The sequence below is a fragment of the Helicobacter sp. MIT 11-5569 genome (assembly GCF_000765695.2).
Taxonomy (GTDB): Bacteria; Campylobacterota; Campylobacteria; order Campylobacterales; family Helicobacteraceae; genus Helicobacter_D.
The window spans coordinates 57,672-115,342 of record NZ_JRPB02000002.1 but is presented as its reverse complement, the minus strand read 5'-3'; the positions used below and the strand labels follow the sequence as shown (position 1 = coordinate 115,342).

The window sequence follows — 57,671 nt, the reverse complement described above, 5'->3', positions numbered from 1 at the left end:
AGAATCTTTGCTTGCTTCAATAACAATTTCACCATTAAGCACTAAGCTCCCGCCAATAACTTCTGCGCCACTTGTGAGTGCTTTTGGCAATTCTTCTCCATTAATATGCGCACTACTCACTTCTGCTTGCCCAGAGAGAATCACGCCATCTAATGGAATCTTCTCACCACCTATTACTAAACATTTATCACCCTTTTGGATTTTATCAACATCAACCCATTTTGTGGTTTTGGATTCCGCATTTTCTACTAATCTTGCTTGTGCAGGAAGAAGCTTAGCAAGAATCTCTAGTTCATCACTTGCACGTTTCTTTGCGCTAGATTTTAGATATTCTCCGACAAGCACAAAGCAAATCACTGCGCTACTTCCCTCAAAATAAAATCCATTCTCTCCGCTCACAAAAAGATACAAAGAATACAAATACGCCACACTTGTGCCAAGTGCGATTAACACATTCATATCCGCAGATTTTGTTTTAAAAAAGCTCTTTGCCCCCTGATAAAAAGGCAATCCACAATAAAACTGCACCACACTTGCAAGAGTTAATTGCACAATGGAGCTAAGAGAGCCATGCACTCCAAACATATGCAATGCAAAAATCACCAAAAATAATGGAAGCGCTACCCACAATCTCTTTTTTAACCCTTTAATATACGCAATTTCAAGGGCTTTAGAATCATCTAAAGAAGCAGGAAAACCATAAGAAGTGATAAGTTCTATAATTTTAGATTCTGCAATCTGCGTTTCATCATAAGCGATTTTTGCCCTTCCACTAATTGCATTAATTTTAATCGTTTTAATGCTTGGAATCTTTTGTAGATTCTTTTCAATAGTCCCAGAACAAGCGCTACAATGCATACCGCTAATATTAAGTTTGACGATTTTCATTTTTTACCTTTTTAGATTCTTTTAATTTATAATTAATGGTCTTTAAATCTTTAAAATTTTATAATTTTTTTTTTATTTTACACTTATGATTTTAGGTAATTTTTATGATAAATCGCAAGAAAATTTATAATCCAAACTCGCAAGAAAATGTCAATGAACGCAAGATTTTTGGCGGTAATCCTACGAGTATCTTTGAGCTTAATAAAATCAAATACCAATGGGCTTATAATCTTTGGAAAGTTATGCTTGCAAACTCGTGGTTTCCCGAAGAAGTCAATATGACACAAGATAAACGTGATTATGCTGATGGTTTAACTCCAGAAGAAAAGCTCGGTTATGACCGCGCATTAGCACAGCTTATTTTTATGGATTCTTTGCAGACAAATAATCTCATTGATAATGTCAATCCCTATATCACAAGCCCAGAGATTAATCTCATTTTAGTGCGTCAAGCTTTTGAAGAAGCTTTGCATTCTCAAAGTTATGCAGTAATGGTAGAATCCATTTCTGCAAATACTGATGAAATTTATGAAATGTGGCGCACAGATACACAACTAAAAAATAAAAATGATTATATTGCAAATGTGTATGAAGAACTTGCGATAAATCCTACAGAGCCGACTTTGCTAAAGGCAATGTTTGCCAATCAGATTTTAGAAGGAATCTATTTTTATAGCGGTTTTGCATTTTTTTATACACTTGCAAGAAGTGGCAAAATGCTAGGAAGCGCGCAAATGATTCGTTTCATTCAACGCGATGAAGTTACGCATTTGTTGTTATTCCAAAATATGATTAACTCACTCAAAAAAGAAATGCCGCATCTTTTTACCAAAGATTTGCTTGAAGAAGTGGTGGAAATGTTTAGAGAAGCGGTTAAAATAGAATCTTCTTGGGGAGATTATATTACACAAGGGCAGATTCTTGGTCTTACAAGTGAGATTATCCACGAATATATCCGCTATTTGGCAGATGATCGGCTAAAGCGCGTAGGATTGCCGCCACTTTTTAATGCCAAACACCCTATTAAATGGGTGGATTCTTTTAGCTCTTTTAATGAGCAAAAGACAAATTTCTTTGAAGGAAATGTAACCAATTACGCAAAAGGGAGTATAAATTTTGATGATTTCTAAACAACTTTATTCATTGCAGATTAAAACAAAGCAAAATTTTGAAGAGAATCTTACGCATTTAAAAAACTTAATTTTAAATTGCAAAAGCGATTCTATTATTTTAGCACCCGAAGTTTGTTTGACAAACTTTTGCTATCAGCGAATGGACGAAGCTGCAGAGTTTGCAAAGGTTGCCACAGAATCGTTATTGTGCTTATCAAACGATAGGACGATTATTCTTACAATGATTGAAAAATATCGTGATGGATTCTACAATAATCTAAAAGTTTTTCACAAAGGCGAGCTACTGCACAAACAAAGCAAACATAAGCTTTTTCCTCTAGGAAATGAACATTTGCATTTTCAAAGTGGGGATATAGGAGAGATTGCTCCTTTTAAAATTGATGGCTTAACTTGTGGCGCAATCAACTGCTTTGAATTGCGCTTTATTGAGTTATGGCAACGCGTCAAGGGTTGTGATTTGATTTTTGTCCCAGCACAATGGGGTAAAGAGCGCAAAGACAACTTTGAAACACTCACAAAAGCCTTAGCAATCACCACACAAAGCTTTGTTTTAGCAAGCGGTGGCGCAAATGATACTTGCGCAAAAGGCAGCGGAATCATCTCACCTTTTGGAGATGCAACAACTAATGATAATGAAGAAATCATAGGAATGCTAGCAGATTTTAATGCCATTACACAAGTGCGAAAATATATTAATATTGGGCTAAATTAGAATTATGCAGGCATTAAAAACTGCAAATATGGTGCTTGAAATTTCTAAAAAGTTCCCGCTTAGCCCATCTGTTGAAAAAGCGATTTTGAGCATTAATAGAGAACTCTTCGTGCCAAATGGCTTTAAACATCTTGCATACGCGCTTGATGCGCTTCCTATGGGTGCAAGTCAGTGGATTAGCTCGCCTTTAACTGTGGCAAAAATGACAGAATACTTACAATGTGAAGGGGCGGATTCTGTGCTAGAAATCGGCTGTGGAAGTGGCTATCAAGCTGCGATTTTAAGCAAAATAATTCGCCGCGTTTTTAGCATTGAACGCATTGAAAAACTTTGGCTTGAAGCAAGAGAGCGCATAAAACTCTGCGATATTTACAATATCAATACAAAGCTTGATGATGGGCAAAATGGTTGGGCGACTTTTGCACCTTATGATAGAATCTTATTTTCTGCTTCTGTGGTAGAGATTCCACAAAATCTTATTGCACAACTTAGCGAAGGCGGAATCCTAGTCGCTCCAATCGTAACAAATAATACACAAACTATTACACGTTTTATAAAACGCGATGGAATCCTAAGCAACAAGCAAGAGTTAGAAAGCTGCGTATTTGTGCCTGTTGTCAGCGGTTTAGAAAGAGAGAAAAACTAATTAAGCTTCCCACACAAGAAAATGTCTTTAAAAAAGGGGGATAAACAAAAAACTCTCTTCTTAAAGTGGAAAGCGAGCAGAATTATAGCAAAATAAAAGCTGAAATTGCTATAAAAATAAATTTTCATTCTTTTTATTTGAGGTGCAATACACCCAATTCTATTTTAGAGATTTTAGATTCTTTTTTAGCAAGCACTTTAAAAGCTTTTCTAAGCTATAATCAAAACCTATCAAAAAATATTTTTGGAATCCATTATGCTAAATAACATCAAACTGCTTGAACCTAGACGTATTTACACAGCACTTGTAATGCTTGTTGCTGTGATTTTGATTGTAATCTTTCATAGCCCTATTTTGCTATGGAGCGTGCTTGGAGTTGCATTTTTTATTGGATTTTACGAAGCCTTTAAACTCTACAACAAAACAACCCCTGATAGCAAAAACACTCCAAACACATTTTTTTGGACATTAGCGATTCTTATTTGGGCAAGTGTTTATATCTATGAATCCCCAATTGGAGTATTTGTCGCGCTCGTAGTTTTAGGAGCATACCAAAGCTACACAAAAAAGGGAACATTAGAGCAAATGATGCCTTTTATTTATCCCACGATTCCTTTTGTCTTTTTATATTTATTCTATCTTGAGTATTCTATAAACGCTGTAATTTGGCTTCTTTTTATAGTTGGACTTACTGATAGTTTTGCCTATGTTGGCGGCAAAATGGTTGGAGGGAAACTTTTTTCAAATAGCGCATTTTGTCCCACATCTCCAAATAAAACAAAAGAAGGCGTTTTGGTGGGCATTAGCGTAGCAACTCTTGCAGGCACACTTGTTGGGCTTGGCGTTTGTGGATTTTTTCAAGCATTCATTTTAACAATCATCACAAGCTTTGTAAGTGTTTTTGGGGATTTGTATGAAAGTTTTTTAAAAAGACGCGCAGATGTAAAAGATAGCGGTTCTTTGTTTCCCGGACATGGTGGAATCTTAGACCGCTTAGATGGTTACTTTTTTGGAGTGATTATTCTTTATGCACTTCTTGGGCTTGCAAAATTATGATTATTCTAGGTGCTAGCGGTTCTATTGGAATAAACGCACTTGCCATTGCAGAACGCTATAAACTGCCCATTGAAGTTCTAGGAGTAGGCAAAAATATTGCACTATTAAATACACAAATTCTGCGATTCCAACCAAAAGCTGTTATCATCGCTAACCCTAATGACAAAAAATATATCACACAAGATTTTAAAGGCAAAATCTACACCGGAGATGATGGAATCCTACAAGCAATCAAAGAAGCAGAATCTAAGCTTGTTATCAATGCTCTTGTTGGATTTATTGGATTAGCTCCGACTTTATGCGCAATTGATTGTGGCAAAAATGTTGCTCTTGCAAACAAAGAAAGCTTGGTTGTAGGTGGGGATTGTATTAATATGCGGCATATTATCCCTATTGATAGCGAGCATTTTAGCCTAAGCTATTTACTAAATTTTAATAAAACTCCACGCCCTTTTAGAAATCTTTATATTACAGCAAGCGGGGGAGCATTTCGCGATATTCCCATAGAAACAATCCATAATCAAAATGCTGAAAATGCCTTGAAACATCCTAATTGGAAAATGGGACAAAAAATCACTATTGATTCTGCGACAATGGTTAATAAACTCTTTGAAATCTTAGAAGCTTATTGGCTCTTTGGTTCTAAAAATCTTAATGCCTTTATTGAGCGCAATTCTCACATACACGCTCTTGTAGAGTTTTGGGACGGAAGCGTTGTTGCACATTTTGCAAATGCAAATATGCAACTTCCTATTGCCTATGCAATTTGCTTTGGATTAGGATTAGAAGAAGAATTTTTAAGAGATTTTAAAGATAATCAACGCTCCATTATTGAACATTTAAACTTTCAAAACATAAACTACAAATTTGAAAATATTGACACTAAACGCTATCCATTATGGAATCTTAAAGATAAGCTTTTAGAAAACCCAAAATTAGGGCTTATTTTAAATGCGGCAAATGAAGTAGCAGTTGAGGCATTTTTGCAAAACTCTATTGTTTTTGGAGAGATTCAAAAATTAGTGCAAGATGCGCTAAATGCTTTTAAAAATCCTGATTTTAACGATATTAAAAGCATACAATCCCTAGATTTAAAAGTGCGAGAATATACAAAAGCACATCTTCTTTAATAAGCTATTATTTATTGATTTACATTTTTTTGAAATAATATCCATAAAATTTTAAGGAGTATTTATGAAAATCAAACACTTACTGCTTGGCGCACTTGTTGCAAGCAATGTTTTTGCTTTTGAAGTGGGTGAATTGCCAAGTATAACAAATCGTGAAGCTCCAGATGCTTCACAAACAAAAGTTTATTCTTTTTACAACTCAATCAAAGAAGCAAAAAATGCAGTTGTAAATATTTCCACACAAAAAAAGGTTAAAGCTCCAAATCTTCAAAATCATCCTATTTTTAGCGACCCTTTCTTTCGGCAGTTTTTTGGAGATTCCTTTGGTTCTATGATTCCAAAAGATAGAGTAGAGCGCAGTTTAGGAAGTGGTGTTGTTATTTCTAAAGATGGCTATATTGTAACAAATAATCACGTAATTGATGGAGCTGATAAAATCCTTGTCGCGCTTCCAGATTCCAACAAAGAATACGAAGCAAAAGTCATCGGCAAAGATGCCAAAAGTGATTTAGCAATTATTAAAATCAATGCAAAAGATTTACCATTTTTAAAATTTGCTTCAAGCAATGATTTACAAGTGGGCGATGTTGTTTTTGCTATTGGAAATCCATTTGGGGTTGGAGAGAGTGTTACGCAAGGGATTATTTCCGCATTAAACAAAAGTGGAATCGGTATTAATGATTATGAAAACTTTATCCAAACTGACGCATCTATAAATCCGGGAAATAGTGGTGGTGCGCTTGTTGATAGTCGCGGGGGATTAATTGGAATTAATACAGCAATTCTTTCGCGCACAGGCGGGAATCACGGAATTGGTTTTGCAATCCCTTCAGAAATGGTGAAAAAAATTGCAAAAGCACTGATTGAAGATGGTGTGATTGAACGCGGATATTTAGGTGTTAGTATTCAAGATATTAGCGAAGATTTAAAAGATGTGTATAAAAACCAAAAAGGTGCGGTGATTATCTCTATTGAAAAAGATTCTCCTGCACAAAAAAGCGGTTTGCAAATTTGGGATTTAATCACCAAAGTCAATGGAATAGCAGTAAAAAGTGCAGCGGAGCTTAAAAATATCATCGGCACACTAAATCCTAACACAAAAGTTACACTAACTCTCTTGCGTGATAAAGATGAACGCACAATCTCTTTAACGCTCGCAAAAGCAAAAGATACAGAAACAACCGAAGTTAGCGAAGGTGCAAAAAGTGGAATCTCTGGACTAGAAATTAGCTCTCTTAACCAAAATCTTAAAAATCAATTTGGGATTCCAGATAATCTTGAAGGAGTGATTGTAAGCAAAGTCCAGCAAGGCTCACGCGCAGATGAGTTAGGATTCCACACAGGCGATATTATCACTCAAATTGAAAGCTATCGTATCACAAACACTAAAGAATTTAACCAAGCAATGCAACGCTACAAAGGACAAACAAAAAGAATGCTAGTTAATCGCCGCGGTAGAATCTTTAGCATTGTTGCAAAATAAAATTGCCTCTTTATAAGAGGCTTTTTTATGTTTGCAGTTCCTTTAGCTTCTCTTTAATCGCTTGAATATGCCCTTTGACTTTCACATTTTTCCAAATATAAGCAATTTTTCCTTCAGGGTCAATCAAAAATGTTGAGCGCACCACTCCTTCATATTCTTTACCATATAATTTTTTAAGTCCCCAAGCCCCATAACTTTTAAGCACTTCTTTATTGCTATCACTTAACAAAGTAAAATTTAGAGATTCTTTTTCTATAAAACTTTGATGTGATTTCACACTATCAGGACTAACCCCTAAAACAACCACATTTAATGCGCTTAAAGATTCCATAGAATCCCTAAAATCGCATGCTTCTGTCGTGCAACCGGGCGTTTTGTCTTTAGGATAAAAATACAAAACAACAAAACTTCCGCGAAAATCTCGCAATGCAATCTCTGCATTATCTTGATTTGGAAGGCTAAAAAGCGGGGCTTCTTGATGCACTTGTAATTCCATTTAAACTCCTTTATAATGGGTTGTAATAGCAACTTTACAATCGCTAAAAATTTCAAGTTTTGTGATTTTAATCCAAAATGTTTTAACTTGTGGAAAACTTTTTGGAAGTGTGGCTAAAAAATAATCATGTGCATCTTCTAAAAGCTGAAATTCTTTATCAAATGCGTCTTTAATAAAATTTTTTAACAAACAATAATCCAAAAATTCTTCACTTTTCTCTACGACAAATTCCGCATCAATACGAATCTTTTGCGCTTTTTCTCTTTCAACAGGTAAGATTCCAATAATGCAATCTAACTCAAATTCTTCTAAGGCAATATGATATTCCACATTAACCCCTAAATACTCAAAAACACATCAGCAAAAGCCAAATTTAAAGCCCTTTCAAAAGCATAAATAATCTTGACAAACCCTCCGCTTTCTACTGCTTCTTCTTTTACAATCAACACACTACTTTCTTTGGATTCCACCAAGAGCTGCACAAAAACACTTTCTTTTTTTGTATCAAAATAGCAATCTAAAACATTAATTTTAATCTGTTCAACATTTCCTTTATCATCACTTTTCCAGATTCCATAATTCCAAGCAACCTTTTGTGAGAGTGCATTGAGTATTTCAGAAAATGGCTCAATCCACGTATTTTTAGCAAAATACGCAATGGTATTTGCATCTTTTTTGTAGGCAATTTTCTTTCCAGCAATTTTTGGCGCAACTATAATCTCCCATTCAAGCATACGTTTTTTAGAAATATTTTTTGGCAAAGTTTGTTGTAAAACTTCTGCATTTGCCCCTAACTCATAAGATTGTCCTTGTGGAATTTTCCCCAAACAACCACTTAATAAAACTGCAAATCCTAAAATCCAGATATATTTAATTCCACGCATTTTACTCCCTTGGTCCCAAAATTTGCTGTTGTCCCCCAAATAAAAACCCACTAGGAGAACTTGAAAACGCATCTATTGCGCCTTCTGTTTCTTGCAAGATTCCATCTAAACGCTTTGAATTTTGCTCTAATTGATACAAGAGCGGCATTAAAATTGCACGCAAATTATAATCTCCACGCAACAAAGAATCGTTAAAAAGCACGCTGCTTCTTTGGATTCCACTCATTGCGTCTTTTGCTTCAACTAATACACCATTTAACCCATTAAGCATATTTTCAAATTGTGCAGACGCGCGCATAATATTTTCTAAAGAAATCTCCACATTCTTTAAATTCTTTTCATTTAAAAGTGTATTAAGATGATTCAAACTCACTTCAAGTTTATCAAAAACAACTTCTGTTTTGCTACCTATCTTTTCAATCCAATTTTCTTCGAATTCTATAACTACCTTTCTATCATGCCTAAAAGGCTCTCCATCTCCTTGTATTAAAGCAATATAATTTCCTCCTGTCAGTCCTTGTGATTCCACACGCGCATGTGCGCCTTGATTTAAGACAATATCCTTTTTCACCCAAATTATAATCTCAACATTATCTTGCGTTGCGCTCAAATCATAACTCTTTACAAATCCAACCGGAAGCCCTAAATAGCGCACAGGAGTTTCAATGCGGATTCCTTTTGGCAACTCTTTGTTATACAAATAATACTCTTCATAAGCTCCTAAATTTCTATCATATTTTCCCATCCAAAATACAAATCCTGCCAACGCCACTAATGATGCTACTAAAAATATACCCAACAAAACATAATTTAATCGCGTCTCCATTATCCCCTCCTATATGCTCTCCAAAAATGCATCTAAAGATTCCATTTGTTCTTTTAAATCCTCCAAACTCCCTTCAAAAAACACCTTCTTTTTCTTTAAGACAATCATTCTATCAACGACACCTTTCACAGATTCCATATCATGCGTTACCATAACCACACTAATCCCTAATAAATCTCTAAGTTGTGCGATTAATGCGTCAAATTCTCTTGCACTTTTTGGGTCTAGTCCGCTTGTTGGCTCATCTAAAAATAAAATTTTAGGGCTTAATGCTAATGCACGCGCTAGCCCTACGCGTTTTACCATTCCTCCGCTTAACTCATTGGGATAAAGATTTGCCACTTCCTTTTTTAATCCCACACGCACTAACCACATAAAAGCTAACTCTTGCATATCTCTTTGACTAAAATACGTGTATTCCCTTAAAGGCAACATTACATTATCTAGCACAGTAAGCGAGCTAAAAAGTGCCCCAAACTGAAACAAAACACCTAAATTTAATTTCATCTCTAAAGCATCTTTGGGATTTAGACTCCATATATCTTTGCCCAAAATCCGCACTTCTCCTTTGGTTGGAGATTTTAGAAAAATCATTGTGTTAAGCAATGTGCTTTTTCCGCTTCCACTTCCCCCAAGCAAGGCAAAAATTTCTTTTTGCTTAACGCTAAACGAAATGTTATCTTGAATAATACGTTCTCCATAGCTTGTTGTAAGATTGCGAATTTCTACAACGGATGCTATTTTTTTGAAATCCATATTACCAACCCATTTGCGTAAATAACACAGAGCATAATGCGTCAAATGCAATCACGCAAAAAATGGATTCCACAACACTTTTTGTCGTATGCACACCAATGCTGCGCGTATCTTTTTGCGTAGCAAATCCATGATAACAACCAATCAATCCAATAATCAACCCAAAAAATGGAGCTTTTAACATTCCAATCCAAAAATGGCGCATTTCCACAGTTTGCAAAAAACGTTCAACAAAATGCTCACTACTAATCCCAAGCTGTAATTGTGAGATTAACATTCCACCAAGCAACCCAAACATATCCGCAATAAATACGACTAATGGCAATGCAAAAAGCAAGGCAAAAATGCGTGGAAAAATTAAAAAAGTTACCGGATTAAACCCCATAACACGCATTGCATCAATCTCTTGTGTAGCGCGCATCATACCAATCTCTGCGCTAAAAGCAGACGCGCTACGCCCTGCAATAATAATTGCAACAATAATCGGTGCCATTTCTCGCAAAGTTAGCATAGCACTCATTTCGACAATCAAAACACTTGCCCCAAATTGTTGTAGTTGCAAACTTCCTTGATAGGCAATGACAATCCCTATTAAAAAACATGCAAGAGAGATAATCGGCACTGCTTTAATCGCAGCTTCTTGAATTTGAAAAAACAATGCTTTTGTGCGAAAATCCTTAGGATTTAGCACACTATGATAAAACATATAAACAATCTCACCCAAAAAACTAAGAGAAGTGATAATGCGATTCCCCCAAATTTTTAGAATCTTTAAAGTATCTTTATGCGCTTGAATCACATCTTGTGTAAATTCTGTTTTATCAAGTGCTGTTTTACTCTGTAAAATGGCAAAAATCTCCGTAGCTTTAGAATGCCTAACTAGCGCGTTTTCTAACGCGCAATATTCTCCAAGTTTTTCGAGCCAGTTTAGCAACACTTCTCCGCCACAAAAATCTAAGTCAAAACTAGAATCCACTAAAATTACAACTTTATAATCTTGCATTTTAGAATGTTTAGAGCATTTATTAAGTAGAGATTCTAAAGTGTTTAGTGTAGATTTTGGCACACTCCTATCCCACACTCCAAAAAGAGTAATCATTAAGCGCAATGCGTTTTTTTCAAACTCTACACTAGCTAGCATTTAATTATTCAACATCAAAAACAAAAGGCACACCATCAATTAAACCGCTATTAAAGATTTTTTCTGTGGTGTATTTAACTTGTTTAATGTCTGTTTTTTTCTCTTTTTCACTTAGTTTAATATCATTATAATATTTGCGCAAAATTGCAATTTTTGCTGCATTATCCTTTGCTTTAGCTGTAGCATTTAAAATAAGTTGCGCTTTAATAAAAGCATTTTCATCATGCACAGGAGCGAAAATTAATTTCAAATTCGCTTCTTTGAGTTGCGATTCCACATCTTTAAGGTGTTTGCGGCAATATGGACAATCAGGGTCAGTTACTACAATTTTTGTCGGCAGATTCTCTTTTTCTCCCTTTAAGACAACAAAATCACTCTCTTTAAATTCTTCAAATAAAGCATTTAAAGCCTTGCTATCTTCTTTCATCTTTGCTTCTCCAGCCTTGTTAATCTCTTCCATAATCATTTTAGAATCATCTTTACTAAAATTCATTACGCTGCTAAGTCCGATAAAATATTTACCATCTTGACTTACAATTACTGGAAAAATATCGCCTTTTTTTGTGCGTCCAATAACAAAATATTCGCCATTAAAACTTTTTAACTTCTTTTTGACTTGAATTTCCACATCAATATTTGTTAATTCCTTAATGCCTTGCTTAAAATTCTTATCAAAATCTCCAAATGCAGAGCTAGCAATTCCCAACACAAACACTAATCCTAGTGCAATTTTTTTCATTACTATTCCTTTTTATGATTAATAAAGCGCATTATATAATAATTGTAAGAATAAAATCAAAACTCCAAAATTACGCATAATTTTACAAAGTGCAACATAATGTAAAAAAATCTAAAAAGTAAAACAAATCTTGACCAAAATTAGCAGATTTTGTTTGATTGTTTGCTATACTCTAACACAACCTAATCTTCTAAAGGAATCCTATGAAAATTACTTACACATTAACCGATGAGTCTCCAGCACTTGCAACTTATTCTTTCTTGCCCATTGTGCAAGCATTTTTAGGAAAAGTTGGAATCCCAGTAGAAACTTCTGATATTTCTCTCTCTGCACGCGTATTAGCGCAATTTCCAGAATCTCTGAAAGAATCCCAAAGAGTTAAAGATGCTTTAAAAGAGCTAGGTGAGTTAGTCAATACTCCTGATGCAAATCTTATTAAAACACCAAATATTTCTGCTTCAATCCCACAACTTAAAGCAACAATTAAAGAGCTTCAAGGCAAGGGCTTTGCGATTCCTAATTTTCCAGATGAACCAAGCAATACAGAAGAAAAAACCATCAAAGAAAAATACCAAAAGGTCTTAGGGTCTGCTGTTAATCCTGTATTGCGTCAAGGAAACTCTGATAGACGCTGCACAAAAGCGGTTAAAGAATATGCAAAAAAGAATCCTTATAGAATCACGCCTTTTGATAAAAACTCAAAAACACGCGTTTCTTATATTACAAAAGGGGATTTCTTTGATAATGAAAAAGCCATTTTAATCAAAGATTCCACTACGGCAAAAATTGAATTTATTGGAAAAAATGGAAGTGAGATTTTAAAAGAAAATCTAAAACTTGATAAAAACGAAATCTTAGACGCAACATTTATGAGCGTTAAAGCATTGCGTGCATTTTATGCAGAGCAAATTAAAATCTGCAAACAAGAAAATATTTTACTTTCTTTGCACCTTAAAGCTACAATGATGAAAGTAAGCGACCCTGTGATTTTTGGACATGCAGTAAGTGTGTATTTTGAAGAATTATTTGATGCATTTAGTGAAGAATTACAAAAGCTTGGAGTCAATCCAAATAACGGTGTTAGCGAATTACTAACAAAGATTGAAAATAGTCCTAAAAAGCAAGAGATTTTAGCAAAATACAATGAGATTTTAGACAAAAGTGCGCCACTTTCTATGGTAAATTCTGATAAAGGAATCACAAATTTGCATGTGCCAAGTGATGTTATTGTCGATGCTTCTATGCCTGCAATGCTAAAAAATGGTGCAAGATTATGGGATAAAGAGGGCAAAGAATGCGATACAAATGCGCTAATCCCAGATAAAACCTATGCAACGATTTATGAAGCTGTGGTAGAAGATTTACGCGCAAATGGGACACTAAATCCAAGTGAATTAGGCAGCGTTTCAAATGTTGGCTTAATGGCAAAAAAAGCACAAGAATACGGCTCACATGATAAAACTTTTATCGCAAAAGAAGATGGAATCTTTAAAATCACAGACGCACAAGGCAACACACTTTTGGAACACAATGTCGAAAAAGGCGATATTTATCGCGCAAATACTGCAAAATTTGATGCTGTGCAAAATTGGATTGATTTAGGAATTGAGCGCGCAGATTTGACAGGCTCTAAGGCAATTTTCTGGCTAGATGCAAAACGTCCAAGCAACAAGATTATGGCAGATTTAGTGCAAGCAAGATTAAAAGAAAAAGGCAAAGATATTGCGATTCTAGCTCCAAAGGAAGCATGTTTGGAATCCCTAAAACTAATCCGTGCTGGAAAAGACGCGATTTCTATTACAGGTAATGTTTTAAGAGATTATTTAACAGATTTATTCCCAATCCTAGAATTAGGCACAAGCGCAAAAATGTTATCTGTCGTTCCTATGTTAAATGGCGGAGCGATGTTTGAAACAGGAGCTGGCGGAAGTGCGCCAAAACAAGTGGAACAACTTGTAGAAGAAAACCACTTACGTTGGGATAGCTTAGGAGAGTTTTTAGCTCTACAAGCAAGCTTAGAATTCTACGCGCAAAAAACCAACAATAAACAAGCAGAAATTTTAGCAAATTGCCTTGATAGTGCTATTGGTAAATGGCTAAACAATAACAAAGCCCCTTCACGCAAAGTCAAAGAAGATGATAATAGAACAAGCCATTTCTATCTTGCGCTTTATCTTACAGAAGCACTTGCAAATAACAATCAAGATTCCGCATTGCAAAGCTTTTTTAAAGGAATCTTTGAAGAGCTTAACGCAAATTCTTCTAAAATCCACGAAGAGTTTATCCAAGCACAAGGTGTTAAAGTTGATTTAGGTGGGTATTACGAGCTTGATGCTAAAAAATGTAGCGAAATTATGCGCCCAAGTGCAACTTTTAATGCAATTCTTGCAAAAATCAAATAAATACTTACTCTTTAGGCAAGAATCGCCTAAAGAGATTCTAAAATCTTGACTAAATCTTGTGTGCTAAGAGGTAAAATTTTCATTCCTTTAATATGTGATACCTCGTTTTCAAAATAACAACTTAAGCGGCTTAATGAGAACATTTTTATCTAAATAAAGATTGAGCTTTGCTTAAAATTTTTCATTAAATTAAGTTGATTACAAGATTCTATTAGTTTTTTCAAAATTCATTGACTTAAATGTTAATCAAAAGACACTAGAGCCTTATTTATGGATAATATATCTTTGTATGCAATTTGTAATTTATCAATAAATTCTACAATATCAAAATTTCTAATGTCTAAATTTTCATCATATTTAAGAAATTTTGTATATCTCTGTGTATCCTTAAAAATTTTTGGAGCAATAAAAATAGCAAAACAAGCTATAGATTGATTTTGATTGGATTCTATAAGGTTTTCTAAATGCCTCGCAATGGGTAAAATCTCATTATTGACTTGCCCTCTCCCACAAATAAGACTTACTTCTATAATAGATTGACTTTGAGAATCCTTGCAAAGAATATCAGGCATATTACCACCAGCATGGCATTTTGGCAACCCCTCATCATCAATGCTATAATTAGGCAAAACTTCCAAAGTATTAAAGTTTTGCTTTAAAGCAATAGCGGTTAGAAATTCAAATCTCGTAGGCTCTGGGATAAATTTAAATACCTCATCTGCACTATTAAGTCTTTTAGAGCTCAAAATTGTTAATTCCCTATAAATTTGTTCCCTTGAATATTCTTTGGCAAACTTTTCTAGTGTCTGTATTTTTAATACATTTTGATTGGCTAAATTTATTGTTTCTCTAAACTCCAAGATATTAGAATCAATCTCACCCATATACGAAAAATACGCTTCTTTGCTAACAAAGTTTTGAAGCCTAGAATAATTAGCTATCACATACTCAATTTTTGGCAACTCAAAGGTATTAAAATCCAAAAATCTTCCATTTCCACGCAGTGAAATAATACCTGTAATACGCATTTTTCGGATATATTCATCAATAGATTCTCTACAGATTTGGGATTTGCTTAAATCTAATTGTATTGTTAGATTCTAATAGCTTCAAACATTCTTCATAAATAATTTCATCGCTGTAATAGAAATGTGGATATTGATTTCTGAAATTTAATATAAAACTAGCTAATTGGTTAGAATCATTATCTCTCCAACAAAGAAAAAATGGAATCTCATATTTATAAATTTTAGAATCATCGATTTTGTATTTTAAGATTTTCATCGTATTAAGCAATCACAACAAAGGAATATTTGCATTAAGAGAATTATCTATAATTTCTTGAATTTGTAAAAATTAAAACCGCCAACCATAGTCAGAAAATCCTAAATCCTATCACTTTTTTGTTTATATTTCCAATAAACACTATAGATTTTATCTAGTAAATTTTCAGCTCTATTTGAATATTCTAAATCTAAATGATATTCAAAGACTAAATCCTTAATCTGTTCAACAAGACTTTGTGAATCTTGCATTGCTTCTTCAACATAAAACAGACAATCTTCTTTTTGCTTCTCAAGTTCTTGAATAAAACCAACAATTTTTGAATAATTCAAGTGTAAAAATTTAAAATATTCTGTGATAGGCATCAAAATCTAATCTTTTTCATTTCATATTCATAAGCAGTAATAATGTCTTCATAACTCTGAAACTCAACGCGTTTGACTAAGCTTTTAAAAGCATTCTTATTAATTTCTGTTTCAAATTTAGTATATCTTTTAGAAACTGAAATACAATAAAATTCTATATTAAAAAATTCTAATTCTTTAAATTTAGTTAGTGCTGCTCTAAAATCTGTGCTATCTTCTACTTCACAAATGCGAATAGGAAAGGCATTTTTATCAGTAGCAAACCAAGCCACATCGACATAATTAACGCTCTTTTTGATAATATCAGTATATGTAAATGGAGGTATTTCCTGCAAACTACATAATGCACCCAATTTTTTATTATTAAAAGTCCAAGACTTATCATTCGTATAAGTATCTAATCCCCTTTGATTGCCTAATACTAAAAGCATTCCTTGAATTTTGGCATGCATTCGCTCTTGTTTTTCTACTTTAGTTTTTGCAGCAGTTTCTTTTGCCATTAGCACATGTTGATACTTACTTAAGCCCCAAACACCTATTCCTAAAGGGAAAAACTCTTTGTCTCTTTGCAATCTTTCTCGTATTGTCGCATTGGGTGTTATACCATTAATTTCGTTTTTATCTTTATAATCCCAAATCTTTTTATAGATTAAATTAAGCGGAGCAAATCCCCCATTTTCTTCCATTAACAATATTAATGCTTCTTTATAAGTCATTTGTTTCTCCTTAATTTATTTCTTCTAATTGTATTTTGTTTTGGCTTGAACTTGACTTGGAAACATAAGTATTATTATAAGTAACCACTAAGATTTTACTTATCTTTGCTAGATTTTCTATCAAATCCTTAAAGGCTTCCTTTGCACCTATCTTGCAATAATTGCTCATATTTTCTGGCTGTGGTTTAAGAGCTACTCCATAAAGCTTAGGTTGATTATTCTTGCTTAGGGTTTCTAGTAAATGATAGAATCTTGCATATTGTCTTGAGTTATAAGGTGGGTCTATAAAGGCTATATCTATATGCTTTTTTGTAGCGACAAACTCTTTTACCAAAGCATTAGAATCCTGCTTAAAAATTTCTATTTTTGCATTGCTTGTAATGGGATCAATCAATTCATAAACAAATCTATCTTGCAAAAGTGTATTTTTACGATAGGCATCATAATGCCCCACTGTGTTTGCGATTCTATCGCTACTATAAAGCAAGCTGCTCAACAAAATATAAAATTCTTTTGTGTTTATTTGCTTATTTTGTAAAAGCTTATCTAAGCTTTCTCTTATCTCTCCTATCACTAAAACATCATTATGACTAAAAAATTTCCCTCCAAAGTGCTTGGAGTAATAATTCTCTTTTAAAGTTTTAGAATCCAAATGCCAAAAATGAGCTTGAATCTCGTTTAGCTTATTAATATCAAACAAATCTTGGCTAAAGAAGCCTTGATAAATACAAAAGTTAGAATGCAAAAAATCATTCACAATAAATTGTCCAAATTGTGGCTTTTGCATAAAATATTCACTCACTACCCCAGTGCCACCAAAGACATCAAAGAAACTTAAATTTTGTGCATTTGTATAATCAAATTTTTCTTTAATCACAGAATCAATATGTTTTAATAGCTTTGTTTTTGCTCCTGTGTAGCGGCGATTTGATAACTTAAATCTATTATCCACCCAAATATCGCTTTTTGATTTCTTTATTTTCTAATAAATTCTTTGCAGAATCTTGCATAACAATACTTCCATTTTCTAGCACATACGCACGATTTGCGACCTTAAGCGCAGCAAAAGCATTTTGCTCTACCAACAAAATTGTAATTCCATTTTCTCTTAAGTTTAAAATAATTTCAAAAAGCTCACCAACAACCTTTGGAGCAAGCCCAAGACTAGGTTCATCAAGCATTAATAACTTTGGCTCACTCATTAATGCCCTTGCAATTGCTAACATTTGTTGTTCTCCCCCACTCATCGTGCTAGCAATCTGCTTATAACGCTCCTTTAAACGTGGAAAAAGTAGATACATTTTTTCGCGCATTACTGCAAAATTTTCATCATTATTATATGCACCCATACGCAAGTTTTCATCCACAGTAAGCCCTGTAAATACGTGCCTTCCCTCTGGAACAAGCGCAATTCCCCTTTGAATAATTTTGTGCGTTGGAATCTTTGAAATATCTGCCCCAAAAAAGCGCACTACACCCTTAGTTTTCACACTATGCACGATTCCATTAAGCGTAGAAGTCTTGCCCGCACCATTGCTACCAATTAGTGTAATAATCTCATGTTCTTCAATATGAAAACTCACGCCTTTTAAACCTGTAATTAAGCCATAGCTAACTTGCAAATTTTCAACTTGTAGCATAGAAATCCCCTAAATATGCAGCAATCACTTCTGTATTATTAATTGCTTCTTGCGGAGTTCCACAAAAGAGTTTTTTACCATAATCAAGCACCAAAACTTGCTCACACAAGGCATTCACAAAAGGCATATCATGCTCAATCAACAACACGCTAAGATTAAAATCTTTTTGCATTTTAAAAATTAAATCCCTTAGCTCTTGCGTTTCTTTTGGATTCATTCCTGCTGCTGGCTCATCAAGCAATAAAAGTTTTGGATTTGTAGCCAATGCTCTTGCAATCTCTACTTTACGACAATTCCCATAGCTTAATCCACTTGCATTAAGGTGCATTTTATCCCCTAAACCCATATATTCCAAAAGCCATTCTGCCCTCTCTTTAATACGTCTCTCTTCTTTAAAATAACGCCCAATACGCAACGCAGCCTCAAAAAAACTATATTTTGCGCTATTGTGCAAACCAATTAGCACATTATCTAACACGCTCATAGAATTAAATAAACGGATATTTTGAAACGTGCGCGCAATCCCAAGATTGACAATCGTATTTGGTTTATAATGTGAAATATTTTTTCCAAGAAAACTGACTTTTCCAGAATTTGGCTTATAATTTGCAGTAATAATATTAAACATTGTCGTTTTACCTGCACCATTTGGACCAATAAGCCCAAAAATCTGCTTGGATTCTACTTTAAAGCTCACATTATCAATCGCTTTTAATCCCCCAAAGGCAATGCTGACATTTTCAAGTTCTAAAATCGCCATCACTGCCCCCTTTTAAACCATTTAAACTTTATAGGATTTAAATCCCAAAGCTCATTTTTTCCCATAATTCCTTCTCTTGCAAAAAGCATAATCACGAGCAAAATTACAGAGAAAAGAACCATTCTAAGACCCGGATACGAGCCAAAATCTGTGCCAAAGAACACCAAAGGTTGGTCTAAAAATCGTAACCACTCTCCCCCACCAATGACTAAAATTGCGCCCAAAATTGCACCTGTTGTGCTTCCTAATCCGCCAAGAACAATGATGATTAAGAGTTGAAATGTAAGCTCAAAGCCAAAAATCTTTGGGTCAATAGTTGTTAGCCAAACTGCCATTAAACCGCCACCAACTCCTTCTAAAAATGCGCTTGTGCTAAAAGCAAAAGTTTTGATTTTAAAAGTATTAATCCCCATAGCAATTGCAGCATCTTCATCATCACGCACCGCTTTCATCGCTCGACCATATTTAGAATACACAATTTGTAAAATCAAAATGACAGAAGCTGTTGCAAAAATCCCACTCCAAAAAAACACCGTAATATTTGCCCCATTTGTAAAAGCATGCGTATAAAGATAATGGAAGAAGCCACTTAATACAGAATCTCCATTGCTTAGAGAAAGAAGCATTTGCTCAATAAATTGAACAACAGAATCGTGATTATTTGGAATCTCATTTAAACCAATTGCTCCATTTGTCCATTGCGGATTATTAATCGCTAAAATCTTAATAATAAACCCAAATCCAAGCGTAACAATAGCTAAATAATCCCCGCGCACACGAAATACAGGAAAAGAAAGTAAAATCGCAATAATAGTCGCTACAACACCACTGCAAAGCAAAGCAGGAAGCAATTCGCTATACATACTAAGCACAAATGGGTGCGGGTCGCTAAGCTGAAACATACTCCACTTTAAATCTTCATCTAAAAGCATTAAAGCAGTGATATAAGCACCAATAGCGACAAATCCATTTGGCTCTAAAGAAAGCTGCCCGGTAACACCATTAATAAGATTGTAGCTCACAGCCAAAATGACAAAAATCAAAATATTATTAAAGATTCTAAGCGCATAATCTCCAAGCAAACTTTGTGCAGCAAAAATAATACAAATTGCACAAAGATAAAGGCACATATGGAATCCAAAAGTTGTTACCATAGGAGCTTTTGCATACAAAGTTTTAACCATCATAACTCCCTAGAAACGACTTTTTTCTAAACGCCAATCGCCCATAATTCCAACAGGGCGGAAAAGCAACACTAAAATTAAAAATAAAAACGCAAAGGCATCTTTATAGCCTCCAAGCTCTGGGAACAATGCAACTGCCATTACTTCTGTAAAACCCAAGATAAATCCTCCAAGCACTGCCCCACCAACACTTCCGATTCCGCCAAGAACAGCAGCAGCAAAGGCTTTTAATCCGATTAATACACCCATTAAAGGGTCAATAGTTGGATAAGAAATTGCATAAAAGATTCCGCCAAGTCCTGCCAACATACTACCAATTGCAAACACAAGCGCAATAATATTATTAACATTAATCCCCATTAAACGCACTGTGTTAATATCAAAAGCACTTGCACGGATTGCCATTCCTTGTTTTGTGCGATATAAAAAACGTAAAAGAATCGCTAAAAGCAACAATGTTACCACAGGAACAATCATTGTAATTCCCGTTAAGCTCATACCAAATAGTGTGATAGGCTGCATAAAAAATTCAGGCGCATTGAAAAATCTAGGTGTAGAGCCAAAGAATACATTAAACACATTTTCTAAAAAGAAACTCACACCAATCGCAGTGATAAGCATTGAGATTCTAGGTGCGCTACGCAAAGGAGTATAAGCAATTTTATCAATCAACACTCCCAAGATTCCACATAACACAATAGCAAGAATCGCTGAAGCATAAAAAGGAATCCCAAAAGCACTAACTGCAAAAAATACCAAAAACGCACCCACCATCAAAATATCGGCGTGCGCGAAGTTGATAAGACGCAAGCAACCATACACCATTGTATAACCAATGGCAATAAGCGCATACATACTTCCTAGACTTAAACCATTGATACACTGCTGAAAAAAGGTTAAAATATCCAAAATATAGCCTTAAAATAGCAATTAAGGATTTACTGTTGTTTTATAAATTAGCTTACCATCTTGAACTTCATTAATCACCGCACTACGTATAGCTTCACCATTGTTTAAAGAAACATTTCCGCTAATACCCTCATAGTTTTGCACATTGCGAATTTTGTCGTTAATGCACACACGGTCTTCACCACCACATTCTTCAATCGCTTGAAGTGCGATTCCATACGCATCAGCTAACATCGCGCTAAATGTGCTAACAGGCTCTTTATAAGTGGCTTCATAATCTTTCATAAATTGCTCACCTTTTGGAGTTTGTTTTGCGCTTGTTGAGTAATAATCTGTAACCATATAACCATTGCCTGCATCTTTTGCAACATCAAAGAAGATTTTATTAGACACCAAACCATCTCCACCAATTGTTGGAACGCTTAATCCAAGCTGCTTTGCTTGAACTGCAATTAATGCGCCTTCATTGTAGTAAAATGGCAGATATAAAACATCAGGATTCTTAGCTTTAATACTTGAAATTTGCGCTTTAAAATCTTTTGTTCCAGCTTGTGCATTTGCTTCAATCACAATCTCTCCACCTAGCTCTTTAAACTGCGTTTTAAATGCGCGTGCAAGACCGATAGAATAATCACTGCTATTATCAAATAAGACTGCAGCTTTTTTAAGCCCCAAATCTTTAAATGCTAAATTTGCTGCAATGATTCCTTGAAAACTATCAGCAAAACTTACACGAGAAACGAACTTTTTGCCTTTTGTTACTCTATCATTTGTCGCAACAGGGGAGATTAAAGGTGTCTTAGAATCATCTGCAATTTTTGTCATTGCAAGCGCATTTGTAGAAATCATAGGACCAATTACAACGCTCACTTTATCGCTAGATACAAGTTTTTGCATTGCATTTGCAGACTCAATTTTATCACTCTTATTATCAATCAAAATTATCTCAATAGAATCACCATTTTTTGTTTTATTTTGTGCTTTGTATGCTAAATCAATTCCACGTTTTCCTAACTCTCCAAATCCACCTACTGCACCACTCATAGGCAAAACAATTCCAATCTTAATTGTCTCCGCATTTAAAGTGCTTGCCAACATTCCACAAGCTAAAGACATTGCTAATATTGCTTTTCTCATTATTAAAAACTCCTACAAAGAAAATTTCTTGATTATAGAAAACCGAGACTTTAAAACAACTTCAAATAAGAACAAAAATGAAAATTTATGTGTAGCCAAAATGAAATTTAGATTTAATTATACTAAAAAAGCAGATAAACATAGAATCCAAATTTGGATTCTATGTTATAAAACTATATAGACAATTTATTTTGCATTTGTTTTTAGATTTAATGTGATTTCTACCTCATCACTCACAGAATTATCTTTAAAAACATTTCCCCACTCTAAACCTATTTCTGAGCGTTTTACCATTGTTTGTGCATTCACTTCAAGTGTTTTGCCATTTAGAGTTTCTTTACTTGTTAGCACAATGGGCTTTGTTACATCTTTAATCGTTAAATCTCCATAAATTTTACCTGCTTCATATTTTGTCATTTTAAAAGTTGCTTTAGGGAATTTTGCCGCATCAAACATATCTGGAGCTTGCAAATGTGCATCACGCTTTGCATTATCCGTTGTAACAGAAGTCATATCAATATCCCCTTCAAACACTTTAAAGCTTTTAGTTGCTTCATCATAATCAATATTTGCGCTGAAATTTTTAAATGCACCATCAACTTTTGTAAGTTTTAAATGCTTTACGCTAAAACCAACTTCAGAATTTGCCACATCCACCGCATAAGGAGTTGCTAATGCAGGAAAACTAAGAGCCGCCACTAAACTAGAAAACAAGAAAAACTTTTTCATTTTAAACCTTTACAAGAAAATTAGAATTAAATTATACATAAAAAATAATAATAAATATTAAACAAAAACTTTACAAAACATTTAAATCCTTTTGTTATAATGCGAAAAAAATTTACAAGGAATCCTATGCAAACCTTCCTAAAATATACAATTACCTTTATTTTGTCTCTTTTTTTAAGCGTGCAATTTCTTCAAGCAGAATCCCTAAAAGAAGGGCATGATTATATTATTTTAAACAATCCACTCAATGTGCCTAAAAATTCTATTATCGAAATTTTCAATGTAGGTTGCCCTCATTGTGCGAGCATGAATAAAGTTTTGCCAAATCTTTTTAATGTCTTACCAGAACAAGTGGAATTTCTCCCTTATCACATTATTACAGGCGCACCCTTTAGTGCGCAGGCTTCAGAAGTTTTAGCTGTTAGTTTAATACTTGATAAAGAGCAAAATCTCTCACCAAAAGATTCTAAATCTCATTTTAAACGTGTTTTAGAAGCTTATTTTGATGCAAATTTTAAAGAAAGAAAACATTTTACAAACAAAGATTCTTTTGTCTCCTATGGACTAAATGCAGCAAACATCACGCAAGAAAATTTTAAAAATACATTAGAAAATCCACAAACAAAAGAACTTCTACAAGTATGGGCAGACGCTTCTGTCCATACAAGAATACAAGGAGTGCCAAGCTTTATTATTAATGGAAAATATCTAATTTTAGCACAAGGTCTAAAAAGCGAAGAAGACTTTATTTACAAGGTGGATTACCTCTTAGGACAAGATTAACAAAAATTTGGCAATATCTTCACGTTTTATTAACACAAAGCATTTTATAATTGTGCTTACAATTTACAAAAGGAGCAAAAATGAAAACTTTAAAATTACTTGGGACTCTAGCGACTGCGGCAATCTTAACAACAACACTTGCAACTTCAGCAATGGCAGATTTTGATTTTGATGTGCAAGGGCAAATTTCAGCAGTCGATAACGCAAACAAAACAATTACAATTTCAGGACCAGGTGGAGCATTAACAATTAAAGTTTTGCCTTATACTGAAATTAAAGGTGATGATTGTGGTGCATTTGGGCAAGATATTTATGGCAGCTTCAAAGATTTAACTGTTGGAAAATTTGTCAAAGTTGAAGCTGTGCCTTATGGTGGATATAATGCTTATAATCAAAGCAATAGCCAAGCTATCGACCCTGCAACAGGGCTTCCTAAAGATATGCAACTCACTGCAAAAGAAATCGAATGGAAATGCTATCCTAGGGCATATTAACACACCAAAGCAAAAGCGAATTCCGCTTTTGCTTTGAAGATTTATCTTAAAACTTTACAAATTTAAATTACTTAAATAATACACTTCCAAGACGCACACAATTACTTCCACAAGCAATCGCTAACTCAAAATCCCCACTCATTCCCATACTAAGAATCTCTGCGCCTTTAATTTGTGAAAAAAGATTCCATGTCATTTCAAAACTCCTTTGAATCACCACCTTATCATCAGTATGCGCACCAATGCTCATAAGCCCACAAAGCTTTATATTTTTACATTCTTCTTGAATCCTAGCATACGCCTCAAGAGCAACTTCAGGCATAAACCCACTTTTGCTTTCTTCTTTTGCGCTATTCACTTGCATTAGCGCATTTAAATGTTTATTTTCTCTCTCTAATCGTAGTTGTAAAGCCTGCGCTAATTCTAAAGAATGCAAACTTTGCAGCAAATAAGGATTCAAATGTAAAAGGGTATTAATTTTATTGCTTTGCAAAGACCCAATAAAATGCCACTCTAGTGGCAACTTTTCTAATGCGCTTGATTTTTGCTGCAAATCTTGCACTTTATTTTCTCCAAATGCCCTTTGTCCGCAAGCATAAAGCGCAGCAATTTCCTCTTTGCTAGAATACTTACTCACAGCAACCAACTGCACAATACGCTTTCTATCCACAGCAATTCTTGCTTTTTCAATCCGCTCAATCGCTTCTAATAAATTTTGATTTAACCGCTCTTGCATTACATTCCTTTAAAAAGGCATTGTCCCATTAATAATACGTAAAATATCATTATAGAATCCAAGTCCCATAAGCCCTAAAAGCACAATCCAACCTGCCATACTTAAGCGATAAAGCGTCTCTTGTGTGGGGATTCTTTTACTAACCATTTCATAAAGTGTAAAAATGATATGCCCACCATCAAGCGCAGGAATCGGGAGCAAATTTAAGATTCCAAGATTGACTGAAATAAGCGCACTAAAAGCAAAAAGCGTTACAATCCCAAGCTCTGTTGCCTTTTTTGTGATACTCACAATAGAAACAACTCCGCCCACTTCGCTTAAAGGCACAACCCCAACAAAAATTTTTTCAATGCTTTGCAAAATCAGCTTGCTAGATTCCTTTGTTTCCCTAAAAGCATAAAGCATAGAATCCAAAAATGAATACGATACAATCTCTACATCTCCACTTGCGCTAATCCCAACCAATGGGCGTTCAATGCTCTCCCCAAAGAGATTTTTAGATTCTCCAAGTTTGGGAGTAATTCTTGTAATAAACTCTTGATTATTGCGTAAAAATACAATTTCTAATGTGCCTTTAGATTCTGCTATCACGCTACTTAACGCATTCCAAGTTACAATTTTTTCTCCATCAATTTCTAATATCCTATCCCCGCTTTTTAATCCCGCTAAGGCTGCTGGCATATTTTCTTGCACTTTGCCAACGATAGGAACTAGCTCATTTTTGCCCATTAGTCCAATAGCCATAAAAAGCAAAAATGCTAAAAGCAAATTAAAAAATGAACCCGCTGCTAAAATCACCAAACGTTTCCAATGTGCGATTCCATAAAGGCTATCTTTATCTTCATTGCGCAATTTTGGGTCAATATCACTTTGCCCTTTAAGCTGCACAAATCCCCCCAATGGAATCGGGCGCAAAGAATATTCTGTTTCTCCGATTTGTTTTTTAAAGATTCTTGTTTTTCCAAAACCAATACTAAAAGCTTCCACACGCACACCAAAAAGCTTTGCTGCTAAAAAATGTCCAAGCTCGTGAAAAAAAATCAAAAAAGATAAAACTAAAATTGAACCAATTAATCCCACTATCTAGCCTTTACATACAATTTCACATAATCATAGCCTGAATATAATGTCAAAAGCACCGCCAACCAAAGCGTAATACCTCCAAAAGAATAATCCATAAGCAAAAATGCAATCGCAGTAATTTGCAATCCTGTTTTGTATTTACCTAGATTTGAAGCAGCGACTTTGATTCCTTTGCCTGCTGCGACAACACGCAATCCTGTAATAAAAAACTCTCGACTTAAAATCAAAAATACTGCCCAAACATCAGCCCTGCCCAAAACCAATAGCCCAAGCAAAGCTGCTAGCATTAATAATTTATCTGCTAAAGGGTCAAAAATCTCTCCAAACACACTGCCTACATCAAAAGTGCGTGCAATAAATCCATCAAAAAAATCTGTAATGCTAGCCACGCAAAACACTAAACAAGCAAAATAATTAATCCAACTCGGGTGAATAGGGGGCGGTAAAATCCTATCACCATAAAGGATTAACATAAGCAGTAAAAACGCTAAAATAATGCGTAAAAATGTTAAAAGATTAGGTAAGGATTCTAATTTTAGCATTGCATTTGGCTTATTTAAAGCTTGTTCCCCCATCAATAACAATCGTTTGCCCTGTTAGCCAAGAACTCGAAGTATTATCGCATAAAAATAAGCAAGCCCCCGCAATATCACTTGGCTGTCCCATACGATTTAAAGGGCTTTGCGCTTCCACAGTAGCCCTAATCTCTGCATAATCTGGAAAGGCTTTTAATGCGTCTGTATCAATAGGACCGCCACTAACTGCATTAACGCGGATATTAAACTCCCCAAGCTCCATCGCTGCGTATTTTACCATAGTTTCTACCGCATTTTTAGAATTTCCATGCCCTGCATAATTTGGCATATACACAAGATTCCCCGTAGAGCTTAAAGAAATAATGCTTCCACCCCCTACTTTTTGCATTCTTTTAGCCGCTTCTTGCGCACCTACGACAAAAGCAAGCACGGTAGCAGTGTAGATATTGTTTAGCCCTTTTGGCTTTAGACGCATAAAAGGCGCAAACCCTCCAACGACACTTTTACCATAAATAATTGCATTACTAACAAAAAAATCTACACGTTCAAAATCTTCATCAATTTTTGCAAACAAATCTTTATAAGTTTCTGGCTCTAAAACATTCAAAGGATACGCTTTTGCTTTAACGCCAAATTGTGATTCCACATCTGCGATGATTTTGTTTGCCTCTTCTTCATTTTTGTTATAAGTAAAAGCAATATTCACACCATTTTGTGCAAAACGATAAAGAATCGCCTTGCCTATTCCACGCGTTGCACCACTAATAACTAATGTCTTACCTTTAAAATTTTCATTCATTGCACTACCTCATATTGACTTAAGATTCTTTCAAGATATTTTAGATTTTCTGCGCTTGGAGCAACCAATGGCAAGCGATATTCTAAAGTTTCTAAAAGCCCACTTAAATACATTGCTGCTTTAATAGGAATCGGATTGCTTTCTACAAACAATGCTTTATTAATTGCATAAAGCTCATTATTTAACTCTCTTGCACGCTCATAATTATGCGATTGTAAAAGAGCATGGGTTAATTCTGCAATTTTATTTGGCAAAAGATTAGAAGTTACAGAAATCACGCCCCTTCCTCCACAGCTGAGAATCGGATAATTAATCGCATCTTCTCCGCTTGCAATGCTTAAATCTTTGGCACTCATATTTAAATCAATCACTTTTTCAATGCTTCCACTTGCTTCTTTGACGCCATAGATATTTGGAATCTCATTAAATAATCTTAAAATGGTTTTGGTTTCTAAATTTACTCCCGTGCGCCCTGGCACATTATAAAGCATTAAAGGAATCTCAACAGCATTTGCCACAGCTTTATAATGCTGAAACAAGCCTTCTTGCGTTGGTTTGTTGTAATAAGGCGTAACGCATAAAATCGCGTCTGCTCCACAATCTTGGGCAAATTTTGCAAGCTCAATAGCTTCTTGTGTAGAATTACTCCCTGCACCCGCTAACACCTTAACATTGCTATTCTTGCAAACACTCACTGCTACTTCAATGCACTCTTTATGCTCTTTATGGCTTAAAGTCGCGCTTTCTCCTGTCGTCCCAACAGGAATAATCGCATCAATGTCGTGTTTAATCTGTCGCTTAATCAAACTTTCATAATTCTCTAAATCAAGCACTCCATTTTTAAAAGGCGTTACTAACGCTGTCATAGCACCTTCTACTGGATTTTTTACCTGCATATATTTCCTTATTTTGTTAGGGTTAGAATTGTCGCATTCTTTGGTGTAAAATATTTTTGCGCCACTTCTATTACATCTTGTAGCGATAAATTCTCAAAAGCTTCTTCAAAATGCAACAAACTCTCCAAATCTCCACGCGCAATATAGCTCCCAAAAAGATTTGCCACCCCACTACTAGATTCTAATTCATATAAAAAACTTGCACGCATATTTGTTTTAACTTTCTGCAAATCCTTAAGCTTAAGCTTGCCTTGTTTAATGGTTTCTATTTCTTTTAAAATCGACTTTTCCAAACTCTCCAAAGGCACGCCGGTATTTGCAATTCCCATAAAAACAAATAACCCTTCATCTACCAAATCCATATTATAGGCATAAATTTCGACTGCTTGCCTCTTTTTATCCACAATCTCACGCACAAGCTGACTACTTTTCCCTCCACTTAAAATTTCACTCAATGCACTAAGCGCAATTTGGTCTTTATGGTTAAAAGGTGGAATCTTATAACCAAGTGCTAAAACTTCAATTTCACTTTGGCGATGCACGCGCACTCGTCTTTCTCCATCTTGTTTTGGCTCTTGCATATAAACAGATTGTGGAATCTCTTTTGTATTTTTAATCCCCTCAAAATGCTTTTTAACAGCCTTTAATGCTTCTTTTTCATCAATATCCCCCGCAATAACAATCACTGCATTTTTAGGTTGATAATACACACTATGAAATGCTCTAATATCCTCTATATTCCAATTTCTAATATCGTCCATAAAACCTATTGGCGTCCAATGGTAAGGGTGATACACAAAAGCCGTATTAAAAAGCCTAAAATACAAATACCCCATAGGATTATTATCTGTGCGCCATAATCTCTCTTCTGCTACGACATTGCGCTCGGGCTGGAATTCCTCATCTTTTAAGTTAAGATTTTGCATAAGCTCTGCAAAAAGCTCTAGGGATTGATTGAGATTCTGCGTGCTTGATTTAATATAATAATGCGTATAATCAAAGCCTGTTGAAGCATTTGTCGCTCCACCATAACCTTTAACAATCTTATCAAATTCCCCTGCTTTTAGATTTTTTGTGGATTTAAAATTTAAATGCTCTAGCATATGTGCGATTCCACTTTTTCCCATTACTTCATTACGGCTACCCACTTTATAAAACACATCAGTTGTAATCACGCCGCTTTGATTCTTTAAAGGGATAATCACGACTTCTAAACCATTTTTTAACACGCTTTTATAATGCTTTGGAAGCACAGATTTTACCGTTCCGCTCTCTGCCATCAAAACTCCTACAAAAAAGATTTCTACACAAAATATTGCAAAAATTACGCGCAAGACTTTCATAAATCCACACCCACTGCTTCACTAATATGATTAAATCCATCACGTTCTAAATAATTTTTTAAGCCACTATTAATACGTCTTAGCAAACTAGGACCTTCAAAAATGATTCCACTAAACACTTGAATCAAATTTGCGCCCAAACGAATACGCGCATAAGCTTCTTGTGCATCTGCGATTCCACCTACACTAATTAGTGTGGTTTTTTGCTGTTTTGTTTTTAGCGTTGTGGCAATCTGTTTTAACATTTCACGTGATTTTGGTGCTAACACTTTTCCAGAGATTCCGCCTTTTTCTTTTGGGTTTGCGACAAGGGAATAATCTAAAGTCGTATTTGTCGCAATGATTCCTTTTGCGCCGCTATTAATTGCGCTTTCCACAAGGCTTAATGCGGAATCTATTTCTAAATCCGGTGCAATTTTTAAATAAATGGGCTTTTTATAGACTTCACACAATGCGCTAAATAGCTCTTTTACAAAAGTTTCATTTTGTAAATCGCGTAAATTTGGAGTGTTTGGAGAAGAAATATTCACACTCAAATAATCTGTATTTGCGCTAAAAACTTTCGCTAAAGTTATATAATCTTTTATCGCGTCTTCTTGAGCAGTTGCTTTATTTTTTCCAATATTTACCCCTAAAGGCAAAACAAAGGGATAACATTTATCTAAACGCGCGCTCACTGCATTTGCACCATCATTATTAAATCCCATCGCATTTTGGATTGATTCTTCTTGAATATGTCTCCAAAGACGCGGTTTTTCATTTCCACTTTGTGCCAAAGGCGTTACTGCTCCAAGCTCCAAATGCGAAAAACCCATTGCGCAAAGCGATTCTATCATCGTAGCATTTTTATCAAATCCCGCTGCAAGCCCTATGGGATTTAAAAAACGCATTCCGTCAATTTTTTGCTCCAAAAGAGAATCATAAAAACAAAATTTATTAGCAAGGCAAGGAAGAAAAGTTGGAATCTTTAGAGCAATTTTACAAGCATACTCTACAACGCTATGTGCTACTTCTGGCTCTAATTTAAAGATGAAAGGGCGTAATTTCTGATACATTCCCACCTCTAGTTAAAAAATTCCAAAATTGTAGCATTTTTTAATAAAGCTACCATAAAAAAATAAAATCTTTATGTTTCACTCTTTAGAGATTCCAACATCTTTTAATATTTTTTCTTATTAACATCTTCTAAAATCTCATCAGCAAGTTTTGCAACATCTTGCCCAATAATGCTCACTTCTTTTGCAATCAAGTTATTTTGCTCTGTAATTTCCTCTACTGCATTAATAGACTGCGTAATTGCGTGCATAGCACCTGCTTGATTGTTGATATTTTCACCTGTTTGATTAATAGATTGCACAAGCGTATTTGTGTATGCCTCAATCTCTCTAAGGCTCTTTCCTGTGCGCTCTGCGAGCTTTCTAACCTCATCTGCAACAACAGCAAATCCTCTTCCATGCTCCCCAGCTCTTGCTGCTTCAATTGCTGCATTAAGGGCAAGTAAGTTTGTTTGGTCTGCAATATCTTGGATAATATTAAGAATACTTTTAATTTCATCACTTTGCTTTGCAACTTCTTTAATCATTGCGTTACTATCTTGCATATCTTGTGCAATTTGCGCAATTGCTTGTGAGCCTTCTTGCAAAGAATGTGTTTGCGTATTAGATTTTTCGGCTAAATCATTAAGCAAATTCATCAGGGCATTGCTTTTTGCATTCAATGTGTTTGAACATTCTGCGCTAAAACGCAACATTTTAGAAACTTCTTCACCAAGTTTGTTTGTAATAATCTCAACATCTCCTCTTGGATTTGCTAAAGTTTTTGTAAAGTCTAATTCAGAAAATGCTTTATGCACATTTGCAATTTCTTTCAAATTTGAACCAATATTTTCCTGCAAAGCATCTAACATTGTATTTAACACATCTTTTAGCTCAACTAGCTTTGGATTATTTGGCTCTGCATTAATCCGCACGCTTAAATCCCCTTGTTCAATCTTGGCTACTGTTTCTAAAGATTCTTTAATGGCAATTTGGTCTTTTTCTAAGCCTAATTTAATATTTTGAGCATTTTGATTAATCATTTCTCCCATTGTTCCTAACTCATCGTGATAAACAATGACGATATTTTTGAAATTATTTCTCTTATTATTGAGATAATCAAAAAACTCTTGCAAACCTAATTTAATACTATTTAAGTGTTTGTAAATCGTATGTCCCACAAAATACATTACCGCACAAATTAGCACAAGCACAATCAAAGAAATCATAGCCGCAAAATTACGATTCTCTTTAGCAGTTTGCAACATTTCATTAAGTGGAATATTTGCAAAAACAGCCCAATGGATTCCATCTTTACCTAACGTTAAAGGCTCCATAATCGTAGTTATTGGGGCATTTGTATTAGGACTTATGCGGTCAAAAATTATTTCTTTTCCTTTTAGAGTTTCGCTTAAATACGCATTGGCATTTTTATCCACTTTCTCCATTGGGCGGTTAAAGACATGGAAGAATTTATGATGTAGCACAATACTATCTTGCGAGAGAAGCACAACAAAACCACTTTCTAAAATTTTCACTTTCTTAATAGACTCTCCAAGCTCTTGCATATCAAATGCGATTCCACTAATTCCTAGCTCTTGAGAATTATAAGTGATTTTACTTAGCAAATAAACAGGCGCATACACGGGTGTTTTATCTGCGCTTTCTTTTGGTTTTGGCTCAATTTTTGGAATAAAAATAGCCTGCGTATTTCCTGCTTTAAATAACGCATTTAGCTCTGCAACTGAAAGTGTTAAAGGAAGTGTATCCTTAGCATCTTTGCTTGCATAAGTTTCACCATTAAAAAAACGGACAAATGCTGACTTATGAAAAGCATTTTGTGCAACTATTTCATTTAAATAACCACGCAACAAACTTGCGCAATTCTCATCACATAAACGCGTTCTATTAAGCTCTCTTAAGGCTTTAAGACTTTCAATAGCAAGCACTGAAATATTTTGGGTATTTTCAAAACCTAAATCTATATTTTTTTCAATAATTCTTGCTTGATTTTTTAAGATTGCTTGTGCATATTTTGTCGTGGTTTCTTTTGCAAAATCAAAATTCTTATCCCCCACCAAAAGCACAACCATAGATAAGCCAACAAATGCTACTGCAAACCCTGCAATAATGATTTTAGCTTTTAAACTAATATTATTTATTTTTTGATATTTTTGCAAAAACCCAGCCACGACAAAAACCCTCCATTTCCAAAAATGATGAATTTTTTATATTATACTGCGTTTTGTTGATTCTTATTTGTAATTTTATCACAGATTACAACTGCGCTTTAGAATATACTTTTGCTCTTAATTCCAACTAAAGGAAATACTATGGAATCGCAAAATACACAATGCCAAGTGGATTCTACACAAAATTGGCTACTACACTTTCCTATTATGTTTTTTGCTAGCATTATGGGAATAGGGGGATTATCTCTTGTTGTAAGTAAGTCTATGAAAGTTTTTGATTTATCTGCACAATTACATTGGCTCTTTATCTCTCTTGTTATCTTTAGCACTTTTTTACTCTGTGTTATTACGCTACTCTATGGACTAAAAATCATCAAATACTTTAATGCTTTTAAAAAAGAATTAAAACACCCTATTCGCATTAACTTTTTTGCCGCAACTTCTGTCTCTATTTTAATTGTGCTTATGCTTTTATTGCCTTTTATTCCACAAAGCTTAGCTTTAAGTCTTTTTTATATCGGGGCTGGGCTGCAACTTATCTTTAGTCTCTATGTTGTGCGCTTTTGGTTTGTCAATGAAATGCAACAAAAAATGGCAAATCCTGCGTGGTTTATTCCCATTGTAGGAAATCTCATTGTTCCGCTTGCTGGAATGCAGTTTAACACACAAAACTACATAATTCCTTTTGAGATTCTTATTTTTTACTTTGGTATGGGAAGCTTTTTTTGGATTTTACTAAATGCCGCACTTCTTATTCGCCTAGTTTTTGGAGAAAATCTCCCACAAAAATTCCTACCAACACTCTTTATTTTTATCGCTCCACCTAGCGTGTTTGCGCTTGATATTCTTGTGCTTTTTAAAGATTTAAGCCATATTTCTAGCTTATTTGGAATCGCAAGTGCAAGTTTTAGCATTGCACTTTTCTTTATGCTTTTAATGATTAGTATGTTTGGTGTATTTAGAAAAGTTAAATTTGCGCTTTCTTGGTGGGCTTTTACATTCCCAACAGCAGCTTTTACACTCTGTGCTTTAGAACTTTATACAATTTCTCATTCTAGCTTTTATGTATTTTTGGGAATTTTTGGAATCGTATTAACAGTAATTATCGTTTGTGTTGTTTCTTATTATACTTTAATAGCGATTAAAAACCGCGAAATCTGTGTCTTAGAAGAATAAGCTTATTAGCTTATTCTAAAATTCCAAGTGCTTTATAAAATAGAATTATCGTTACTTTGGAGGAAGTGTCCCAAATCTTTAGCAACTGAAAAAGCAAAGGGGGTTTTACCAACGCCGCCCTTTTTGTTTATAACAGATACAATCATTACAAAATCCTTTTTGTTAATTAATATTATTCTTTATTTTGGATATTTCTAAATTTCTTTTTAGTTTATGCAAAAACAAGTTTCACCTTTTTAAGCAAAAAAATGATATATTTTTTAATATTTTATCTAAAATAAAATATTAAAAAAAAGAAGTTTTCGCAACAGAACAACCAAAACTAATTTGGATTCTTTTGTTAAACATTAGCCCAAAAGAATACCTTAATTTAATTCAAGATTCTTTTGGGGATGGAGCATATAATGAATAATCAAAAAAGCGCACAAAGAGACAGCTACGGGAAAGTAAATTATGTAGATAGCTATCATGATTATACTGGGAATGTCGGGCAATTAACTTATGGTAAGGATAATAAGAAGCTAAATGAAAGTTTGAAGAAAACTAGTGATTTGTTAGACAAAATATATCAAGAATACAGAATAGAGGAAAGAATTGCTAAAAGACAATTTTAATCGTTTTTTCTTTGCGTATGGAAGATATCTTCAATATGATTTAATTCACTCCCTTGAACAAGAAACGAAAATCGGAAGAAATGTTGATTTATTGCTAGAGTTTAGGGATATTTTTAAAGCTATTATTGTTGCACAAAATATAAAAGAAAACGAATTTAAAGAAATAATTTCTAGTCTCCATAAAGATATTGACAACTACATTAGAGATGCCAAAAATGAATGCTTAAATATAGAAATTGACAAATTTGAAGAAAGTAACTTTGATTATTCTTTGCTTGATGAAAATTTTAAAAATATTTTGACTGATTTTTGCATCTCCTGTGGCGATTTTCGGATAATAGACCGCATTGTCCATCAAGGCTCGCAAGACTTTAAAGAAGACAAAGAAGGTAGAAGCGTTCTAACACAATCATTGCTTGAATTCAATAATGCAATGTCTCATCTTTTTATGTGCGCCTATAATGGCAATGATGATTTGAAAAATATTGAAAAAGCAAAAAATCACCTTTATAGGGGAACGCTTGATAATTATAAAATGGTTTTTAGACTTGCCATCAATAATATCAAGCAAAAAGATAAAACACTATTTGACAAGTTTAAACAGATAAGATTACAAGAGGTTTTAAATATTGGAAAAGATATTCGCAAAAAGAATATAATCATAAACGAGCGAGAAGTAAATATCGTTGAGGCTTATAGGGAACTCTATAATCTTTCTTTTCCCAATCAAGATTTTCTAAAGTAGTTTTCAAACTATGGCTATTTCAACCCCTCTTTAACCCAACCCTTAACTAACTCTTCTAACTCTAATCCTAAATCTTGTGGAATTTGCTTGTTTTTATTAATGGGTAAAAAAGGGCGCGAGGGATATTAACCTTCTTATTTACCTGCTTTACCACCAAATTGATAAATGAGAGCGTATTTTAAATTGCGCCTACTTGGACGCTATTGTTTGAAGTTTGGCAATGGATAGAATGGCTTAAACTTCCACTTTTAATAAGAATCTTATTGCCTCTTTTGTTTTACAAAGTTACTTTGCTGTTTGATTTCCGATTACATTTAAAATGGTTTCGAGCTTTAGAGATTCTTTGTAAATTGATTAAGCTTTGATTCTAGCCCTTCTAAAGTCATAAATTGCATTGCTTATCCTTTAATGTTTTTGGTATAATAAACTATACTTAGTCCAAAACTAGCCGTCTGCACGGGAGCGTGTTAGGAGAATTAGCCATCTCTGAAAGGGTTATAGTTAGAAATCGGCTTCTAGCTATTAAGTTTGAGGTTGGCAATCTCATATTTTTCATTCCCTTTTACTAAACTTACTAAAATAAACAACAGAATTTTCTCTAAATCTTTAAAATCCCTTTTAAGATTCCTTGTATCATAATCTCAGTCTTTATGCGCAATAAACTCAGGAGGCTTTTTGGATTCTTTTTTGCACTTCTTTAAAGTTTCCTGCATCTTTTAAAAACTCTTCAAGAATCGCATTAACAATAATTATCGTCTGTATCGTTTCTTATTATACTTTAATAGCGATTAAAAACCGCGAAATCTGTGTCTTAGAAGAATAAGCTATAAAAGCTTATTCTAAAATTCCAAGTGCCTTATAAAGTGGAACTCTCTCTAAAAATTCTTTCACAACTTCTTTAATTGCTTCTTTATTTTCAGAATCTTTTTCTAAAACTTTTCCATCTTTTATCATATATCGTTTGTTTTCTTTAAAGAGTTTTACGACAAAATTTACAAGCTCAGATTCCTTCTTGCTTCCCTTAATATAAGCACTCATAGCAATTTGTTCTGCACTCGAAACCATAAATGCTGTCGCGCTAACAGGAGATGCAAGATAACTCGCTTGCTCATAACGCACAAGTCTCTCTAAGACATTAGCATTATAAAGCTTTGCTCTCTCTTTTCCTTCTGCAGTCAGAGGCTGCGCAGGGCTAATCATATTTTGGTGCAACGCAAGCATCAAAATCTCTAAGAGTTGTCCAAACTCTAACTTGCACTCTTGCGCAATTTCTCGCATAGTTTTTGGTCTAAAGGAATCTTTTTCTAAAACTTTTAAGACTGGCTCAAACACTTCTTGTTTAATGTTAATTTCACCAATTGCACATTGCACTTTATCTTTGAAGTTTTTTGGGAGATTAGTTAGCACAAAATGTGTATTCATAAATCTATCTATACCTTGTTTGTGCGTGATGACTTTAGCTCCTTTAATATAAATATCTTTCCTAAACTGACGATTTAAATAATAATCTCTTAATTGTTCTTTAAAGATTTTATTCTGAAATTTGCCAAAAAATTTATTTGCATCTGCCATAGCATTAAACTTATCAAACTGCTGAAGACATTCTGCACTAGATGCAAAAGAACATTTGGCTTCTTCCATCATTTTTGCAACTTGATAAAAATAAAAACAATCCCAATTTTGGTTAAGATATTCATGGGAAATATAAGCAGAATCCTTATCTTTTAAATCTTCTACAAATTGTCTATTTTGAGGAACATTCGTAGCATAAGCGGGATTTACTTTTAAAAACTCTTCCATAAAACCTAAACTATTTTTGACAAAAGTTTGCGTATCAATCTCTGCAGAACCTATAACTTTATACAAACTTAGAATTTCTCTTGAAGGAGCTTTTGGAGACCATCCGGGCATACAATTATAGCTATTATAAACTACTCCACCGACTTTCAAAAACTTTTTAATAATTTTTAGAATAATATCACGATTCTTTTGGCTAATCCAAGAAAAAAGCCCATGAAAGACAATATAATCAAATTGTGGCTTATCGTTTTCAAAACGCTCTAATAGCTCTTCAAAACTATCATCATATAAAGTAATATTATCACTTACCGCATAATCCCTTGCCATTGCAACTTGCGTAGGGTTAAAGTCTGTTCCCATATACTTTCCTCCTGTTGTTGCAGCGTGGATATTAATACTTCCTCCACGACCAAATGCAAGCTCTAAATAGCTAAAATCCTTTGGAGGACAAATGTCTTCCCCCCCACAAGGAATATCATATCCCGCTAGTGCTAGATTTAGATTTAAAAGCAATGGACTTAATTCTTTAAAATAGCCACTTGTATATTCTATATCTGTAAAGTAACCTTCGCTCCAAACAGCCATAAATTCTCCTTAATAAAAATAAAAGCGCGTATTATAACACAATTAGGATTGTATTTGCACATTATTAATTTTTGTTAGCACGGGATTCCACGCTTTTGCAGCAAGCATTACAAAATCTCCATTCTTTAAATCCTGCACTTCTTCTTTTTGCGCAGTAACTTGTGTGATTTCATTTCCAATCAACACGCTCACAAGATACACAAGCCCACTTTTTTTAATCTCTAGCACCACTCCACTATGACGAAACTTCCCACTTGGCATATCCTCTAAAAAGACAAAGCTTGGATTCCCTTGCTTTTGTATGCTACCTTTTTCAATACAAAGCACAAAATTTGAAAGAAAAAACACTTCCCCAAAATTATGGCTAACAAGAAAAGTGCTTAAACCAAAATGATGATGGATTTTTAGTAATTCTTCTTGCAGCTTATGCGCCATTACAGAATCCAAAGCAGAAAATGGCTCATCAAGCAACAAAACTTCTGGGCTTCTCACTAATGCACGCGCTAATGCTACGCGCTGTTGCTGCCCCCCGCTTAGCATGCTTGGTTTTTGCTTTGCCAATGCTTGTAATTCTGTAATCTCTAATAACTCTACAATCTTTTTCTTATCCGCTCCTTTAGGCAAGGCAAAAAATAGATTCTCTTCTACGCTCATATTTGGAAAAAGCGCGTAATCTTGAAACACAAAACCAATAGAGCGCTTTTGTGGTGGAAGATTAATTGAGGGTTTTTTTGCCCCTTTTATACGCTCAAACCATATTGTATCACCAACTTGAACGCGCCCAAAATCTGGTTCAATAAGCCCTGCTAAAATACGCAATATTGTTGTTTTGCCTGCTCCACTTTTTCCAAAAAGTGTGATTAAATCTTTCTCTTTAAGTGCGCAATCCACTTTTAGCGTCATTTCTCCTTGCGCGCTTAAAAGGCGTTTTTCAAAGTCCAAAACAATCACTTTGCGCCTCTTTTGTTTAAATAAAATGTCAAAAGTAAGATTGAAAAAGTAATCACAAAAAGTGTCAAAGCATATTGATGCGCTAAGGTGTAATTTAAAGCTTCCACTTCATCATAAATTGCAATACTTGCAACACGTGTTACACCTTCAATATTTCCCCCAATCATCATCACTACACCAAATTCTCCAATGGTGTGTGCAAAGGTTACTACGATTCCAACAAGTAAAGAGCGAGAAATATTCGGCAAAAGAACAGAATAAAGAATCACAAAGCGATTCTTACCAAGTGTTAAGGCTGCTTCAAAAAGTGATTTTGGCAAGGTAGAAAAACCTGCTTGAATAGGATTTACCATAAAAGGAAGAGAGAAAATCACGGAACCTACAATCAATCCTTCAAAGCTAAAAACAAGTTTGAGATTAAAAGTTTCTAGTAAAAACTTCCCCAAAAGACTTTGCGGACTAAAAGTAATTAAAAGATAGAATCCAAGCACACTAGGGGGCAAAACCAAAGGCATAGAAACAATTGCTTCTAAAATAGGAGTAATTTTACTTTTATTAAAAGCAAGAAAATATGCAAGTGGAATCGCAATGAGAAGTAATATAAAAGTTGTAATCAATGCGACTTTAAAAGTCAAAAGCATTGTGATAAAAAAACTTTCAAAATTTTGCATTACAAATACAACATTACAGAGTTTTCAGGGATATGCCATTGTATGCAATCCCCTATTTTTAAAGTATTTTGCGTGATAAAATCTAATGGGCATAGAGCTGTGATTGTGTAATTTGAAATCTCTTTAGTAGCTTTTAACACAAGCCTTGCAAAAAGCGTATCTGTTTGAATTTGTGCAATCTCGCTTTTAAAGACATTATGCAAACCTTTTAGCTCTAATCCTACAACAACATTATTTTCTTTAAAGCCAATTTCTAAGGTTTTTCCCAAAAATGGCTCTAAAAATGCAGAATCCTCTAACAATAGCGCGCTAAGCATTTGCGATTCCAAACTATCACACAACAAATGTAAGCGCAAAATACTATCTTGCGCGCTAAAGTTAGTCAGAATCGCTTGAAATCTATTCAACACTATAACCAAATTTTACAAATTTTTCTTTTGCACTTTTACTTAAAATATAATCTTTAAATACTTGAGCAAGCTTAGAATCTTTTCCATAATTTGTAATCACAAGAGCTTGTTCAATGGGTTTATAAAGTTTTTCATCAATAGCTACAAAGCTCATCTCTTGCGTATTGATTCCACCCTCACCAAGCATAGAAAGCGCAGTAAAGCCAACTTCTGCATTTTTGGATTCTACATAAGTTGTCGCAGCTCCGATACTTTCACCTGTTGCAAATTTATCTTGCACTTTTTCTAGCATTTTTGTTGCTTCTAGTGCTTCTATTGAAGCTCTGCCATAAGGTGCGACTTTTGGATTAGGGATTGCAATATGCGTAATTTTAGGGTTTAAAATATCTGCAAATTCTTTGAGTTTGAAACTTGCAGTATTACTCCAAAGCACCAATTTGCCTTTCGCATAAATTTCTTCTTTATTAGGCGCAAACTTTTCTGCATAAAGTTTTGCAGGATAACTCACATCTGCAGCGACAAATAAATGCGTTGGAGAACCATTTTTAATCTGCGCATAGGCTTTGCCACTTGAAATATAGGAAATTTCAATCTTATCATTTGGCTTATCTTTTAAAAAATCATTTTTAATTTCTTCAAGCACATATTTTAATGAAGCTGCCGCTAAAACTTTAATCTCTTCTGCTTGTGCATTAATGCTAAAAAGCACGCCACAGATTCCAACAATTACTATTTTTTTGATTCTACTTAACATTTTCTCTCCTTTAGATTCCCAAAATTACATTGTTTGCTTTAAAACCAAACCAAACTTTTTGCCCAACTTTTAAATCTAAATTTTCTTTAGAATCCTCTGTTACTACTGCGCTTAAGCTTTCTCCCTTGCAATTAATGCTAACTTCGACATTTACCGCGCCTTCTTTTAGCGCACTCACTTCTCCGCAAATGCAATTTCGCAAAGATAATCCCTTTGGCTTTTGCGTGAAAACCACAATCCAATTTGCCTTAATAAGCGCATAAGCTTGCATTCCCACTTTTAAGCCCAATTCCTTTAAAGAATGCAAAGTAATAATGCTAACAATTTGGATTCCATCTTTAAGTTTTAACGTTACTTCAGCATTTACCGCGCTTTCTTTAATGGCTGTAATTTCTCCTAAAAGCTGATTTCTTGCGCTTGTTTTCAGCATTGCACTTCTCCTTATTTTAGAATTTTTTGTTTGTGTTAGCATAGAATCCCAAGCCTCTAAATCTCCTTCAAAAAGCGTAAAAAGCTCTTCTGAAATGCGCTCCATTTCCCGAAAGATTCTAATTGCTTCTATACCTTTTTGGGTAATTTGTGTCCCGCCACCGCCTTTGCCACCTGTTACACGCACAACTAAAGGCTCACTTGCAACTTTATTCATTAAGTCAATGCTATCCCACGCGGCTTTGTAGCTCATTTTCATTTCTTTTGCTGCTTTTGCAATAGAGCCACTTTGCGCGATTCTCTCTAGCAACTCTACTTTGCCATGCCCCAAAAAATTTTTATCTTGCTCTTTAATCCAAATGCGCCCTTGAACTTGCAAATCCTACCTCCAAAGCACTTAAGATTTTTTCTAAAAATTACCCAAATTATATTTTAATATATAACGATTTGTCAATAATAAATCTCTACAAATCTTAAGACATTTTTAAAAATTTTTGAAAATTTTTTGCTATAATATTCCCTTAATGCAAGGAGAAAAAATGACAATTATTAATCAAGAAACGCGTGATGTTTTAGTTGAAAATGTCAAAGTTACACCAGAAAACTTAATGCTAGGCATAGAGCATGCTCTAATTTCAAATGATATAGAAGCACAAAGGGTATTTTTTCTAAAAGTTCCAGAATCTTGCAAAAAAACACTTTTTAGTAAAGATTGGTATTGGAATGGCTCAAAACTCGAAGTTTATACAGATTAAAGGGGAATTTATGCAAAAAGATAATGCACAAAAAACACAAGGAAAAGCTTGGAAATTTGGGGACAATATTGATACAGATTTAATCATTGCTGCGCGCTATTTAAACACAAGCGATTCTGCAATTTTAGCTTCGCATTTAATGGAAGACGCGAGAAGTGGATTTGTGGATTCCATTGCAAAAGGCGATATTATCGTAGCAGGAGAAAACTTTGGTTGTGGCTCAAGCAGAGAACATGCTCCAGTAGCAATTAAAGGAGCTGGGATTAGCGCAGTTATCGCAAAGAGTTATGCACGCATTTTTTATCGCAATGCTTTTAATACAGGATTGCCAATTTTAGAGATTGAACAAGCAGATTCTATTAATGAAGGTGATATTTTAGAGATTGACCTAAAAGGTGGTGTCGTGCAAAACCGCACACAAAATTGTAGCTACACATTTAATGCGATTCCACCTTTTATGCTAGAGCTTTTAGAAAGTGGCGGATTAATCCCTTATGCAAAAAATAAGCTAGGAGAAAAATAATGCAAACCTATAAGATTGCTGTGATTAAAGGCGATGGAATCGGGACTGAAATCATTAATGAAGCACTAAAAGTTTTAAAAGTTGTTGCACAAAAATTTAATTTTACTTTAGAGTTTGAAGATTATTTAATGGGTGGAATCGCCTATGATTTGACAGGCTCTCCTTTGCCACAAGAAACAATTGATGGTTGTCTAAACGCAGATGCAACGCTTTTTGGTGCAATTGGTGGTGAAAAATGGGATAATCTTCCTAGAGAATTGCGCCCAGAAAGTGGATTATTGCAATTAAGAAAAAGTTTAGAAGTTTTTGCAAACTTCCGCCCTGCAACTGTTTATGACGCACTAATAGACGCTAGCACGCTAAAGCCAGAAATTATAAAAGGCGTGGATATTCTTGTTGTGCGTGAGTTAATCGGCGGAATCTATTTTGGCACACCAAAAGGACGCGACAAAGATAGGGGCTTTAACACAATGGTTTATAGTGTTGATGAAGTCAAACGCATAGCACACACCGCATTTAAAGCAGCAATGCAACGCAATAAAAAAGTCTGTTCTGTGGATAAAGCAAATGTGCTTGATGTCAGTCAGCTATGGCGCGAAGTCGTTAATGAAGTGGCAAAAGAATATAAAGATGTGGAATTAAGTCATATGTATGTTGATAATGCAGCAATGCAGCTTATTAGGAATCCTAAGCAATTTGATGTGATTTTAACAGGGAATCTCTTTGGAGATATTTTAAGCGATGAAGCAAGTATGCTTAGTGGTTCTATTGGACTATTACCTTCTGCGTCTATTGGAGCAAAAGCGGTAATTTATGAGCCAATTCACGGAAGTGCGCCAGATATTGCAGGATTAGGAATCGCAAATCCTATCGCGACAATAGCAAGTGCTGCAATGATGCTTCGCTATTCTTTAGGACAAACACAAGCGGCACTTGCTATTGATAATGCTATTGAAACAGCACTCAAAGAAGGATTCCGCACAAAAGACCTTGCAAACTATGGAGCAAAAGAAGTCTGTTCATGCGAGAGAATGGGAAGCGTCATTGCAGAAAAAGTTGCAAATTTATAAAGCAATTCACTAGCAAAAATGGAATCCAAAAATAGATTCCATTTTGTTATTGCATTATTTAACAATTAAAATTGGAATCGGGGATTTTTCAGAAAAATCATTTTGGTTAGTTGAAAAAATCTTATTCCAAAAGCTCTCTTCACTCTGTCCAATCACTAATAAATCAAAATCTTTTGCATAGTTTAGCACTTCAGTAACTGCTTCACCTTCTAAAAGCTTTTGGCTCACATTGACGCCTTTGTTTGTAAAAATTGCACTAAAATCCTCTAAGAGTTTATCACTCTCTGCATTTTCCTTTTTTTCAATCTCCTCATATGCTGCAAGTGCTGCCTCTCCATAAAGCATAATAGGAGTTTTGACGTGAATTATACTAATTGCACAATCTTCTCTATCTCCAAAAAAATCTACTACAAACTGCGCTGCCTTTTGACAAGATTGTGTTCCATCTACGGCAAATAGAATCTTTTTCATCGCAAATTCCTTGTTATTTTAAAATAACAAAGATTATAGCAAATTTCACAGAAAATAAAGTAAGAATGCAGTAAGCTTAGAAAAACTAAATCCACCAAAAGAGTATTAATGCAAACGCTTTTAAGACAGATTCCAAAAACAGATAAACTCCTATGCGCACTCAATACAGTGCTAAATGCACCCAATCAAACATTGCTTAAAAAACTAACTGCAGAGTTTTTAGAAAGCTACCGCCAAAGCTTACTTCAAGGAGGAGAAATTCTAAGTTTGGAATCTTGTGTCAATTGTATTGCCAAAAATTACCAAAATGCGACACAAAAATCCTTAAAATCTCTTATTAATGCCACAGGAATTATCGTGCATACAAACTTAGGACGCAGTGTATTCTCACAAGAAATCTTGCAAGAAATTGCGCCGCTTTTAACCCGCTATAACAATTTAGAATATGATTTGCAAAAAGGCGCAAGAAGCGAACGTTATATCCATTTACAAGGGCTTTTTAAAGCACTTTTAAATGCAGAAGATGTGCTAGTTGTCAATAACAATGCAGCTGCTGTGTTTTTAATTTTTAACACATTTGCAAAAGATAAAGAAGTGATTATCTCAAGGGGTGAGCTAATAGAAATTGGTGGCAGCTTTAGGATTCCACGTGTTATGGAAGATTCTGGTGCAATTTTGCGTGAAATTGGCACGACAAACAAAACACATTTAAAGGATTATGAAAACGCCATTTGCGAAAATTCTGCAATGCTTTTTAAAGCACATAAATCAAACTACGCAATTAATGGCTTCACAGAAGAAGTAGAATTTGAAGAACTCACAAATCTCGCAAAAGCAAAAAATCTTATTGATTATTATGATTTAGGAAGCGGATATTTTAGCTTGTTAGAATCGCAACTTGGAGACTTTGAACCTTCTTTAGAAAAAATCGCCGCGCTTAATCCTAGCCTTGTCAGTTTTAGTGGGGATAAACTCTTAGGAGGTGCGCAAGCTGGAATTATCTTTGGCAAAAAAGCACTTATCGACAAGCTTAAACAAAACCAACTTTTAAGAATGTTGCGGGTCGATAAATTCACCATTGCCGCGCTTGAAGCAACACTAAATGCGTATTTACAAGGAAAAATCCACAAGATTCCAACAGCTTTTATGCTCTTAAAAGATACAAAAATATTGCAACAAGAAGCAGAATTTCTCGCAAAAGAGATTCCATCTTGTTTTAGCCCTAAAGTCATTCCGACCAAAAGTTATAGCGGTGGTGGGGCAATGCCAAACCATTATTTAGAATCTTTTGGCGTAGCATTTTATGCAAAAGATTTAAATACTCTAAACTTAAATGAAAGCAAACTAGAAAAATATTTGCGCAAGAATGGAATCATTGCGCGCTTAGAAAATTCTGCACTCATTTTAGATATGCGCACGCTTTTAGAAGGGGAATCTAAACGCATTGTAGAATCTTTTAACGCACTCCTTAAAGGAACACAATGCACACAAATTTAATCATTGGCACAATGGGGCATATTGACCATGGAAAAACGAGTTTGATTACTGCACTCAATGGCTTTTGGGGAGATAGCACAACACTAGAACAAGAGCGTGGAATCACGCTTGATTTAAGCTTTTCAAATCTCACACAAGGTGATAAAAATATCGCTTTTATTGATGTCCCAGGACATGAAAAACTTGTGAAAAATATGATAGCAGGGGCATTTGGTGTAGATTATGCAATGCTTGTTATTGCCGCAAATGAAGGCGTAATGCCCCAAAGTATAGAGCATTTAAGAATCGCATATTTATTAGGAATCACGCAATACATTGTTGTGCTTAGCAAAAGTGATTTAGTGAGTGATTCTTTGCTTAAAGAACGCAGCAAAGAAATAGCTACACTTTTTGCAAATTTTGAAAACCTACAATACAAAATTCTTACCGCTTCAATCCACAATAAAGACAGCATTAGTGCGCTCAAAAATACGCTTTTTTCTCTCCCAAAAAAAGAACGTGGTGATTTGGGCTTTTTTCGCTATTACATTGATAGAGTTTTCACACTTAAAGGTTCTGGTTGTGTTGTGAGCGGGACATTAATGGACGGAAACTTAAGCATACAAGATAAAGTATGGTGCGCACAACTTGAACAGCCCTTAAGCATTAAGAATCTCCAAAGCCATGGAGAAAATACAGAGATTGCCTATAATGGGGGGCGCGTAGCGATTAATCTTAGCGGAATCTCACACAATGCCCTTCAACGTGGGGATTTACTTACAAAAAAAGGGTATTTGCGTGGATTTGATAGAGTTGAAGTTGAAATTCAAAGCTTTTGTGAAATTGAACACAACAGCGAAATTATGCTCTATATCGGGGCTTTACGTTGCTCTTGTCGTGTTTTGTTTTTAGATACAAAGAAAAAATTTGCCACACTAAAAACTAAGATTCCACTTTTTAGCATTTTTGATGAACGCTTTATTTTGCGCGATGATAACCAAACATTAGGTGGCGGGAGAATCCTAAGCCCAATTGTCGATCCGATGAAAAAATCTCAAAAATTGCAATATTTAGAGCATTTGAGCAATAAAGATTTAAAAGGAGCGTTTGAGATTCTTTTACAAGCGCACAAAAAAGGTTTTGGTTTAATTAGTGCAATGCAACGCTTTAGGATTCCACAAGATAAAGCCTTAGAAATTGCCGCTGAAATTCCACAATGCTTTGTCTGCAAAAAAGAATTGATTGCCTATTCAAAAGCTTCAAGAAAACTTGTTAAAAGTGTCATAACAAATCTTTTAGCCAAAAACAAAAACGCGCTTTTAAGTGCTGCGCTTTTAAGCCAAAAGCAAAGCTTTATCGCCGAAGAATTTGCCCAAGATGTGCTTGATGAATTACTAGAACAAAATATGCTGCGTAAAGTAGAATCCTTTTTTGTATCCTTAGAAAATACCACAATTTTAGAAGGCACACAAAGTGTAAAAAACTATCTTTACAACACCCTTTACACCACTTTATACGAACAAGGCTATGAGCCAATGGCACCCTATAATTTATATGAGAGTTTAGATATTGATAGAAAAAGCGGAGATATGATTTTTAAACGCTTAACCAGCGAGAAGAAAGTCTTGCGCTTAAGCCATAAACTCTTTATTTGCGCAGAACATTTAACAAAACTCTTAGAACTTATGCGCACAATTATTAAAACAGAAGGTTATTTGGATTTTAATAATTTCAAAAAACACCTAAATTTAAGCCGCAAATACCTCATCACTTATTTAGATTATTTAGATAGCTTTGCAGATATTTGTAATGATAATGGAAAGCGCACATTTAAATAAGGAATCTCAATGCTAGATAAACTGCAAAATCCAGAGTTAAATCAAGATTTAAATGCAAAATTGCTCACAACTAGAACTTGCAACTATCAAGCAATTACCCCAAATGCCTTGCAAAATCTCCGCAAAGACAATGCCGAGCTTTGCGCTCTTTTAAATGCACAAATTGCGCGCCCTTTTAGTTTTAATTTAGAATCCTTTTATTTTTTGTTACAATTTTTAGCACGCCATTACAAAGTCGCGCTTGCGCTAAGCGGACATTCTTTACTTTATCAAGCGTATTTACAACTAGAAGGCAAATCAAGCATTATTCCACTTTTGCCAGATTCCACCACAGGTTTTATCACACAAAAACTTCTAAACAATGCTTTAGATTCTGGAGCGGACTGCTTCATACTCCCACATATCAATGAAGATATTTTGACGCAAAATTCCATAGAATCCTTACCTGCAAATGTGCTAAAAATCATTGATATTAGCTACACGATTCCTTTAAATCTCCCTTTGCCTAAAGCAGATATGCTACTTTTAAATGGGGAAAATCTAGGCTTAATGCGCCCTTTTGGAATCCTAACTTCTAACCAAACAAGTTTTTATGGAATCCCAAGCATTTATTTAGAAATCCAAAACCTCTATGCAGTCTTTGCAGAAGCAATTATGCAAAAACGCCAAAAAATAGAAAAACTCGATTTGTCCCAAAGTTTCTTTCATAGCTTACAAGCAATCTTAGGGGAAGAATGTTATTATTTTTACCAAACTCCCCCAAACACTCTATCTTTAGGCTTAAAAGGCATTAAAGCAAGAAATCTTATCCAAAGCCTAATTTTTGATGGAATCCATATCATCAATGGGCAAGAATGCCTTTTTGGATTTAATCAACCCTCTTTTGTTTTGCGTTTAATGGGATATTCTGAAGCACAAGCAAGGGAGCTTATTAGCCTTAGCTTTTTAGAAATTGCTCCAAGTTTGATTCCACAAATTGCACAAAAAATTGCACAAAAATATCTCCAACTTCGCCAACTTCAAGCATAAAGGATAACAATGCACACACTAAAAGACGCCATAGAACTCTTAGAACAAAGCACTAAAACCTATAATAATACTTCAGAAATTCTCCCCTTAGAGTGCGCACAAAATAGAATCCTAGCACAAGATATTTATGCGACTAAATCTCTTCCAAGCTTTGATAATAGCGCGATGGACGGCTATGCGCTAAATGCTAAAGATTCCAATAAAACCCTAAAAATCCAAACAACTATTTTTGCGGGAGATTTACAAGAAATCATTTTAGAAGAAAACGCTTGCGTAAAAATTATGACAGGAGCGAAGATTCCAAAAGGCGCAAATTGCGTTGTGCCTTTTGAAGAGATTGAAGGCGGGTTTAACAATTCTACACATATCACTACTCCAAAGCATTTACAAGCCTTCGCAAACCTTAGAAAATGCGGAGAAGAAATTACACAAAATACTTTACTCATCAAACGCGGCACACTCTTAAATGCGGAATATCTAACGCTTATTGCCACACAAGGTATTAGCCATATTCGTGTTTTTAAGCTCCTAAACCTTGTAGTTTTTACAAGTGGAAATGAGCTAAAAGAACCTTGGGAGATAGCAAATACTTCACAAATTTATAACTCTAATGCCACAATGGTGCAAGGAATCTTAAAATCTCTGCATTTTTCTAGCACTTATGGTGGAATCTTGCAAGATACATTAGAAGCAATAAAGCTTGCGTTTGACACTCCAAGTGATGTGATTTTTACAACAGGGGGTGCTAGCAAAGGTGAAGCAGACTTTATCCGTCAAGTTTTAGAGCAAAATGGAGCAAAAATCCTTATTAATGGCGTGCAGATAAAACCAGGAAAACCCATTATGGTCGCATATTTTCAGCAAAAATTTATCATTGCACTGCCCGGAAATCCCCTAGCAGGTGGTGTAATGTTACGCACACTTATCCTTCCTTTTTTAATGCAATTAAGCGGCGCAAATGCACATTATCCCCAATACATTTGCCTAAAAGCAGCAGCAAACTTAAAACGCAAAGCACGCACTGAAGCATTACTAGGCTCTATTTGTAAAGAAAATATCCACTTTACCAAAAATGGCAAGTATGGTTCTGGGGAAGTTACCCCAATGGCACAAAGCAACGCTCTTGTGCTTTTAGACGAAAGCTATGGAGAAATCAAAGAAGGTGATATGCTAAAAGTTTTACCTTTCTTTGCAAATTTTGGAGAAGAAAAGCAAGATTGTATCAATCGCCTATAAACGCAACACATTCTTTGCAAAGATTGTTTTATACAACCAAAATACCAAAATCATTGCTGGGATTCCAAAAATATATCCCGCTAATAGCGCATCAAAATACCCAGCAATCCCAAAGGATAGCAACGCGATTGAAGCGACTGTTGTTACATAAGGAAATTGTGTAGCAAAATGGCTATGCACAGAGCAACCAGCCCCTGTAGCAGATAGAATAGTCGTATCAGAAATAGGCGATGCGTGGTCGCCATAAACTGCACCTGATAAAACAGCGCATACTGCAAGATTCAAATTCACATCATTGCTTAATGCGATTCCAGCTCCAATTGGAAGCATAATTGCAAATGTCCCCCAGCTTGTGCCTGTGCAAAATGCAATAAAACTAGAAGCAACAAATAAAATCATAGGAATCGCGATGTGCGGAGAAAGCGCGCCACTGCTTAAAAGCTCTTTACTTAAATTTGCTAAATACACGCCTGTTTGCAAATCTTCTTTAATTACAGGTCCAATCGCCCAAGCAAAAACTAAAATCAAGTTTGCAGGCAACATTAACAAAAAGCCATCTTTTACAATAAGTAGATATTCTTGTATGGAAATTTTTTTAAAAGATAAGATTAACGCTACAAAAAGTGCGCAAATTCCACCCCAAAAAAGAGAGAATCCTGTTTGTGCTTCAGATAGCATTGCGATAATATCAAAATTGCCTACAACTCTATATCCACTATAAAAAATAAAAAAACCAACAAATACAAATAATGCGCCAAGCGGCAATAACAAAAGCCACATATTTCCACCACTATGCTCTTTGATTTCTTCAAACTCCAACACATCAACATTTTGATACTTTACCATTTGGGGTAAATTTACTTGCCAAAGAATCGTTAAAAACACTCCAAGCAATGCTAACCACGCATAAAAATTCCCAGCAATGCTATTTGTCAATACATCAAAGCTTTTATCTACTCCAAAAACTCCCCCCATAATTCCTAAAATATATGCTCCCCAACTTGAAATGGGCATTAAAATACAAATAGGAGCAGAAGTAGAATCAATAATATACGCCAAACGCTCACGACTAGAATGGTTTGCATCATTAAGCGGGCGCGCAATCTGCCCTACACTTAAAGCATTAAAATAATCATCAATAAAAATAACGATTCCAGCAAAAAATGCTAAAAACTCCGAACTTTTTGGGCTATTTACTTTTTGTCTAGCCCATGTTACAAAAGCAGAGATTCCGCCAGAGCATTTCATCATTTCTGTCAAAATACCAAGCAGAATCAAAAATCCAAAAACATAAATTGCCGAGCTTTGCACCTCTCCATTGCTATAAAATACAGAAGAAATTGTAGAAAATACATAACTTGCAATGCTAAAAACAGAATCTTTTAGCATTATCCCAGCAATCACAATTCCAACAAAAAGTGATAGCACAACACGTTTTGTAACAAAGACTAAAATAATCACCACAATAGGCACAACAAGGCTTAATGCCGAATCTGCATACATTTTTGCTCCTTTTAAAGTTGGCATTCTAACCTATGCTTGCAACATTTTTCAAGTTTGCAATAAAATTTGTCCTTGCTTAGGAGTTCTAAGCATTATATAATAATGTTTTACACTCTATTTAGAGGACTTTTAACCCTTATAAATCTTTTTATCTAACGCCTTAAGATTTTTTGCTGTGCAAAGTGCTGAAGTCATAGCACCTGAAACATTGCTTGCTGTGCGTGCCATATCCACAATAGGATCTACTGCTAAAACAAGACTAAGCAGCATAAAATTATCCCCAAACCCAATTCCAGCAAGCATAATAGAAGCAGCCATTGTAGCACTTCCGGGAACTCCTGCGATTCCAAGTGAGCCAAGCACTGCAACCAAAATAATCATTAAAGCAAAGCTAAAATCAATTTCTACTCCCAATAAATTTGCAACCAACACTGCAGCCATTGCAGGAAAATATCCAGCACAACCATTAAGCCCTGTTGTTGTGCCAATACTTGCTACAAAATTAGCGACTGCTGATGAAACTCCAAATTTATCTTGCAAAGTAGAAATATTAAGGGGTAAAGTTGCGACACTTGAACGAGAACTAAAAGCAAAAAGCAAAACCGGGAAGGCTTTTTTGATATAAATTAGCGGATTTAATCCTTGAGAGAACAACAACACAAAATGCACTCCAAACATTAAAAGCATTGCAACATAAGTCAAAATAATAAAAAGTCCTGCTGTTTTAATTGCTTCAAAGCCATTACTTAAAAGAACATTTGCCATCATACATACCACAGCATAAGGCATAAAGTGAATCACCACTCCTGTCATTTGCATCATAATGCCATAGAAAGTTTTAACAAGATTCTTAAAGCTTGTAAAAGACTTTTCATATTCTTCTTGTTTGCTAATATGTTTTCCGCCAATCCCAACAAAAAAGGCAAAAATCACTATGGCGATAATATTTTCTTTACTCATTGCATTAATAATATTGCTAGGGATTAGGTTTTGTAGAATACTTGTTAAAGTTGCAATTTCTCTAATCTGTCTTGTCCCCTCATCTAAGATTATATTTTTCCCCAAGTCAAATACAACTGCTAAACTTAAGCCCACAATCGCGGCTAAAGCCGTGCTAAAAAGTATCCAAAAAAGACTAACACTAAGCAAAGAAGAGATTTTAACATCTTTATCAATTTCTATAATAACTTTCACAATACAAGAAAAAATTAATGGAATCACTAGCATTTTGATAAATGCCACAAATACAGCACTAAAAAATCCAAACCAGTGTTTTGCTTCATCAAACCAAATTATTGCTTTAGCTTCATTTGCGCTAGGATAATCCGCTAAGTATTGCAAAACAAAACCCAACAAAAGACCGACACAAAGTGCAAAAAGCATTCTAGCTGCAAAACTAATTTTCTTATCATACATTTTTTTGATAATGAAAAATATTACAAAAAGTGTTGTCAAAATCATTAAGATTTGCGGGCTAGAGAGTCGTAAAAAGTGGCTAAAAAACTCATAATTCATAAAAATTCCTTTTATAAAAATTAAAAACTTTTAAAGCCGCAATTATAGTATATTTTAGGAATCTCTATCAAAATTTATACATAAAACAAAAATCACCCTGTATTTCTAACACCTTGTGCGATTCCAACAATTGTTGTTACAATCTGTTTAGCAATACGTTCTTTTTGTTCTGCATATTGCGATTCTTTAAAAGCACGCATTAAATGCAATTGAAAAAAGCTAAGACTTCTTAAAAAAGGTTTTCTTAGCAAAATAGATTCTTGAATAAGCTTTTCACTTGCCAATAAATGCTCTTCTTCGCGCACATATAAAAGCCATTGCATTGTCAAATGGTATTCCTTTTCAATTCTCTCCCAAATACAATCCCGCAATACTTTATTTTCTACAAAATCACTATAATGCTTAGCAATCTCTAAATCCACTTTTAAGAAAGCTTGCGAAATATTATCAAGCGTTGTTTTAAAAAATAAATCTTCCTTATAGCATCGTCTGAAAATTTCTTTATCTCCATATTGTTTAAAAGCTGCTTCAAGCCCACTTCCTAAGCCATACCATGCAGGAATTATAGAACGATTCTGCATCCAAGCAAACACCCAAGGAATCGCGCGCAAATCTTCCACATTTTGTGTATCTTTACGCTTGCTTGGGCGCGAGCCGATGTTTAATTGCTGGATAAAATAAATAGGAGTTGCTTGCTTAAAATACTCTATAAAACCTTCTGTTTCATACACCAAATTCCGATATGCTTTATAAGATTCCACACTCACATTTTGCAAAATTGTATCAAAATCAAAATTTTCTTTGTCGTGTTGCTTGCCATATCTATCATACATAGACTTTTTAAGCAAAGTTGCTAAAGTGCTACTTAAATTAGATTCCGCCTTTTTAGGATTAAGATATTTATAGCTAATCACTTCACCTTGCTCAGTTGTTTTTAAAAAACCTGCCACACTTTTAAGAGGAGAACTCAAAAGAGCATTTTCAAGCGCGCCACCACCGCGACTAACACTTCCGCCCCTACCATGAAATAGTCTAAATTTAATCTTTAATTCTTCTTCTAACACAATTAAATTTTCAATCGCTTTACGCAAAGCATAATTGCTCGTAAAGATTCCGCCATCTTTACTAGAATCTGAATAACCAATCATAATTTCTTGATAATTTTTGCGCGATTGTAGATATTCTGCGTAATGTGGATTTGCACATAATTGGCGCAAAATTTGCGGAGCGGATTCCAAATCATTAATTGTCTCAAAAAGTGGAGAGATAGAAATGCGCGTTTTTTTGCCTTTGCGCCACAATCCACTTTGTTTTGCAAACCACAACACACAAAGCAAATCATTTGCACTTTGGCACATTGAGATAATACAAGAATCCATAATACTATCACTAATTTTGTCTTTTGCCCATTTGAAATTTACAAAGGCTAGCAAAGTTTCCTGTGTTTGCGCGCTCAACTTACCATACAAAATATTTAAATCCAACAATGGTGCGTCTAAAGCTGCATTTAACACTTTTGTTTGCTCAAGTTTTGGTAAAAGCGTTAAATCCCCTTGCACATATCCAAGATGAGAAAAAATCTCCGCAAGTGCATTCCAAAATACATCTCTATGTTGGCGAAAATCAAGCTGCATTAAATGGAATCCCGCAAGAATTGCTAAGTTTTTTAACTCTTTTAAATATAAACTGCTGCGCACGTCTAAGGAGTTTATCATCATATCAATATCTTTAATAAACTCTTTAGAATTTGCATACATATAAGGTTTATTTTCACTTAGCGCGCTTTCTGGTAGGTTTAAAGCTAAGATTCTATTATGTAATTTTTGGCGCATACAAGTTAGCTTAGCGCGAAAAGGCTCTTGCACAAATAACTTTTTTGCAAGAATCCCTAAATGCTCCTTTTCTGCTTCTAAACTCTCCATCAAATCTTCACTTGGGGTAATATATTCTTGCGCTATGGACAGCTCACGCCCTAATTTATCAATCCTTTTTAAATACTGATTAATAATTGTCTCGTGTTGTTTTTTCATCACTTCAAGCATAATGGCATTTGTAACATAAGGATTCCCATCTCTATCTCCCCCAATCCAACTTCCAAGCCTAATAGGAGATTTTTTTAGAGATTCTTTATCGCCCAAAATTTCTAGTGCTTCTTGCACTTCTTTAAGCACATTAACACCACTTTGCAAAATAGAACTTTCCATAAAATAAAGCAGATTATCTAGCTCAAACAAAACTTCAATTTTTTCACTGCGGACAATATGGCTATACCAAAGCAAGTTTAGACGATATTTCAAATGCTCCTTTGCTTTAACATCGCCAAATTTAAACCATTTTTCCAAATCATCGCACATTTCATGATAGCTCTCTAAAAATGTTCTACGCAAAGATTCCGTAGGGTGAGCGGTAAAAACAGGATAGAATCGCATTTTCTTTAGCACTTCTTGAATATCCTGTATATCATAATTTTGCGCTTTTAGCTCTTGCAGTGCATTTTGAATTTTGCTGTGTTGCACTCTATTTAAACGATAGCGTTCATCAATAATATTTAACAACAAATGATAAAGCGTAAAAGCCTTAATAAGATGAGAAATATTCTCCGCACTTAATGTGCTAAAAGAGTTAAAATCTTCTGTGCTTCCATCTTTTAAAGCAATAAATAAAGGGCAAATTTGTGGTGCAACTACTTCTAATTGTTCGCACATTAATGTAAAAATAAATTCTGTTTCTTTGGTTTTATCCATTTGCGATTCCTTTTTATAAAGAAAGTTTTAAAATTATAACGCTTTTTCAGTAAGCGCGTAAAAAGTCTCTATAAAAAATAAAACTTTTGTAAGTCTTGCTAAAACTTTAAGGTGGTAAAATGCTTAGAATTTCTTTATAAGGCAAGCGAATGAATGCACAAACTCTAAAGCAAATGGATTTAGACTATGTTCTACACACCTATGCGCGCAATTACACGCATTTTGTAAAGGGAAATGGCGCAACACTTTATGATGACAAAGGCAAAAACTATATTGACTTTGGTTCTGGAATCGCTGTATGTAGCGTAGGGCATGGCAATGAGCGTTTAGCAGAAGCAATTTATAAACAAGCAAAACATTTAATCCACACTTCTAATCTTTATTTGATTGAGCCCCAAGCAAAGCTTGCCAAAAAACTTGTAGAATTAAGCGGTTATGATATGCGTGTATTTTTTGCAAATTCTGGCGCGGAAGCAAATGAAGGAGCATTAAAGATTGCAAGAAAATTTGGAGAAGAAAATGGCGAACTTAAAAGGTATCAAATCATCACTTTAGATTCCTCTTTTCATGGGCGCACGATTAGCACGCTTAAAGCAACCGCACAAAGCAAAATGCACCAATATTTTGGACCTTTTCCTGATGGATTTGTTTATGCAAAAGATTTAAGTGATATTCCCAATAAAATTAGCGATGTTACTTGTGCAGTGCTTTTGGAGCTTGTGCAAGGAGAAGGAGGAATCACTCCCTTTGATAAACAAGAAGTGCAAAATCTCGCAAAATTCTTAAAAGAAAAAAATATTCTTTTAATGATTGATGAGGTGCAAACGGGTATTTATCGCAGTGGCGAGCTGTTTGCTTCGCAAGTTTATGGAATCACACCTGATGTAATAACCACTGCAAAAGGGCTTGCTGGGGGTGTGCCAATCGGTGCTGTAATGACAAGTCTAAAAAATATTTTTTCTCCAAGCGACCATGGAAGCACTTTTGGTGGAAATTTCTTATCCACAAGCGCAGCTTTAGAAGTCTTAGAGATTCTAAGTGCGTTAAAGCAAAGTGGAGAGCTAGAGCGCACAATTACTTATTTCACACAAAAATTACAAAACTTACAAAAAGCATATCATGAAATTTTCATTCAAGAAGTAGGATTAGGGCTTATGCGCGGACTTAGGGTAAAAGACGCAGAAACTTTAAGTGCGTTTTTGGAATCTAGTTTTAAAAATGGTGTTTTGGTGCTTAAAAGTGGCAAAAATACAGCACGATTCTTACCAAGCTTAACGATTACAAAAGAAGAAATAGACTTAGGTTTTGAACGTTTGGAATCCTGCCTAAAGGCACTTTAGGATTCCAATCCTAACAAATCAATCTAAAAGTTATAACGCATTTCAAAACGGAATCTATTAAACTTTTCTTCTTGTGTAAATTTAGTAGAATCCCAAGCACTCACATTACTACTTTTTAACAATAATTCCTTATCTATTTTTGTTTCTAACATCGCATAATATGCAGTAAGACGCATTTGTTTTGAAAGACGATACACAAGCACAGGAGTAATTTCTCTAAAATTAATCTCCCCATTATACGCACTTGCGCCACTTCCACGTGAGAGCTTATTTTTTCCATCAATATATTCTAAACCTATGTTAAGATTTTCTAAAATTTGATAGTTTGGCACAGCATAAAAAACTTGCAATTCATTACTTTCCCCCTTTGCAGGAGTTCTTGTTCCTGTATTTGGTAACATTGAAATTGTAACTCCGGTTGCTTCATTTTCAAACCAAATGCGACCTGTTGGATTATAATTAAAATATCCCTCATTATCCAATGAAACCGTATAACTATGTTTTGTATTTCCCCAATATCCAACCCTAAGACTAAATGGAATCGCAAATTGTTTTAAATTTGCCCCAACTTCTATAATATACAAATCCGCCACATTTTGAAAATCTTGTGTATCATAGGTATGCGCAAAAGAGCTTCCATTGTTATAATCATATCCCCAAGAAGCAGCTTTATCATTGATTAATTGCGACAAAGGATTTTCATTTTTTGTTAAGTTAGCATACGCATAAATGCCTTTTATGCTAAAGATTCCATTATCAAAAGAAGCTTGGGAATATAAACCAAAATCTAAAATATCTGTGATATTTGTCCCCCAAACCTGCGCTTCAAAGTTCCCAACTAAGGTTTCATAACTTCCAATAGCAGCTATTTGATAAAAAGGCTTAGAAATGGATTGTTCATCATCTAAGTATCCAATATAAATATCATCAATGCTAAAAGAATCATACGCACTTGCCAAAAATGTCCAATGCGGTAAATCTGCATTACCCACTACAATTCCTGTTGCACGATCATGCAAAACATCATTATAAGGTGTATTTAAAACCATTTTACCCATTTTAATTGTTGTGTTTGTAGAATCAAATGTGTAAGTTGCATAAAAATTACTTACTCCAAAATCTCT

58 protein-coding genes (2 of these 58 cut by a window edge) are annotated in these 57,671 nt (G+C 34.7%); 20 read left to right on the top strand and 38 right to left on the bottom strand.

The window, feature by feature from the left end; genetic code table 11:
- Positions 1–888: the 5' portion of a heavy metal translocating P-type ATPase gene (locus tag LS70_RS02775; RefSeq protein ID WP_034290427.1), read on the bottom strand. The gene continues 1,254 nt to the left of window position 1, outside the view; the window shows 888 of its 2,142 coding nt (coding positions 1–888); the start codon lies at positions 886–888; its stop codon lies off the left edge, out of view.
- Positions 889–992: 104 nt separating this feature from the next.
- On the opposite strand from LS70_RS02775, the gene LS70_RS02770 reads away from it, so the two are divergent.
- The 6 genes from LS70_RS02770 (at position 993) to LS70_RS02745 (ending at position 7,048) form a co-directional block, all read left to right on the top strand.
- The gene (locus LS70_RS02770) at positions 993–2,018 is read left to right on the top strand and encodes a ribonucleotide-diphosphate reductase subunit beta (RefSeq protein WP_034290429.1); all 1,026 of its coding nucleotides are present in this window, start codon (positions 993–995) and stop codon (positions 2,016–2,018) included.
- Positions 2,008–2,733 carry a carbon-nitrogen hydrolase family protein gene (locus LS70_RS02765; protein ID WP_034290431.1) on the top strand — a complete coding sequence of 242 codons (726 nt, stop codon included), beginning with the start codon at positions 2,008–2,010 and terminating at the stop codon, positions 2,731–2,733. Before LS70_RS02770 ends, LS70_RS02765 begins: the two co-directional genes overlap by 11 nt.
- A gap of 4 nt (positions 2,734–2,737) precedes the next feature.
- On the top strand, positions 2,738–3,379 hold the full coding sequence (locus LS70_RS02760) for a protein-L-isoaspartate(D-aspartate) O-methyltransferase (protein WP_034290433.1): 642 nt from the start codon (positions 2,738–2,740) through the stop codon (positions 3,377–3,379).
- 255 nt (positions 3,380–3,634) lie between these two features.
- The gene (locus LS70_RS02755; protein WP_034290438.1) at positions 3,635–4,435 is read left to right on the top strand and encodes a phosphatidate cytidylyltransferase; all 801 of its coding nucleotides are present in this window, start codon (positions 3,635–3,637) and stop codon (positions 4,433–4,435) included.
- On the top strand, positions 4,432–5,565 hold the full coding sequence (gene dxr, locus LS70_RS02750) for a 1-deoxy-D-xylulose-5-phosphate reductoisomerase (RefSeq protein WP_034290440.1): 1,134 nt from the start codon (positions 4,432–4,434) through the stop codon (positions 5,563–5,565). The genes LS70_RS02755 and dxr overlap by 4 nt, the downstream gene beginning before the upstream one ends.
- A 64-nt stretch (positions 5,566–5,629) precedes the next feature.
- Complete coding sequence (locus tag LS70_RS02745; RefSeq protein ID WP_034290442.1) at positions 5,630–7,048, top strand: DegQ family serine endoprotease; 1,419 nt, start codon at positions 5,630–5,632, stop codon at positions 7,046–7,048.
- A gap of 25 nt (positions 7,049–7,073) precedes the next feature.
- On the opposite strand, the gene bcp is transcribed toward LS70_RS02745, so the two are convergent.
- Genes bcp through LS70_RS02710 form a run of 7 tightly spaced genes read right to left on the bottom strand, consistent with a single transcriptional unit; the run spans position 7,074 to position 11,890 of the window.
- Positions 7,074–7,544: a thioredoxin-dependent thiol peroxidase gene (gene bcp / locus LS70_RS02740; protein ID WP_034290444.1), complete on the bottom strand. Its 471-nt coding sequence runs from the start codon at positions 7,542–7,544 to the stop codon at positions 7,074–7,076.
- On the bottom strand, positions 7,545–7,874 hold the full coding sequence (locus LS70_RS02735) for a dihydroneopterin aldolase (protein WP_034290446.1): 330 nt from the start codon (positions 7,872–7,874) through the stop codon (positions 7,545–7,547).
- Between the two features lie 8 nt (positions 7,875–7,882).
- Positions 7,883–8,428, bottom strand: a complete 546-nt coding sequence (locus LS70_RS02730) for a hypothetical protein (RefSeq protein ID WP_034290448.1) — start codon at positions 8,426–8,428, stop codon at positions 7,883–7,885.
- Position 8,429: 1 nt separating this feature from the next.
- Positions 8,430–9,254 carry an MlaD family protein gene (locus LS70_RS02725; protein WP_034290450.1) on the bottom strand — a complete coding sequence of 275 codons (825 nt, stop codon included), beginning with the start codon at positions 9,252–9,254 and terminating at the stop codon, positions 8,430–8,432.
- 9 nt (positions 9,255–9,263) lie between these two features.
- Positions 9,264–10,010, bottom strand: coding sequence for an ABC transporter ATP-binding protein (locus LS70_RS02720; protein ID WP_034290452.1), 747 nt, complete (start codon positions 10,008–10,010; stop codon positions 9,264–9,266).
- 1 nt (position 10,011) lies between these two features.
- Positions 10,012–11,151 (bottom strand): MlaE family ABC transporter permease, encoded by a 1,140-nt coding sequence (locus LS70_RS02715; RefSeq protein ID WP_034290454.1) that lies wholly within the window; start codon positions 11,149–11,151, stop codon positions 10,012–10,014.
- 4 nt (positions 11,152–11,155) lie between these two features.
- Positions 11,156–11,890, bottom strand: coding sequence for a thiol peroxidase (locus tag LS70_RS02710; protein ID WP_034290456.1), 735 nt, complete (start codon positions 11,888–11,890; stop codon positions 11,156–11,158).
- 203 nt (positions 11,891–12,093) lie between these two features.
- On the opposite strand from LS70_RS02710, the gene LS70_RS02705 reads away from it, so the two are divergent.
- A complete protein-coding gene (locus tag LS70_RS02705; protein ID WP_034290458.1) occupies positions 12,094–14,292 on the top strand; it encodes an NADP-dependent isocitrate dehydrogenase in 2,199 nt (732 codons plus the stop codon).
- 242 nt (positions 14,293–14,534) lie between these two features.
- Here the strand turns inward: LS70_RS02705 and LS70_RS02700 are convergent, their stop codons facing one another.
- The 11 genes from LS70_RS02700 to LS70_RS02650 all read right to left on the bottom strand — a co-directional run bounded on the left by LS70_RS02700 (position 14,535) and on the right by LS70_RS02650 (position 23,016).
- On the bottom strand, positions 14,535–15,275 hold the full coding sequence (locus LS70_RS02700; protein WP_052083421.1) for an AlwI family type II restriction endonuclease: 741 nt from the start codon (positions 15,273–15,275) through the stop codon (positions 14,535–14,537).
- Positions 15,276–15,348: 73 nt separating this feature from the next.
- Positions 15,349–15,576: a hypothetical protein gene (locus LS70_RS02695; protein ID WP_138109315.1), complete on the bottom strand. Its 228-nt coding sequence runs from the start codon at positions 15,574–15,576 to the stop codon at positions 15,349–15,351.
- A gap of 101 nt (positions 15,577–15,677) precedes the next feature.
- Positions 15,678–15,944, bottom strand: a complete 267-nt coding sequence (locus LS70_RS02690) for a hypothetical protein (protein ID WP_034290460.1) — start codon at positions 15,942–15,944, stop codon at positions 15,678–15,680.
- On the bottom strand, positions 15,941–16,657 hold the full coding sequence (locus tag LS70_RS02685; RefSeq protein WP_034290462.1) for a hypothetical protein: 717 nt from the start codon (positions 16,655–16,657) through the stop codon (positions 15,941–15,943). The genes LS70_RS02690 and LS70_RS02685 overlap by 4 nt, the downstream gene beginning before the upstream one ends.
- Before the next feature lie 10 nt (positions 16,658–16,667).
- A complete protein-coding gene (locus tag LS70_RS02680) occupies positions 16,668–17,609 on the bottom strand; it encodes a DNA adenine methylase (protein WP_081949840.1) in 942 nt (313 codons plus the stop codon).
- On the bottom strand, positions 17,602–18,297 hold the full coding sequence (locus LS70_RS02675) for an ABC transporter ATP-binding protein (RefSeq protein WP_034290464.1): 696 nt from the start codon (positions 18,295–18,297) through the stop codon (positions 17,602–17,604). The genes LS70_RS02680 and LS70_RS02675 overlap by 8 nt, the downstream gene beginning before the upstream one ends.
- Positions 18,284–19,057, bottom strand: coding sequence for an ABC transporter ATP-binding protein (locus LS70_RS02670; protein WP_034290466.1), 774 nt, complete (start codon positions 19,055–19,057; stop codon positions 18,284–18,286). The genes LS70_RS02675 and LS70_RS02670 overlap by 14 nt, the downstream gene beginning before the upstream one ends.
- Positions 19,057–20,187 (bottom strand): branched-chain amino acid ABC transporter permease, encoded by a 1,131-nt coding sequence (locus tag LS70_RS02665; protein ID WP_201273957.1) that lies wholly within the window; start codon positions 20,185–20,187, stop codon positions 19,057–19,059. Before LS70_RS02665 ends, LS70_RS02670 begins: the two co-directional genes overlap by 1 nt.
- Before the next feature lie 63 nt (positions 20,188–20,250).
- Complete coding sequence (locus LS70_RS02660) at positions 20,251–21,096, bottom strand: branched-chain amino acid ABC transporter permease (protein ID WP_442906993.1); 846 nt, start codon at positions 21,094–21,096, stop codon at positions 20,251–20,253.
- A gap of 75 nt (positions 21,097–21,171) precedes the next feature.
- Positions 21,172–22,287, bottom strand: a complete 1,116-nt coding sequence (locus LS70_RS02655; RefSeq protein ID WP_034290469.1) for an ABC transporter substrate-binding protein — start codon at positions 22,285–22,287, stop codon at positions 21,172–21,174.
- 186 nt (positions 22,288–22,473) lie between these two features.
- Positions 22,474–23,016 (bottom strand): YceI family protein, encoded by a 543-nt coding sequence (locus LS70_RS02650; RefSeq protein ID WP_034290470.1) that lies wholly within the window; start codon positions 23,014–23,016, stop codon positions 22,474–22,476.
- Positions 23,017–23,142: 126 nt separating this feature from the next.
- Here LS70_RS02650 and LS70_RS02645 point away from each other — a divergent pair, with 126 nt between their 5' ends.
- Entirely contained in the window at positions 23,143–23,799 is a 657-nt protein-coding gene (locus LS70_RS02645) for a DsbA family protein (RefSeq protein ID WP_034290471.1), read from the top strand.
- 80 nt (positions 23,800–23,879) lie between these two features.
- Complete coding sequence (locus LS70_RS02640) at positions 23,880–24,293, top strand: DUF5666 domain-containing protein (RefSeq protein ID WP_034290472.1); 414 nt, start codon at positions 23,880–23,882, stop codon at positions 24,291–24,293.
- Between the two features lie 67 nt (positions 24,294–24,360).
- Here the strand turns inward: LS70_RS02640 and LS70_RS02635 are convergent, their stop codons facing one another.
- The 8 genes from LS70_RS02635 to LS70_RS02600 form a co-directional block, all read right to left on the bottom strand.
- Positions 24,361–25,029, bottom strand: coding sequence for a YggS family pyridoxal phosphate-dependent enzyme (locus LS70_RS02635; RefSeq protein ID WP_034290473.1), 669 nt, complete (start codon positions 25,027–25,029; stop codon positions 24,361–24,363).
- 9 nt (positions 25,030–25,038) lie between these two features.
- Positions 25,039–26,109, bottom strand: coding sequence for an RIP metalloprotease RseP (gene rseP, locus LS70_RS02630; RefSeq protein WP_034290475.1), 1,071 nt, complete (start codon positions 26,107–26,109; stop codon positions 25,039–25,041).
- Positions 26,109–26,654 carry a CDP-diacylglycerol--glycerol-3-phosphate 3-phosphatidyltransferase gene (gene pgsA / locus LS70_RS02625; protein ID WP_034290490.1) on the bottom strand — a complete coding sequence of 182 codons (546 nt, stop codon included), beginning with the start codon at positions 26,652–26,654 and terminating at the stop codon, positions 26,109–26,111. The genes rseP and pgsA overlap by 1 nt, the downstream gene beginning before the upstream one ends.
- 10 nt (positions 26,655–26,664) lie before the next feature.
- Positions 26,665–27,447, bottom strand: a complete 783-nt coding sequence (locus LS70_RS02620; protein WP_034290476.1) for an enoyl-ACP reductase — start codon at positions 27,445–27,447, stop codon at positions 26,665–26,667.
- A complete protein-coding gene (gene dapA / locus LS70_RS02615) occupies positions 27,444–28,343 on the bottom strand; it encodes a 4-hydroxy-tetrahydrodipicolinate synthase (RefSeq protein WP_034290477.1) in 900 nt (299 codons plus the stop codon). The genes LS70_RS02620 and dapA overlap by 4 nt, the downstream gene beginning before the upstream one ends.
- A gap of 8 nt (positions 28,344–28,351) precedes the next feature.
- On the bottom strand, positions 28,352–29,623 hold the full coding sequence (locus tag LS70_RS02610) for a M16 family metallopeptidase (RefSeq protein WP_034290492.1): 1,272 nt from the start codon (positions 29,621–29,623) through the stop codon (positions 28,352–28,354).
- 59 nt (positions 29,624–29,682) lie between these two features.
- A complete protein-coding gene (gene pyrD, locus LS70_RS02605) occupies positions 29,683–30,741 on the bottom strand; it encodes a dihydroorotate dehydrogenase (quinone) (protein ID WP_034290478.1) in 1,059 nt (352 codons plus the stop codon).
- Positions 30,742–30,845: 104 nt separating this feature from the next.
- On the bottom strand, positions 30,846–32,912 hold the full coding sequence (locus tag LS70_RS02600; RefSeq protein ID WP_236096425.1) for a methyl-accepting chemotaxis protein: 2,067 nt from the start codon (positions 32,910–32,912) through the stop codon (positions 30,846–30,848).
- Positions 32,913–33,053: 141 nt separating this feature from the next.
- Between LS70_RS02600 and LS70_RS02595 the strand changes: the two genes are divergently transcribed.
- From LS70_RS02595 to LS70_RS02580, 3 genes are all read left to right on the top strand, one after another.
- Positions 33,054–34,088 (top strand): SLAC1 anion channel family protein, encoded by a 1,035-nt coding sequence (locus tag LS70_RS02595; RefSeq protein ID WP_138109312.1) that lies wholly within the window; start codon positions 33,054–33,056, stop codon positions 34,086–34,088.
- A gap of 404 nt (positions 34,089–34,492) precedes the next feature.
- On the top strand, positions 34,493–34,702 hold the full coding sequence (locus LS70_RS02585; protein WP_034291410.1) for a CJH_07325 family protein: 210 nt from the start codon (positions 34,493–34,495) through the stop codon (positions 34,700–34,702).
- Positions 34,683–35,447, top strand: a complete 765-nt coding sequence (locus LS70_RS02580) for a hypothetical protein (RefSeq protein WP_034291412.1) — start codon at positions 34,683–34,685, stop codon at positions 35,445–35,447. The genes LS70_RS02585 and LS70_RS02580 overlap by 20 nt, the downstream gene beginning before the upstream one ends.
- A gap of 834 nt (positions 35,448–36,281) precedes the next feature.
- On the opposite strand, the gene LS70_RS02575 is transcribed toward LS70_RS02580, so the two are convergent.
- Genes LS70_RS02575 through LS70_RS02550 form a run of 6 tightly spaced genes read right to left on the bottom strand, consistent with a single transcriptional unit; the run spans position 36,282 to position 41,426 of the window.
- Positions 36,282–37,832 carry a class I SAM-dependent methyltransferase gene (locus LS70_RS02575; protein WP_034290304.1) on the bottom strand — a complete coding sequence of 517 codons (1,551 nt, stop codon included), beginning with the start codon at positions 37,830–37,832 and terminating at the stop codon, positions 36,282–36,284.
- Positions 37,833–37,874: 42 nt separating this feature from the next.
- On the bottom strand, positions 37,875–38,783 hold the full coding sequence (locus LS70_RS02570; protein WP_034290306.1) for an ATP-binding cassette domain-containing protein: 909 nt from the start codon (positions 38,781–38,783) through the stop codon (positions 37,875–37,877).
- Positions 38,780–39,454, bottom strand: coding sequence for a molybdate ABC transporter permease subunit (gene modB / locus LS70_RS02565; RefSeq protein ID WP_034290308.1), 675 nt, complete (start codon positions 39,452–39,454; stop codon positions 38,780–38,782). The genes LS70_RS02570 and modB overlap by 4 nt, the downstream gene beginning before the upstream one ends.
- Positions 39,454–39,861 (bottom strand): hypothetical protein, encoded by a 408-nt coding sequence (locus LS70_RS02560; protein ID WP_034290311.1) that lies wholly within the window; start codon positions 39,859–39,861, stop codon positions 39,454–39,456. Before LS70_RS02560 ends, modB begins: the two co-directional genes overlap by 1 nt.
- Complete coding sequence (modA, locus tag LS70_RS02555) at positions 39,854–40,618, bottom strand: molybdate ABC transporter substrate-binding protein (RefSeq protein ID WP_034290313.1); 765 nt, start codon at positions 40,616–40,618, stop codon at positions 39,854–39,856. The genes LS70_RS02560 and modA overlap by 8 nt, the downstream gene beginning before the upstream one ends.
- Positions 40,619–40,628: 10 nt before the next feature.
- Positions 40,629–41,426 (bottom strand): TOBE domain-containing protein, encoded by a 798-nt coding sequence (locus tag LS70_RS02550; RefSeq protein ID WP_034290314.1) that lies wholly within the window; start codon positions 41,424–41,426, stop codon positions 40,629–40,631.
- A gap of 160 nt (positions 41,427–41,586) precedes the next feature.
- Here LS70_RS02550 and LS70_RS02545 point away from each other — a divergent pair, with 160 nt between their 5' ends.
- The 3 genes from LS70_RS02545 to leuB are packed head-to-tail and all read left to right on the top strand — an operon-like array spanning position 41,587 to position 43,395.
- Positions 41,587–41,802: a hypothetical protein gene (locus LS70_RS02545; protein WP_034290316.1), complete on the top strand. Its 216-nt coding sequence runs from the start codon at positions 41,587–41,589 to the stop codon at positions 41,800–41,802.
- Between the two features lie 10 nt (positions 41,803–41,812).
- The gene (locus LS70_RS02540; protein ID WP_034290318.1) at positions 41,813–42,325 is read left to right on the top strand and encodes a 3-isopropylmalate dehydratase small subunit; all 513 of its coding nucleotides are present in this window, start codon (positions 41,813–41,815) and stop codon (positions 42,323–42,325) included.
- Positions 42,325–43,395, top strand: coding sequence for a 3-isopropylmalate dehydrogenase (gene leuB / locus LS70_RS02535; protein ID WP_034290320.1), 1,071 nt, complete (start codon positions 42,325–42,327; stop codon positions 43,393–43,395). The genes LS70_RS02540 and leuB overlap by 1 nt, the downstream gene beginning before the upstream one ends.
- A 54-nt stretch (positions 43,396–43,449) precedes the next feature.
- On the opposite strand, the gene LS70_RS02530 is transcribed toward leuB, so the two are convergent.
- Positions 43,450–43,866, bottom strand: a complete 417-nt coding sequence (locus tag LS70_RS02530) for a universal stress protein (protein ID WP_034290322.1) — start codon at positions 43,864–43,866, stop codon at positions 43,450–43,452.
- A 108-nt stretch (positions 43,867–43,974) separates the two neighbouring features.
- On the opposite strand from LS70_RS02530, the gene selA reads away from it, so the two are divergent.
- Genes selA through LS70_RS02510 form a run of 4 tightly spaced genes read left to right on the top strand, consistent with a single transcriptional unit; the run spans position 43,975 to position 49,445 of the window.
- A complete protein-coding gene (gene selA, locus LS70_RS02525) occupies positions 43,975–45,363 on the top strand; it encodes an L-seryl-tRNA(Sec) selenium transferase (protein WP_034290324.1) in 1,389 nt (462 codons plus the stop codon).
- Positions 45,348–47,180 (top strand): selenocysteine-specific translation elongation factor, encoded by a 1,833-nt coding sequence (gene selB / locus LS70_RS02520; RefSeq protein ID WP_034290326.1) that lies wholly within the window; start codon positions 45,348–45,350, stop codon positions 47,178–47,180. Before selA ends, selB begins: the two co-directional genes overlap by 16 nt.
- 9 nt (positions 47,181–47,189) lie before the next feature.
- Positions 47,190–48,209: a nitrogen fixation protein NifS gene (locus LS70_RS02515; RefSeq protein ID WP_138109311.1), complete on the top strand. Its 1,020-nt coding sequence runs from the start codon at positions 47,190–47,192 to the stop codon at positions 48,207–48,209.
- Between the two features lie 9 nt (positions 48,210–48,218).
- Positions 48,219–49,445, top strand: coding sequence for a molybdopterin molybdotransferase MoeA (locus tag LS70_RS02510; protein WP_034290330.1), 1,227 nt, complete (start codon positions 48,219–48,221; stop codon positions 49,443–49,445).
- Here the strand turns inward: LS70_RS02510 and LS70_RS02505 are convergent.
- The 3 genes from LS70_RS02505 to LS70_RS02495 all read right to left on the bottom strand — a co-directional run bounded on the left by LS70_RS02505 (position 49,440) and on the right by LS70_RS02495 (position 55,207).
- Positions 49,440–50,948, bottom strand: a complete 1,509-nt coding sequence (locus LS70_RS02505; protein WP_034290332.1) for a Na+/H+ antiporter NhaC family protein — start codon at positions 50,946–50,948, stop codon at positions 49,440–49,442. The two genes, LS70_RS02510 and LS70_RS02505, sit on opposite strands and share 6 nt — an antisense overlap.
- 129 nt (positions 50,949–51,077) lie before the next feature.
- A complete protein-coding gene (locus LS70_RS02500; protein WP_034290334.1) occupies positions 51,078–52,463 on the bottom strand; it encodes a cation:dicarboxylate symporter family transporter in 1,386 nt (461 codons plus the stop codon).
- 92 nt (positions 52,464–52,555) lie between these two features.
- Positions 52,556–55,207: a phosphoenolpyruvate carboxylase gene (locus LS70_RS02495; protein ID WP_034290336.1), complete on the bottom strand. Its 2,652-nt coding sequence runs from the start codon at positions 55,205–55,207 to the stop codon at positions 52,556–52,558.
- A 149-nt stretch (positions 55,208–55,356) separates the two neighbouring features.
- Here LS70_RS02495 and LS70_RS02490 point away from each other — a divergent pair, with 149 nt between their 5' ends.
- Entirely contained in the window at positions 55,357–56,547 is a 1,191-nt protein-coding gene (locus LS70_RS02490; protein WP_034290338.1) for an aspartate aminotransferase family protein, read from the top strand.
- Positions 56,548–56,570: 23 nt separating this feature from the next.
- On the opposite strand, the gene LS70_RS02485 is transcribed toward LS70_RS02490, so the two are convergent.
- Positions 56,571–57,671, bottom strand: partial view of a major outer membrane protein gene (locus LS70_RS02485; RefSeq protein WP_034290340.1) — the 3' portion only. Its footprint extends 342 nt past the window's final position; only the last 1,101 of its 1,443 coding nucleotides appear in the window; its start codon lies beyond the right edge, outside the window; its stop codon occupies positions 56,571–56,573.

Bases quoted from the DNA above. Each gene is read 5' to 3' on its own strand.
- LS70_RS02505 (WP_034290332.1), bottom strand. From the start codon at position 50,948: ATGTATGCAGATTCGGCATTAAGCCTTGTTGTGCCTATTGTGGTGATT.
- LS70_RS02540 (WP_034290318.1), top strand. From the start codon at position 41,813: ATGCAAAAAGATAATGCACAAAAAACACAAGGAAAAGCTTGGAAATTT.
- LS70_RS02755 (WP_034290438.1), top strand. From the start codon at position 3,635: ATGCTAAATAACATCAAACTGCTTGAACCTAGACGTATTTACACAGCA.
- LS70_RS02515 (WP_138109311.1), top strand. From the start codon at position 47,190: ATGCTAGATAAACTGCAAAATCCAGAGTTAAATCAAGATTTAAATGCA.
- LS70_RS02730 (WP_034290448.1), bottom strand. From the start codon at position 8,428: ATGCGTGGAATTAAATATATCTGGATTTTAGGATTTGCAGTTTTATTA.
- LS70_RS02620 (WP_034290476.1), bottom strand. From the start codon at position 27,447: ATGAATGAAAATTTTAAAGGTAAGACATTAGTTATTAGTGGTGCAACG.
- LS70_RS02665 (WP_201273957.1), bottom strand. From the start codon at position 20,187: ATGTGCCTTTATCTTTGTGCAATTTGTATTATTTTTGCTGCACAAAGT.
- LS70_RS02510 (WP_034290330.1), top strand. From the start codon at position 48,219: ATGCACACACTAAAAGACGCCATAGAACTCTTAGAACAAAGCACTAAA.
- LS70_RS02745 (WP_034290442.1), top strand. From the start codon at position 5,630: ATGAAAATCAAACACTTACTGCTTGGCGCACTTGTTGCAAGCAATGTT.
- LS70_RS02610 (WP_034290492.1), bottom strand. From the start codon at position 29,623: ATGGCAGAGAGCGGAACGGTAAAATCTGTGCTTCCAAAGCATTATAAA.
- modA (WP_034290313.1), bottom strand. From the start codon at position 40,618: ATGTTAAGTAGAATCAAAAAAATAGTAATTGTTGGAATCTGTGGCGTG.
- LS70_RS02670 (WP_034290466.1), bottom strand. From the start codon at position 19,057: ATGGCGATTTTAGAACTTGAAAATGTCAGCATTGCCTTTGGGGGATTA.
- LS70_RS02655 (WP_034290469.1), bottom strand. From the start codon at position 22,287: ATGAGAAAAGCAATATTAGCAATGTCTTTAGCTTGTGGAATGTTGGCA.
- dxr (WP_034290440.1), top strand. From the start codon at position 4,432: ATGATTATTCTAGGTGCTAGCGGTTCTATTGGAATAAACGCACTTGCC.
- LS70_RS02490 (WP_034290338.1), top strand. From the start codon at position 55,357: ATGAATGCACAAACTCTAAAGCAAATGGATTTAGACTATGTTCTACAC.
- LS70_RS02530 (WP_034290322.1), bottom strand. From the start codon at position 43,866: ATGAAAAAGATTCTATTTGCCGTAGATGGAACACAATCTTGTCAAAAG.
- LS70_RS02720 (WP_034290452.1), bottom strand. From the start codon at position 10,010: ATGGATTTCAAAAAAATAGCATCCGTTGTAGAAATTCGCAATCTTACA.
- dapA (WP_034290477.1), bottom strand. From the start codon at position 28,343: ATGCAGGTAAAAAATCCAGTAGAAGGTGCTATGACAGCGTTAGTAACG.
- LS70_RS02715 (WP_034290454.1), bottom strand. From the start codon at position 11,151: ATGCTAGCTAGTGTAGAGTTTGAAAAAAACGCATTGCGCTTAATGATT.
- LS70_RS02705 (WP_034290458.1), top strand. From the start codon at position 12,094: ATGAAAATTACTTACACATTAACCGATGAGTCTCCAGCACTTGCAACT.
- bcp (WP_034290444.1), bottom strand. From the start codon at position 7,544: ATGGAATTACAAGTGCATCAAGAAGCCCCGCTTTTTAGCCTTCCAAAT.
- selB (WP_034290326.1), top strand. From the start codon at position 45,348: ATGCACACAAATTTAATCATTGGCACAATGGGGCATATTGACCATGGA.
- LS70_RS02770 (WP_034290429.1), top strand. From the start codon at position 993: ATGATAAATCGCAAGAAAATTTATAATCCAAACTCGCAAGAAAATGTC.
- modB (WP_034290308.1), bottom strand. From the start codon at position 39,454: ATGCAAAATTTTGAAAGTTTTTTTATCACAATGCTTTTGACTTTTAAA.
- leuB (WP_034290320.1), top strand. From the start codon at position 42,325: ATGCAAACCTATAAGATTGCTGTGATTAAAGGCGATGGAATCGGGACT.
- LS70_RS02765 (WP_034290431.1), top strand. From the start codon at position 2,008: ATGATTTCTAAACAACTTTATTCATTGCAGATTAAAACAAAGCAAAAT.
- LS70_RS02640 (WP_034290472.1), top strand. From the start codon at position 23,880: ATGAAAACTTTAAAATTACTTGGGACTCTAGCGACTGCGGCAATCTTA.
- LS70_RS02645 (WP_034290471.1), top strand. From the start codon at position 23,143: ATGCAAACCTTCCTAAAATATACAATTACCTTTATTTTGTCTCTTTTT.
- LS70_RS02595 (WP_138109312.1), top strand. From the start codon at position 33,054: ATGGAATCGCAAAATACACAATGCCAAGTGGATTCTACACAAAATTGG.
- LS70_RS02660 (WP_442906993.1), bottom strand. From the start codon at position 21,096: ATGTATGCGCTTATTGCCATTGGTTATACAATGGTGTATGGTTGCTTG.
- LS70_RS02635 (WP_034290473.1), bottom strand. From the start codon at position 25,029: ATGCAAGAGCGGTTAAATCAAAATTTATTAGAAGCGATTGAGCGGATT.
- LS70_RS02500 (WP_034290334.1), bottom strand. From the start codon at position 52,463: ATGAATTATGAGTTTTTTAGCCACTTTTTACGACTCTCTAGCCCGCAA.
- LS70_RS02675 (WP_034290464.1), bottom strand. From the start codon at position 18,297: ATGCTACAAGTTGAAAATTTGCAAGTTAGCTATGGCTTAATTACAGGT.
- LS70_RS02710 (WP_034290456.1), bottom strand. From the start codon at position 11,890: ATGAAAAAAATTGCACTAGGATTAGTGTTTGTGTTGGGAATTGCTAGC.
- LS70_RS02650 (WP_034290470.1), bottom strand. From the start codon at position 23,016: ATGAAAAAGTTTTTCTTGTTTTCTAGTTTAGTGGCGGCTCTTAGTTTT.
- LS70_RS02695 (WP_138109315.1), bottom strand. From the start codon at position 15,576: ATGAAAATCTTAAAATACAAAATCGATGATTCTAAAATTTATAAATAT.
- selA (WP_034290324.1), top strand. From the start codon at position 43,975: ATGCAAACGCTTTTAAGACAGATTCCAAAAACAGATAAACTCCTATGC.
- pyrD (WP_034290478.1), bottom strand. From the start codon at position 30,741: ATGTATCAGAAATTACGCCCTTTCATCTTTAAATTAGAGCCAGAAGTA.
- LS70_RS02685 (WP_034290462.1), bottom strand. From the start codon at position 16,657: ATGACTTATAAAGAAGCATTAATATTGTTAATGGAAGAAAATGGGGGA.
- LS70_RS02575 (WP_034290304.1), bottom strand. From the start codon at position 37,832: ATGGCTGTTTGGAGCGAAGGTTACTTTACAGATATAGAATATACAAGT.
- LS70_RS02495 (WP_034290336.1), bottom strand. From the start codon at position 55,207: ATGGATAAAACCAAAGAAACAGAATTTATTTTTACATTAATGTGCGAA.
- LS70_RS02585 (WP_034291410.1), top strand. From the start codon at position 34,493: ATGAATAATCAAAAAAGCGCACAAAGAGACAGCTACGGGAAAGTAAAT.
- LS70_RS02545 (WP_034290316.1), top strand. From the start codon at position 41,587: ATGACAATTATTAATCAAGAAACGCGTGATGTTTTAGTTGAAAATGTC.
- LS70_RS02760 (WP_034290433.1), top strand. From the start codon at position 2,738: ATGCAGGCATTAAAAACTGCAAATATGGTGCTTGAAATTTCTAAAAAG.
- pgsA (WP_034290490.1), bottom strand. From the start codon at position 26,654: ATGCTAAAATTAGAATCCTTACCTAATCTTTTAACATTTTTACGCATT.
- LS70_RS02725 (WP_034290450.1), bottom strand. From the start codon at position 9,254: ATGGAGACGCGATTAAATTATGTTTTGTTGGGTATATTTTTAGTAGCA.